The organism is Streptomyces tardus, assembly GCF_018101125.2.
In the GTDB taxonomy this organism is placed as follows: Bacteria; Actinomycetota; Actinomycetes; order Streptomycetales; family Streptomycetaceae; genus Streptomyces; species Streptomyces tardus.
Genome location: NZ_JAELVF020000001.1, coordinates 1,764,402 through 1,807,080, shown reverse-complemented (window position 1 = coordinate 1,807,080; position 42,679 = coordinate 1,764,402). Strand labels below are relative to the sequence as shown.

Below are 42,679 nucleotides of genomic sequence, written 5' to 3'. Positions count from 1 at the left end.
GTGCCGGGAGGTGCCCCGATTGCGTACAACCGTCTTCCGGCGGGTCGGTATTCAGCCACTCCCGGGGCCCCGGGCCCCGGGAGTTGGTAGCTTCCGGAGATACGGAGCGGTCCGAGTTGTCCGCTCACCTAGCTGAGGAGATACAGATGGCGCTGTGGGACCGGATCAAGGAGTCCGCATCGACGATGCAGGTTCAACTCAACGAAAAGAAGAACGAGTTGAAGAGCGGTGGTTTCCGCGACGCGAGCATGGCCATGTGTGCGCTGGTGGCGGCTGCCGACGGTTCGATCGACCCGGCTGAGCGTCAGCGGGTCTCCGCGCTGATCGCGAGCAACGACGTGCTCCGCAACTTCCCGCCGCAGGACCTCCAGAGCCGTTTCGACGACAACTGCCAGAAGCTCACCGCCGACTACGAGCTCAACAAGGTCGAGCTGATGCAGACCGTCGGCAAGCTGGAGAAGAAGCCCACCGAGGCGCGTGCGGTCATCCAGATCGGCATTGTCATCGGTGGCGCGGACGGCGACTTCGACCAGGACGAGCGTGCGGTCGTCAAGGAGGCCTGCTTCGCGCTGGGCATCCCGCCGCACGAGTTCGACCTGTGACCACGGACCCCGTTCGCAGCGCGTGAGGGGAACGCCCCGTCTCCCGCGGCCCGTTCGGCCGGAGAGGAACGGGGCGTTCGTGTTCGCCCGTGTTCGCCGGTGTGCTCGCGTCGTGCCCGCGTTCCGGCTCTGCGGGGGCGGGTCGGTTCAGGAGAGGTTGAAGAGCGGGCCGGTCATGGTCAGTCCGAGGTCGTTGCCGACGTACGCGAAGAAGGCGAAGAGCATCAGCGCCGCCCCCGCGAGCGCGAGGTCCTTCTGGAACATCAGGCTCGCGGTCGATCTCGTGCCGGGGTCCGACTCGGCCCAGAAGTTGTGCATCGTCACCGCTGTCGGCAGCAGGAAGAGCACCAGCAGCAGCGCTCCGACATCCGGCCAGATGCCGAGCAGCAGGCTCAGCCCGGCGACCAGTTGGAGCACCCCGCTGCCGAGGACGGCGAGCCTCGGGGCGGGTACGCCCTTGGACGCGGCGTACTGCGCCATGCCCTTGCTCTTCGTCAGATGCCCGACGGCCGCTCCCAGGAAGAGCGGGACGAGGAGAAGCCGTCCGATCAGTACGAGTACATCCATCACGTCCTCCGGCGGGTGCGGCGGCGACCGGTTCGGGCGCTTCGGCGCCTCTCCCAGCGTAGGCCGCTTCCCCTGGCCCCGCAGAGCGGCGTCGTCCCTGGTCAGTGGCGGTAAGGACGACCCCGGTGCGGTGCGGTGCGGTGCGGTGCGGTGCGGTGCGCGGGCGCGGCTCCGGCGTACGGGCGCGCGGGCCCGGAGCACAGGTGGCGGGCGCGTACGGGCGCGGAAGCGCGGGCGGTGGGCGCGGGCGGCGGGGTACGGGTGGCGAGGGCGGGGCGCGGACATGCGGATGGCGGGCGGACGCGAACACCCCCGTGTTCCGCGTCCGCCCGCCGCCCGCCCGGCGACCCGGATCAGCCGAAGAAGTGCTTGTCCCCGGCGTTGTTCACCGCGAAGTGGTACGCGGCTGCTGCCGAGTTGCACAGCTTGAGCGGGTTGCCCTTCTTGTACTTGGTCTTGCAGGCACGGCGCATCTCCGCCTTGAAGCGGGCGTCGATCCAGTTCTTCGCCGTCCTGGTGGGGTCGAGCTCGAGCCCCTTGGCGGCGGAGCCGAAGTTGCGGTAGCCGAAGTCGTGCTGGTTGCAGGACGTGGTGAAGGTCTTCATGTACGGCGCGTAGCCGGTGGGAACCGAGCAGCCGTTGTTCGTCCAGTTGAAGGGCTTGACCTTCTTCAGCCCGGCGAACTGGGTGTGGCTGAGGTTCATGTACCCCCTCGCCACGCTCAGGTTCGAGCGTGCCGAACTCTGGCTGCTCGCGGCGGTCTCCTCCGCGAGGGGTGCTGCTGCGGCGGGGGCGGCGGTGAGCAGACCTCCGCCGAGTGCCGCCGAGGCGGTGACCGCCACGGCCGCGACCGTGGTTCTGAGCGTCCTGCGCATGGGCGTACTCCCGTGGGTGGTGTACGGCGGTGGCGGCCGGCCCGAGTGTGCGGCGGCCGTCGTACGAGTCCGTGCGGCGGCCGTTGTTCGCGGGCCGTGTCCTCAAGACGCCCTCACTGTGCGGAAATTGGGGGGACCGCCACCAGCCCGATGCCGCCGCACTGGGACGACTGCCTCCCGCAGCGGGCCTGATCTGGGGTTTCGGGTCTCGTCCCAGTCGCGTCGTGGGACGCTGTGGGACGGGTGGGGGAGCGCTGGGCCCGGTGCTGTTCCGGGCGGGGCTGTCGATCTCCGCGCCCGGCACTGCTAGACATGAGCGGAACGTTGGACCTACCGGGGCGTGGGATGTCAGGCGAAGAGCACCCAGATCATGGCGTATCGGAAAGTGTTCGCGAACTCACCGAGAACATGAGGGAGTTGCGTACCCGCAGCGGGCTGACGCTGGCGGCTCTGGCCGAGCGGACCAGTGTCAGCAAGTCCTCCTGGGAGCGCTATCTCAACGGCAAGAAGTTCCCGCCGCGCACCGCGGTCGCGGCGTTCGCACGCGCCGTCGGGGTCAAACCGGACCGGCTGCTGCTCCTGTGGGACCTGGCCGCACAGGCCCGCCACCGGGCCGCCGAACGCGAGGCGGACGACGAGCAGTTGGCGGAGGACGGCCGCGAGGAGGCCGCTCCGCTCGGCCCCCGCGAGGTTCCCGGACCCACCGGGTACTCCGGCGCGGAGTTGCTCCGCGGCGGTGGCGGCGTGCGCGAGGAACGGCGCGCGCGGCGGCTGGAGAGCGCCGTGCCCGCCGTACTGCGCACCCGTCGGGCCGCGCTCGCGGGAGCGCTCGTCGCCGTGCTGCTGCTGGGCGGCTTCACCGTGCTGCGGCTCAGCTCGGCAGGGGACGCCGAGGGGAACGCGCCGGCCACCAGCGACGGTGGGCCGGTCGGCTGCGTCGGCAAGGACTGCCAGGGCAAGAACCCCGCGTCCCACGGATGTGATCTGGACGCCTACACCGCCGCGCTGCGCGAGTTCGACGGCAGCTTCATCGAGCTGCGCTACAGCCCGAGCTGCCGTGCGGGCTGGGCGAGGATCAGCCACGCCGAGGTGGGGGACATCGCCCGGGTGGTGCCGCGCAAGGGCAGCCAGAGCGAGGAGCGGGCGATCAGCTACGACCGCGACGTCTTCTCGATGATGATGAACGCGCCGTACCCCGCCTCGGTGCGGGCCTGCGGGGTCAAGATCAAGGAGGGCCGGGACCGGCCGCTCACCGTCTGCTCCGAGCCCGGCGGCGCCGAGCCGCTCCCCCCGCCGCCCGCGCCCTCCACCACCCCCGAGGACGAGAAGCCCTCCGACGACCCGAGCCCCTCCGGTGACGGGGAGGCGACGGACGACGGAGAGGTGTCGGGCGAGGAGGACGCGTCCGGGACGGAGAGCGCCGGCGACAGCGACGCGTCGGGTGACGCTTCCGACGCCGCGTACGGCGGTGCGACGCGCGACAGCGCCGCGTACGGCGGTGCCGCTCGGGGCGGTGCCGCTCGGGTCAACGCCGGGGCGGCGTAGGGCAGTCGGCCCGGAAGGCGCACCGCCGCCGGTGCCGCGCCGTTCCCTGCGCCCCGTTCCCCGCGCGCCGTCCTCCGTGCTCTGTCGTCCGCGTCGGGCCGCCGTCCGCGTCAGTGCGTCGTCCCCCGCGCTGTGCCGTCCGCGTCGTTCGCCGCGTCACCGTCGGGTCGGGTCAGCTCCTCCGCGAGGAGGTCGAGCAGCAGGCTGTCGTGCCAGCCTCTGCCGTCGGCGTTCCGCTCGTACTTGCGCAGGGTTCCCACCGGGCGGAAGCCGACCTTCCGGTAGCAGGCGATCGCGGCGGCGTTGTCGGCCGCGGGATCGATCACCAGCCGGTGGAAGCCGCGGTCCTCGACGAGGTGGCGGGCCAGCGTGCGCACCGTGTCGGTGCCCAGGCCCTTTCCGTGCACGGCGGGGGAGAGGTAGAGGTCCATCCCGGCGTGCCGGTAGTCCGGTTCGTCCTCGCTGTACCAGCCGACGGCGCCGACCACGCGCCCCTCGTGCAGCACGGCGAAGGTCTCCGTCCCTTCCTCGGCCAGGTCCTCGCGCACCGCGGCCAGGAGGTCCTCGCCGCCGCGCCAGTATGCGTACACCTCGGGGTGGCGGCGGATCTCCGCGAGTTGCGGGACGTCCGTGTCCCGCACGGTGCGCAGTGTGACCAGTGCCCCGGCGAGGGTCTTCTCCTTCGGCCTGCGCACCCGTACGTTCCCCATCGCCCGGGTGAGGGTGATCTCCACGGCGACCCGGTCCGGATTGGGTGCGGGGGTGCGCTCGTAGCGCTCGGCGTGGCGGCGCACCGCCTCGGCCACCGCCTCCTCGTCCTCGACCACCCGCGCGACGCCCTCCAGCGTCGCCCAACGCCCTTCCGACGCCTGGCAGATGGCCACCCGGGCGCCGTTCTCGCCCGCCGCGCGAATGTGGGCGGCCTTGTGGCTCCTGGTGTTGGTGATGATCCGGGCGAGTCCGGCCTCGGGGTCGTACGTGGCGTGCACGGCGACGACGTGCGGGGTGCCGTCCTGCCGCGGGGTGGTCAGCGTGCACGGCAGGTGCTCGCGCCAGAAATCGAGGTAGGCGGGGTCGGGGTCGCACACGTCTGTCGCCATGGCGCGAGCGTATGCGAACGGCCGGCCTGCGGGCAGGGGCGGGTGAGCGTCCCACCGGGCCGGGCCCGCGGGTGCCGCCGGACCGGGAAGCCGAGGGGCGAGAGGGGCGGCGGCGAGGGCGGCGGAAGCGCGGTGGGAAGCGCGGCAGGAGGCAGCCCGGGGAGGGCTGCGGAACTTTCATTGAGTGGAATGGACTCAACTTTGTGTACGTTGGAGCAGTCAGGGCAGAACGGGGCTGACATCATGGGGGCCCGTGGGGATCTCACGGGCCCCCATGGGATCGGGAGTGGTTCCGTGACCTCCGCCCGGGGCACCCGACCGCGACCGCCCCGCCGGGCCGAGCGGGTCCGGCCGGTCGGCGCGCACCGTTCAGCGCCCCCGTCCGAGCCCCGGTGGCCCGTGGGCCGGCGGCCCGCAGAACACCGACCGACACCCGACAACTGCCCGACACCCGACCGCCGCCCCGGCACCTGCCGCGGCGGGACGGCGCCGTCGAAGACATCGACGACACCAAGGAGGAGCGACCGCACGTGGAAGCCGAGCTGACCAACAAGAGCCGGGACGCGCTCGGCGCGGCGAACAACCGCGCACTCACCGACGGCCACAGCGACATCACCCCGCCCCATCTCCTCCTCGCACTGCTGGAGGGGACGGACAACGAGAACATCCAGGACCTCCTCGCCGCGGTCGACGCGGACCAGGCGGCGCTGCGCGGCGGTACGGAGCGGCTGCTCGCCGCACAGCCCCGCGTGCAGGGCGACACGGTCGCCAAACCGCAGCCCAACCGCGAGCTGCTGGCCGTCATCGCGGACGCCTCGCAGCGTGCCAGGGAGCTGGGCGACGAGTTCGTCTCGACCGAGCATCTGCTGATCGGCGTCGCCCAACGGGGCGGCCGGGCGGGCGAGTTGCTGAAGGACCAGGGCGCCACCGCCAAGAAGCTGCTGGACGCCTTCGAACGCAGCCGCGGCGGCCAGCGGGTGACCTCGCCGGACCCGGAGGGCACGTACAAGGCGCTGGAGAAGTTCGGCGCGGACCTGACCGCCGCCGCGCGGGACGGCCGGCTCGATCCGGTGATCGGCCGCGACCAGGAGATCCGCCGGGTCGTCCAGGTGCTCTCGCGGCGCACGAAGAACAACCCCGTCCTCATCGGGGAGCCGGGCGTCGGCAAAACGGCCGTGGTCGAGGGCCTCGCCCAGCGGATCATCAAGGGCGACGTGCCCGAGTCGTTGCGCGACAAGCGGCTCGTCTCGCTCGATCTGGGCGCGATGGTGGCGGGTGCCAAGTACCGCGGCGAGTTCGAGGAGCGGCTGAAGACGGTCCTCGCGGAGATCAAGTCGAGCGACGGCCGGATCATCACCTTCATCGACGAGTTGCACACCGTCGTCGGCGCGGGCGCGGGCGGCGACTCCGCGATGGACGCGGGCAACATGCTCAAGCCGATGCTGGCCCGCGGCGAGCTGCGGATGGTCGGTGCGACGACGCTGGACGAGTACCGCGAGCGCATCGAGAAGGACCCGGCGCTGGAGCGGCGTTTCCAGCAGGTGCTGGTCGCCGAGCCGTCGGTGGAGGACTCCATCGCGATCCTGCGCGGGCTCAAGGGCCGGTACGAGGCGCACCACAAGGTGCAGATCGCGGACAGTTCGCTGGTGGCCGCCGCCGCGCTCTCCGACCGCTACATCACCTCGCGCTTCCTGCCCGACAAGGCGATCGACCTGGTCGACGAGGCCGCCTCCCGGCTCCGTATGGAGATCGACTCCTCTCCCCTGGAGATCGACGAACTCCAGCGCTCCGTCGACCGGATGAAGATGGAGGAGATGGCGCTCAGCAGCGAGTCGGACGTCGCCTCGCGGGAGCGGCTGGCCAGGCTCAAGCGCGATCTGGCCGACCGAGAGGAGGAGTTGCGGCAGCTCAACGCACGCTGGGACAAGGAGAAGCAGTCCCTGAACCAGGTCGGCGAGCTCAAGGAGCGGCTTGACGAGCTGCGCGGCCAGGCCGAACGCGCCGAGCGCGACGGGGACTTCGACACCGCGTCCAAGCTGCTCTACGGCGAGATCCCGTCCGTGGAACAGCAGTTGGTGGAGGCGTCCGAGGCCGAGCAGGAGGTGTCCCGCGACACCATGGTCAAGGAGGAGGTCGGTCCGGACGACATCGCCGACGTCGTCGCCTCCTGGACGGGCATCCCGGCCGGCCGGCTGCTGGAGGGCGAGACCCAGAAACTCCTGCGCATGGAGGAGGAGTTGGGTCAGCGGCTGATCGGCCAGGGCGAGGCGGTGCGCGCCGTCTCCGACGCGGTGCGCCGCTCCCGGGCCGGGGTCGCCGACCCGGACCGGCCGACCGGCTCCTTCCTCTTCCTCGGCCCGACCGGCGTCGGCAAGACCGAACTGGCAAAGGCGCTCGCCGACTTCCTCTTCGACGACGAGCGGGCCATGGTTCGCATCGACATGAGCGAGTACGGCGAGAAGCACTCGGTCGCCCGCCTCGTCGGCGCCCCGCCCGGCTACGTCGGGTACGAGGAGGGCGGCCAGCTGACCGAGGCGGTGCGGCGGCGGCCGTACACCGTCGTGCTGCTGGACGAGGTGGAGAAGGCCCACCACGAGGTCTTCGACATCCTGCTCCAGGTGCTGGACGACGGCAGGCTCACCGACGGGCAGGGCCGCACGGTCGACTTCCGCAACACCATCCTGGTGCTGACCTCCAACCTCGGCAGCCAGCATCTGCTGGACCGGCTCGCCAAGCCCGAGGAGCAGCGGGACAGGGTGCTCGCGGCCGTACGGGCGGCGTTCCGGCCCGAGTTCCTGAACCGGCTGGACGATCTGGTGGTCTTCTCCGCGCTCAGTGGGCCGGAGCTGGAGCGCATCGCGCAGTTGCAGATCGACAGCCTGCAGCGGCGGTTGAACGACCGCCGGCTGACCCTGGACATCACGCCCGAGGCGCTGGAGTGGCTCTCGGTCGAGGGCAACGACCCGGCGTACGGTGCCCGGCCGCTGCGCAGACTCGTGCAGACCGCCGTCGGCGACCAGCTGGCCAGGAAGATCCTGGGCGGCGAGGTCCACGACGGCGACACCGTGCGGGTCACGGCGACGGGCGAGGAGGGCCGGGGGCTGCGCGTCACCGCGGTGCGCCCCGACGCGCCGGAGTGACGTCCGTGCCGGGGACGTGCCCTTTCGCACCCCGCCCGCCCTTTTCGTGGCCGGTTCGGCTTGCCACGAAGGGGCGGGGGTGAGGGAGGATGGCCGGACTCGTACGAAGGGAAGTTCCACACGTGAGCATCGACCCGTCCTCGATTCCGAATTTCGGGGGCCAGCAGCCAGAGCCGCAGAGCGGTGGCCCGGCGGGACCGGTCGTCCCGGACCAGGAGCTCGTCAAGCAGCTCCTGGAGCAGATGGAGCTGAAGTACGTCGTCGACGACGAGGGCGACCTCGCGGCGCCGTGGGAGGAATTCCGCACGTACTTCATGTTCCGCGGTGAGGAGGAGCAGCAGGTCTTCTCCGTCCGCACCTTCTACGACCGTCCGCACCCGATCGAGGACAAGGGCAAGCTCCTTGAGTCGATCGACGACTGGAACCGCCGCACGCTGTGGCCGAAGGTCTACACCCACACCCACGACGACGGCACCGTACGTCTGATCGGTGAGGCCCAGACCCTCATCGGCATGGGCGTCGCGCTGGAGCACTTCGTCTCCTCCACGGTGAGCTGGGTGCGGGCGTCCATCGAGTTCGACAAGTGGCTGGTGGAGGCCCTCGGCCTGGAGAAGGACGCCGAATCCGCCGACGGCGAGAAGGCCGAAGGCGAGAAGGCCGACGGTGCCGACGGCGAGAAGACCGATGGCGAGGGCGGGACCGGCGACGCCAAGTCCTGAGTCCGCACGTTCTTCGACGACGACGGCCGGCCCCGGGTGCGGAACCCGGGGCCGGCCGTCGTCGTGTCCCGGGCGGGCCGGAGCGCGGACGCGACGCTGGTGCGGCTGCTGTCGGCCGTGTGGCGGGGATGCGACGGGGATGCGGCTGCCGTTGCGCGGCTCGGTGGTGGTTTCGGAGGGCGGCGCTCGCTGCGGTGAGGGCCGGCCGGGGTCAGGAGATGCGGTGGACGCGCTGGTCCGCCAGCTCGTAGCGGGCGGCGACCACGGCCAGCCGGCCGTCCGCGATGCGCTCCGCCAGATCCGGCTCGGCCGCCAACTGCCGCCGTACGTTGAGCGCGTGGGCCGTCACGGTCGCGTCGACACGGGCGTCGCCGTGCTGTGAGTGGTCGATCGAGGGGAAGATCTGCTCCACCACGTACTGGAGGTGGCCGGGCAGCTCCTCGCCGCTCTCCTCCGCCTCGACCGCCGCGGCGACCGCGCCGCAGGACTGGTGGCCGAGGACGAGTATCAGCGGGATGTCGAGCTCCAGCACGCCGTAGGCGACGCTGCCGATCACGCTGCTGTCGAGCACCTCGCCTGCGGAGCGCACCGTCATCAGGTCGCCGAGGCCCTGGTCGAAGACCAGCTCGGGCGGCACCCGCGAGTCGATGCAGCCGAGCACCACCGCGAACGGGTTCTGGCCGGAGACCAGGACCTGACGTATCTCCTCCGACTCGTGCGGGTGCTCCTGGCGCATCCGGCGCCACCGCTGGTTGCCCTCGGCCAGCTCCTTCAGCGCCGCGGCCGGGGAGCCCGGCCGCTCGGTCAGCAGCCCTCGGCCGCGGGCCGGGGCCGCCACCGCGCCGCCGCCGAGCGCCAGGCCGGCGCCGACCACCGCCGTACCGCCGACCACCGCGCGCAGCAGCGCGCGCCTGCCGGTCCCGGTCACGGTTCCGGTGGTGGCGGTGGTCGGCGGTACGGCGGTGGTGCCGTTCGCCGTCGGGGCGGCGGAGTCTCCAGGACCGTGGTCCGTACGTTCGTTCCGGTTCATGAGTTGAACCTATGAACGTGCGCGGAGCCGTACGAGGCTCCTGGGGAGTCTTGGTCAAGGCTTGGGTCAACTGCGGTGAATACGCGGGCAGTTCATTGCCGACAGGGGAGCAACCCGCTCGCGCACCGCGACGTCCGGGGCCCGTTCTCCCCGTCGACGGGAGGGATCTTGTGTGCGCTTCCTCGTACACCTCCCGCAGGCGCGACTGCTCGTGCGCGGGCGCCGTGCGCGAACTCCCGTACGCGGGAGCGCCGGTGCGGGGCGGGCGGGCGTGCGCCCCGGCCTCGTGCCTCGGGGCGGGCGTGCGCCCGGGCGTCCGGGGCAGCCGTCAGTCCAGCTCGTCCACGTACCGCTTGGAGTCCAGCAGTGAGGCCTCCGGGAAGTCGGCGCGCACCACCTTGACGGCGGCCACCATCCCCTCGCCGTCCCGCACCGCGCGTATCTTCGAGCCGTCCACCGTGGCCGCGAAGTCCTCGTAGGTGGGGAACCTGCGCGAGAACTCCTCCCGGCGCTGCCGGGCCATACGGCTGGTCACCATCGTGAGGACGAGGGCGGCGACGACCACGAGCACCAGAATCAGTTTCAACATGCTTCGAGGCTACGCGGCCCCGCCGGGGCAGCAGGAGTGCGCGTCGGCGCCCGGGCGGGCAACCGCTCCCGGGCCTGGGCCGACTGGTCCCGACCGGCCCGGCGGAGGGACGCCGAAGGTGCGGGCCGGGCGGGTTCTCCGTTCTCTTTCCGTCGCCGTTCCGGTCCCTTTGCCCGTGCGTTCCGGTCCCTTTGCACGCCGGGGCGGGCCCGACTCCCGCGGACGTGCCGGGGGTTGTGAGGGGTCGGTGTGAGGTCACGAGGGGGTGTCGACGGGGACGGGCGGGCGGAGTAGTGTCCCTCGCGGCCGTCGCCCGGCCCTGTTTCCGTCGCTGCTGCGAGAGCCGACTCGCCTTTCGCAGCGGGCAGTTCGGCGAGGTCGGGCCATGTCCTTCCACCTGGTTTCAACCCCCACACGAACGAGAGTGGAGACACCGTGACAACTCAGAACACCCTGCGCGCGGTTGCCGTGCTCGGCGCGACCACCCTGCTTGCGCTCGCCGGAGGCCAGGCCTTCGCCGGCGTCGCCCCCACCGACTCCCCCGAGAAGGCCGCCACCGTCGTCACCTACGACGCCTCCGGCGCCGAGGAGTTCACCGAGGCCGTCGACGGCGGCGCCGACGTCTGGAACGAAAGCGTCACCGGCGTACAGCTGGAGCCCGCCGAGGCCGGCGAGCAGGCGAACATCACGATCGTCGCCGACGACGGCTGGCCGCGCGCGCAGACCACCTCGCTCGGCAACGGGCGCATCTGGATGGGGCGCCAGGCCGTCGAGGAGGGCCACGACACCCTGCGGATCGCCTCGCACGAGCTGGGCCACATCCTCGGCCTGCCGGACATCAAGCCCGGCCCGTGCACCAGTCTGATGTCCGGCGCGAGCGCCGGGACGGACTGCACCAACGCCTACCCGGACGAGTCGGAGAAGGCGAGCGTCGAGGACAACTTCGGCACCGCCTCGTACTTCAAGAGCGATGCGGACTTCAAGCGCATCCCGCTCACCGTCGGCCGCGTCCACCAGGACTGACGGCGCGGACGTCCGCGCGCCAGAACCTCCTTGGCGCACACGGCTGTTGAACACAGTTGGCTCCGAGTCCCCACGGACTCGGAGCCAACTGTGCAATGCGGGGCGGAGGTTGGGGCCGGACGGGAACCCGGACGCGAGGTCGAGCCCGGGCCTGGAGCCCGGAGCTGTCAGCGTCGTCGGAACTCGTGCTCCAGCGTCGGGTCGAGCGCCGAGTCGTAGATGCCCGTGCCCCGGCAGTGCTTGCACTCCGCCGGGTGGTGGACGGTCTCCATCGGGCCCTCGAACGGGTGCGGGCCGGCGACGTACGCCGTGGCACGGGCCACGGCTCCACCGCCCTGGCACCACTCGCACTGGACGCCCTCGGGCTGGTCGGCGGGGTCGTACCACTCCATACGCTGGTCCCGGCGTCTCCCGCTCGCTCGCTGCGGTGCAGCGCGGTGCGGTGACGCTGTTTCCCTTCTCCTGGCGGTGCTTCGCGGCCGGTCGCCGCGCTTCCGGTGCCGGGCCCGACCGTACCTCCGGGCCGTACGTCCGGGTCGTACGTCCGGGTCGTACGTCCGAGCCGTACTGCGCGTACCGGCGGAGTCCGCGCACCGGCCCGTGTCCGGGTTCCGGCGGGCAGGCCCAACGTAGCCCGCCGCGGTCGGCGAGCGGCCGAGGCCGGGCCGACCGGGTGCGCCGAGCCGATGCCCTTCTGCGCTCCACGAGTTGGGGCGACGGAGGACCGTGTTGGACAACATCTCTCCCGGCGTGCCGACTGTTCCGAGCGCGCGGGGCATTCGGCACGAGCGCCGCGCCGCTCACCGCCGCGCCGCCGCTCACCGTCCGGCTGGTCCGCAGGCCCGAAGCGCGCCGACAGGGGGCGGGTCAGGGCCGGTTGGCGAGGCGGGCGAGGCGGGCGCCGGCCTCCCGGATGACCTCGGGGCGCTTGCAGAAGGCGAAGCGTACGAAGTGCGCGCCCTCCTCCCGGTGGTCGTAGAAGACCGCGTTGGGGATCGCGACCACGCCGCAGCGGTCGGGCAGCTCGCGGCAGAACGCGAATCCGTCGCTCTCGCCCAGCGGGCGGATGTCCGCGGTGACGAAGTAGGTGCCGGCCGGCCGGTACACCGTGAGGCCGGCCTCCCGCAGGCCCTCGCTGAGCAGGTCGCGGGTGGCGCGCAGCCGGTCGGCCAGCTCGGTGTAGTACCGGTCGGGCAGGGCCAGTGCCTCGGCGACCGCGTACTGGAACGGTCCTGCGGAGACGAAGGTCAGATACTGCTTCGCCGTCCGCACCGCGCTCACCAGCTCGGGCGCGCCGGTCACCCAACCGACCTTCCAGCCGGTGAAGTTGTAGGTCTTTCCGGCCGAGGAGATGGTCAGCACCCGCTCTCGCAGACCGGGGAAACGGTCGGCGAAGGTCGCCAGCGGAACGTGCTCGCCGTCGTAGACGAGATGCTCGTAGACCTCGTCGGTGACCACCAACAGGTCGCGTTCGCAGGCGAGTTCGGCGATCATCGCCAGCTCGTCGCGGTCCAGGACGGTGCCGGTGGGGTTGTGCGGGGTGTTGAGCAGGATGAGGCGGGTGCGGTCGGTGACGGCGGCGCGCAGCTCGTCCGGGTCGAGGCGGTACCGCTCGCCGTCCGGACGCAGTGTGACGGGCACCCGGGTGCCGCCGGCCATGGCGATCCCGGCGGCGTACGAGTCGTAGTAGGGCTCCAGCGCGATGACCTCGTCACCGGGCTCGACGAGCCCCAGCAGCGAGGCGGCGAGCGCCTCGGTCGCCCCGGCGGTGACGAGGACCTCGGTGTCGGGGTCGTACGACAGCCCGTAGAAGCGCCGCTGGTGCTCGGCGACGGCCCGTCGCAGCTCGGGCACGCCCGGACCCGGCGGGTACTGGTTACCGCGTCCGTCCCGCAGCGCCCGTACCGCCGCCTCGCGGACCTCCTCGGGGCCGTCGGTGTCCGGGAAGCCCTGCCCGAGGTTGATCGCACCGGTGGAGGTGGCCAGGGCGGACATCTCGGCGAAGATCGTCGTCCCGAACTCGGCGAGCCGTCGGTTCAGCGGTGGTCGTCCCATACGGCTCATCCTCGGTGATCGGGTGGCCTTCCCCAACCGGCCCGGCGGGCGCGCGCCGGGCCGTTCGCGCTGGTTGACGCGGCGTTCCGACGGGGCGGCGGGGCCCGGGCCGGCGTGGCGCCGCACCCGGGCGGGAACCGCACCGGACGTCGTGGCGTCGAACTCAGCGTGCGGGCGCGGCCGTTGGAGCGGAAGGCCGGCGGGCACAGTGCGGAGCCGGACGGTCCCGAGCCGCGGCTGTACGGAACGACGTTCGAAACAGGGGGAGTTGCGATGCTGGTGACTTTGGCGGTCGTGGGAGTGATCGTGCTGGTCGGCGGAGTGGCCGGTCTGCTGATTGTTCGGCTTCAGCGGGCGCAGGGGGCGGCGCAGGCGCGGGCCGCCGGCGCGTCCCACACCTCGTTCTGGGGTGGCGGGGGCGACGACGGCGGGTCCGGAGGCGGAGGCTGCGGTGGTGGCGACGGCGGCGGAAGCAGCAGCAGTGGCGGCGGCGGTGGTGACGGCGGCGGTGGCTGCTGATCCTCCCGGTCGGTCGCGTGTGGTGAACCGGCTGGTTTCCGCGGCGAGTTGATGCGGCGCCGGAGAGCGCCGGGTCGCCTCTCGCGGCGGGTGCGGACGTACTCGCGGCGTGCGGGGCGGTGTTGCGCTGCGGCAGGGGGCGACGGGGCGCGGTCCGGGCGAAACGGCGGATGCCGTGCCAACGGCCCTGCCGTGCACTTCGGTTGAGCCGGTGTGCACCTCGCACGGGCCCGGTTCGCGGAGTCGGCGGACCGGATCAGGCCCGTTGCCGGGTTCCGCGGAGATGTTCGAGTCGTACGGCCGGTGCTCCCCGGGCAGTCACTCGATGTGATGGATTGCCTCGTTGAACACCTGACCACCCCTGCCCTCTGGCGTATGGAAACCCTACGAAGTTGGGTAAAAACGCTGTGGACTTGACGCAATTCATGATTCGGTGAAGTCCTGTCCGGACCCCAGTGGGCATGACCCGGCGATTGCTCGTCCCGAGGTGGAGACCGAGGGGTGACGACCGTTCATCCTTCACATGTGCTTGCGGAGCCGACCCATGCTCACGACCCTGAAAACCGCCTACTCCGACACCCGCTCCAGCGACCTCTCCTGGGCGCTCGGCCACGAACCGCTGCCGTCCCTGGCCACCCTGGACCTCGAACTCGACGCCACGCAGGTGCAGTTGCGCCTCCTCGGCGCCTCCCACCAGGTGCTGGTCGAGGAGAACGGCGAGGTCTGCTCCGAGACCGTCGCGTGCATGCCGGGCAGCAGCGCGCCGCTTCCGGTGGGCGTCTCCAAGCGAGTGGGCATCTGGGACTACGAGTTCGCGGCCCGCGTCGAGACACTCAGCAGCGGCTCCTTCGCCGGCCGTGCCCAGGAGCTGCTCGCGCTGGTCGCCGATCATCCGCACGGACTGGCCGGCAACTTCCCCGGCAGTCCGCACGCGTTCACGGCGCTGCTGGTGCAGCGAGCCGAGGGGCAGGTGTCCTGGCGCACCTGGCACTCGTACCCGCAGGAGGGCCGGCTGGTGGCGACGCGTACGCGGATCGCCGTACGTACGTTGGGCGAGGTACGCGAAGCGTCCATGGCGTGACGTACCCCGGCTACGGGACCTGCCTCGCGGGGCGTCCGGCCGGGGGACCGTTCGCGGGGGTCGGCGGCGCGGGCGGTGTCCGCGGCCGGCGGACGGCGTCGTCACGCCGGGTGTGCGCGGGTTGTTCGAACACGAGGGTGCGGCGTCGCCCGGAAGCAGTCGGTCGCGGGTGCGGTCGAGGTCGAAACCTGCCGCCAACTGCCCTTCTCCGCACGTGACATGACGAAGCCGGGCGTTCACGTAGCGTTCACGGCATGATCGACCAGCCCGCGCCGCCCGGGACCGCAGGAAGGACGGGCGCACCGTCGTACGAGCCGGCCGGCGCCCGCGGCGGCGCACCCCGCTCCCGGGCGGGCATCGTCCCCTCCCCGGCCCCCGTGCCGTCTTCCGCCGGCCTGCCGTCCTGCCCTCGTGACTCCGGCCCGGATGCGGGAGCAGCCGCAGCCCCGGACGCCGACGCGGAGGCCGGCTCCGCCGGTGGCCCGGGCCTCGACGGGCAGCAAGCCGAGCCGGCAGAGCAAGCGGAGTCGCCGGGGGCGGGCATCCGGCTGCCGGTACGGCCGGGCGTGGGCAGGCTGCTGGTGCTCGCCTCGGTGTTCGTCTGCGCCGCCTGCGGCCTGGTGTACGAGCTCGAACTCGTCGCGCTCGCCTCGTACTTGGCGGGCGACTCGATCACCCAGGCCTCCGTCGTGCTCTCCCTGATGGTCTTCGCCATGGGCATCGGCTCGCTGCTGGCGAAACGGCTGTGCGCCCGGGCGGCTGCCGGCTTCGGTTTCATCGAGGCGCTGCTCGCACTGGTCGGCGGCGGGTCGGTGATGGCGCTGCACGCCTGCTTCGCGTGGTTCGGCGAGTCACGCACGGCGCTGGTGGTCTTCTCGCTGCTGATCGGTGTGCTGATCGGCGCGGAGATGCCGCTGCTGATGGTGCTGATCCAGCGGATCCGGGAGCAGGACATAGGGGGTGCGGTCGCGGACCTCTTCGCCGCCGACTACGTGGGCGCGCTGGTGGGCGGGCTGGCTTTCCCCTTCCTGCTGCTGCCGATGTTCGGGCAGCTGACCGGGGCGCTGCTGGTCGGAGTGGTCAACGTGTTCGCCGGGGGAGTGGTCGTGCTGTGGCTCTTCCGGCACGAACTGAACCGCCGCACCCGCAACCGGCTGCTGCTCGCCAACGTGCTGGTGCTGGCGCTGCTGCTCGGGGCGGTCTGCGCCTCGTCCGCCTTCGAGGAGGCGGCCCGGCGGGCGGTGTACGGGAGCTCGGTGCGGGTCGCCGTACAGAGCGACCACCAGGAGATCGTGCTCACCGAAGGTGCCGCGGCCGGCGAACGTGCCGCCCACGCCGACCCGGGCAGCAGCCTCGAACTCTTCCTGGACGGCAGGCTGCGTGTGTGCAGCTCGGACGAGGCACGGCACCACCAGGGCCTGGTGCACCCCGCGATGGCGACCGGCCGCCGGGAGCGCGTGCTCGTACTGGGTGGCGGCGACGGACTCGCGCTCCGCGAGGTGCTGCGTCACCCGGAAGTCTCCCGGGTGACCGTGGTCGACCGTGATCCGGCACTCTTCGAACTCGCCCGCCGGGACCCGAAGTTGAGCACCCTCAACGAGGGCGCGCACGACGATCCCCGGGTGCGCCGAGTCAGTGCCGACCCCTTCCGCTGGCTCCGCGACCACCTGCCGGACAGCGACGGCGACAGCGGCAGCGACGGCGACAGCGGCAGCGACGGCGGCAGCGGCAGCGGCAGCGGAAGGGGCAGCGACGGCGGAACGGATCACGGCAGCAACGGGGACGGCGGTGGCGGGCCGTACGACGTGATCGTCTCCGCGCTGCCCGACCCGCGGCTGACCACGAGCACGAAGCTGTACTCGTTGGAGTTCTACGGGCTGCTGGGCCGCTCACTCGCCGAGGGCGGACGACTGGCGGTGCACGCGGGCCCGGTCGTGGCGGACCCGCGCACTTTCTGGACCATCGACGCCACTCTGCGGGCGGCGGGCCTGGCCACCACCCCGTACGCGCTCGACGGACGGCTCTCCGGTTTCGGCAACTCGCCGGACCGCCCACAGCGCCGCAGCGCGGACGACCCGCCGGGGGACTGGGGTTTCCTGCTGGGCACCCGGTCGGGCAGCGCTCCGGCCGCCGAGGGGCCGGAGCTGCGACTGTCCGGTGCGGCGCACCGGGCCAAATGCCGAGCGCCGCAACGGAGTTCACCACCCTCCGGAACGCCGTACGGCACCAGCGGGCGCGGGTGCGGGGCTCCTGCCGCGCCCCGCGCCCGCTGGTGCCGTACGGCGTTCCGGAGGGTGGTGAACTCCGTTGCGGCGCTCGGCATTTGGCCCGGTGCGCCCGTCCACAGGGGTGAGTTTCGACTCGCCTCGGTGTCCCGGTGCAGGGGCGGCGCATGTTCGGTGGGCCGTGGGTAGGCTCCGGGCATGGAGCATGAGGTGCACGTTCCGTTCCCCGTGGGTGCCGTGCGTGCCGCGCTCGCCGAGGCCGAGCGCGGGATGCGGTGCGTACCGGGGCTGACGGTTGAGGCCGCGGCCGGAAGTCCGCCCGGCGGCACGGCGATCGGCGACGCGGCGGCCGGTGCCGCGACCGGCGGCGCCGGGTCGGAGGGCTGCGTTGACGGGGTCGATGGGGTCGGTGGGGTCGACGGCGCCGACGAGGTGGTGGTGCGCGGTCGGCTGCGGGTCCGGATCGGCGGCTCCACGGTCACCTACCGCGGCACGCTCCGGTTGACCGCGCGCGAGCCCGGCTTCGTCATCGAGGCCGACGGCACCGAGGCGCGCGGCACCGGTACCGCGCGGATGGAGCTGACGGTCGTACCGCGGGAGGCCGACCCGGACGGCGCCGAGTCCGGCACCGTGCTGGCGTTCACCGGTGCGGCGAGCGGGCAGGGCAGGATCGCCGAGTTCGAGGAGAAGCAACTGCGGGCGGCCGGGCGGAGGCTGCTGGACCGCTTCACCGAGTCGCTGGCCGACAGCCTCGCCGCCGACCCGCCCGGGGACGACAACGCGCCGGTGATCCCGGCCATCCCCGCTCCGGACGCCAAGACTCCGGACGCCAAGGCCTCGGACGCCAAGGCTTCGGCGGAGGCGGCTTCGGGCGACTCCGAGGCGTCCCGCGCCCGGGGCGGCGGCGAAGAGGCGTCGGAGGAGCCCCCGGCGCCGCAGGAGGCGTCCGGCGCGGCGGGTGAGAACGGCGCGCAGGACGAGTCACCGCAGGCCGTGCAGGACGAGGAGTCCGGGCTCTCGGTCTTCGAGACCGAGATCCCCCCGCCGTCGCTGGGCCGTGCCTCCGACGAGGACGATCCGTCCGGCACCGATCCGTCCGGCACCGACCCCGATGCCGCTTCCGGTGCCGCTTCCGGCGCGGAGCAGACTCCGGCGGGCGCCCGGGACCCCTTCGGAGATCCCCTCGGCGACGATGTCGGCTCCGAGGCCCCGACCGGGCTCACCCGGGGCGCGGAGATCCCCGCCCCCGGTGCACCGCCCGCCGAGGCCGCGCACGCCCGCCGCACCATGATCGGCCGCAGCGCCGAAGAGGTCGACCATGCGCCGCCGCGCGGCCGGTACGCACCCGTACCGCCACCGGCGCCGACTGCGCCCGGTGCCACACTGCGCTGGGCCGCACCCGCCGCGGCGCTCGCGGTCGCCGGCGGTGAGTCGTACGTCAGTGGTCTGGGTCGTCACCCTTCGAGACTAGGCCAGGTCGTACGACCTGGCCTAGTCTCGAAGGGTGACGACCCAGACCACTGACGTACGACTCACCGCCGGCGACGCCGAGCTGCTGCTGCGCCCCTCCGAGGGCTGCCGGACGGCCTCGCTGCGGGTCGGCGGCAAGGAACTGCTGCTCCAGGGGCTCGAGTACGGCTCCTTCGTGATGGCGCCGTGGTGCGGCCGTACCGCGCGGGGGCGCTTCCGCAACGGCGCCGATCTGCACCAACTGCCGCTCAACGACGGCGAGCACGCGCTGCACGGCCTCGTCCACGACCGGCCCTGGCGCACCGTCCGCGCCGACGAACGCAGCGCCGCCTTCGTCTGCGAGCTGGGCGACCCCTGGCCGTGGGCCGCCACCGTCAACCAGGTGGTGGAGCTGGACGAGGACGGCAGCGGAGTCGCCTACACGCTCAGCGTCGAGACCTACGACAACTCCTTTCCCGCACAGGCGGGTTGGCATCCGTGGTTCCGGCGCAACCTCGGCCTCGGCGGCCGGGACGTGCAGTTGGACTTCGCCCCGGCCTGGCGCGAGGAGCGCGGGCCCGACCACATTCCGACCGGGCACCGCCTGGACGAGGCCGCGCTCGCCACCGAGGACGCGGGCACCGGCCGGTGGGACGACTGCTTCGGCATGCCCGACGGTGTCGACGCCACGCTGACCTGGCCGGACGAGCTGGAGCTGCGGATCACCAGCCGGGCCGAGTGGGTCGTCGTCTACGACAAGCCGGACGACGCGGTGTGCGTCGAACCGCAGTCCGGCCCGCCCAACGGGCTCAACACCCACCCCCAACTCATCACCCCCATCGCACCGTTGGAGCTCGGCTGCCGCTGGAGCTGGCGCACTCCGCAGTGACGGCCGACCCGCCCGGCGAGCCGGCCGACCCGCCCGCGCTACGCTCGGTGCCCATGAGCGAGACGAGCGACACGAGCGTGACGGGCGAGAACAGCGGTACGGGCGCGGCCGACAGCGGGCCGAGGTCCGTCCTGCTGGGGCTGATCAAGGAGAAGGCCGTCGTCCACGGGCGGGTGACGCTCTCCTCCGGCAAGGAGGCCGACTTCTACGTCGACCTCCGCCGGATCACGCTGGACGCGGAGGCCGCGCCGCTCGCCGGCCGGGTCATGCTGGACCTCACCGCCGAGCTGGACTTCGACGCCGTCGGCGGGCTGACGCTCGGCGCCGACCCGGTCGCCACCTCGATGCTGCACGCCGCCGCCGCACGCGGACGCCGGCTCGACGCCTTCGTCGTTCGCAAGGCCGGCAAGGCGCACGGGCTGCAACGTCGCATCGAGGGGCCGGACATCGCCGGTCGGCGGGTGCTGATCGTCGAGGACACCTCGACGACCGGCGGTTCGCCGCTGACCGCTGTCGAGGCCGCCCGGGAAGCGGGCGCGGAGGTCGTCGCGGTCGCGACGATCGTCGAGCGGGGCGCGGCCGGCGCGATGGCCGAGGCGGGACTGACGTACCTCTCGGCGTACGACCTGGCCGACCTCGACCTGGGCTGAACACCGCCCGGCATGCGTGGCCCCGCCCAACTGCTGGGTTCAGCGTGCGGTCGTCCCGGGCTCCCGGATGCCGTCGATGATGCGGGTCCAGTTGTCGCCGCCGTGTCCGTTGCCGATGGCCTGTCGGTAGTGGGCCTGCACGGCCAGGGGAAGCGCGAGGTCGAGGCCGAGCGAGGTGCTGGTCTCGACGATGTGGTCGGTCGTCGCGCCCATCATGGTGACGGTGCTGAGCTCTCCGGGGTGTTCTCCGGCGTCGATCGCGGAGCCGGGGTTCTCGTCGCCGGACGTCAGGATGTCGCCGATCCCGGCCGTGGAGGCGAGCAGTTCCGGCAGCGCGTGCTCGGCCTTCACCCCCGCGGCGCCCAGCATCGCGGTGGCCTGCATCAGCCCGGACAAGGTGGTGAGGAACACCGTGAGTTGGGCCTGGTACATCAGCTGGGCCAGCCCCGGGTCCTCACCCAGCGGGCGAGGCGCACCGAGCAGCGCCAGCGTGGCGAGGTGGCTCTCCGGCGGTCGGCCGCGCCCGCTGTAGTAGACGTGGGACGCCTCGGTGCCGACCATCGGCGGGGGCACCATGACGCCGCCGGTGACGAAGGTGGCGCCGTGGCCCTCCGCCCAGGCCGCCGCCTCGCGCGAGCGTTCGGGGGTGTCGGAGCTGAGGTTGACCAGTGTCCGGCCGGCGAGCGAGGCGGTGGCGCCGCCGAGGATGTCGTACATCGCCCGGTAGTCGGTGAGGCTGAGGATCACGAGGTCGCTCGCCTCGACCGCTTCGGCGGGCGTGGCCGCGAGCGCGGCCCCGTCGGCGACGACGCCGTCGGCCCGGCCCGGAGTCCGGTTCCACACGGCGACCGGATGCCCTGCGGCGAGGAGGGTGCGGACCATCGCCCGGCCCATCGGGCCGAGCCCGATCACGGTCACAGCGGTGTTCCTCGCGTCGTTGGAGTCCTGTTGTGTGTTCACACCTCCATGCTCGAAGAGTCTCGCCGCTGCCGGAAGTACCCACTATTTTCTGCGGTACTGACCAATTCGTAAGGGGGAGCAGAGATGGCCGGAGTGCCGAGACGCGGGCCCTACATCTGTGGAATCGACGCAGCGCTCGACGTGATGAACGGCAAGTGGAAGGGCCTGATCCTCTGGGAGCTCGACGGCCACCGCGTACGGCGCTTCGGCGAGCTCAGGCGCGGTCTGGCGGGGGTGAGCGAGAAGATGCTGACGCAGCACCTGCGGGAGATGGAAGCGGACGGGCTCGTCCACCGCGAGGTGTACGCCGAAGTGCCGCCGCGGGTCGAGTACTCGCTGACCGAGCACGGGCGCACCCTCAACCAAGCGCTCGGGGCGCTCGGTGACTGGGGGGAGGAGCGGATGCGGCGCGAGGGCTGCGCGACGGTCGAGGTCGCACCGACCCCGTCCCGCGCGTGGGCCGGGTCAGCGGGACGGGGTCGGTGCGACCTCGACCGTCGCGCAGCCCTCGCGCCGCATCCGCTCCTCCCCCCAGTCACCGAGCGCCCGAGGGGCCGCCCCCGTGCACCCGCCACCGACCCGGCACGACCCCGGCCACACGCCGTACCGCAGGCCGGGGTCGTGCCGGGTCGGTGGCGGGTGCACGGGGGCGGCCCCTCGGGCGCTCGGCGGCGCGTCTGGAAGGATGGCCCCCGACGATGACGTCGCCCCAACGGTCAGGGCTGGACTCAACTCACACCCCGCACACGTGCACATCTCCCAAGGAGCGGACACATGCCCATCGCAACCCCCGAGGTCTACAACGAGATGCTCGACCGGGCGAAGGCCGGCAAGTTCGCCTACCCGGCCATCAACGTCACCTCGTCGCAGACCCTGCACGCGGCGCTGCGCGGGTTCGCCGAGGCCGAGAGCGACGGCATCGTCCAGATCTCGACCGGCGGCGCGGAGTTCCTCGGCGGCCAGTACAGCAAGGACATGGTCACCGGAGCCGTCGCGCTGGCCGAGTACGCGCACATCGTCGCCAAGAAGTACCCGGTGAACATCGCGCTGCACACCGACCACTGCCCCAAGGACAAGCTGGACGGCTACGTCCGCCCGCTGCTGGAGGTCTCCCGCGAGCGCGTGGAGCGCGGCGAGAACCCGCTCTTCCAGTCGCACATGTGGGACGGCTCCGCCGAGACCCTCGCCGACAACCTGGAGATCGGCAAGGAGCTGCTGGCCCTCGCGGTCGCCGCGAAGATCATCCTCGAGGTCGAGATCACCCCGACCGGTGGAGAGGAGGACGGCGTCACCCACGAGATCAACGACGAGCTGTACACCACCGTCGACGACGCGCTGCGCACCGCGGAGGCGCTCGGGCTGGGCGAGAAGGGCCGCTACCTGCTCGCCGCCTCGTTCGGCAACGTGCACGGCGTCTACAAGCCGGGCAACGTCGTGCTCCGCCCGGAGCTGCTGAAGGACCTCCAGCAGGGCGTCGCGGCCAAGCACGGCAAGGCCGACCCGTTCGACTTCGTCTTCCACGGCGGTTCCGGCTCCACCGCCGAGGAGATCGCCACCGCGCTGGACAACGGCGTCGTGAAGATGAACCTGGACACCGACACCCAGTACGCCTTCACCCGCCCCGTCGCCGGTCACATGCTCGCCAACTACGACAGCGTGCTGAAGGTCGACGGCGAGGTGGGCAACAAGAAGGCGTACGACCCGCGCGCCTGGGGCAAGCTCGCCGAGGCGTCGATGGCCGAGCGGATCACCAAGGCCTGCGCCGACCTGCGTTCCACCGGTACGCGCATGAAGTGACGTCCCCGTCCCGGGCGTCGCTGACGTTCCCGGGGCGCGTCGGCCTCCGTGGCCCCCGGCCCCCGCGCCGGGGGCCACGCGTGTCCCGCGAGGCGTCCCGACGTTCGTCGCGTCCCGGCGCGGCGCCGCAGGTCGCCGGCCCGCGGGAGAACGTATGCTCCCTGCCCCGCTCGCGCCGAGCCGGGCAAGGCACACTTGGCACCATGGTCAATCACGAGAACCTGCTCGGGGGACCGCCCCCGACCCACCTTCCCGAGGACCCGGAGCCGCGCGACCTGCTCGCCGGCGGCACCGCTCCCGCCGATGTCGCGGCGAAGTACCCGACGTCCTGCCTCGCCTGGGCCCAGCTCGCGGACGACGCCTACGACGCCGGCCGCACCGTCGAGTCCTACGCCTACGCCCGCACCGGTTACCACCGCGGGCTGGACCTGCTGCGCCGCAACGGCTGGAAGGGCCACGGCCCGGTGCCGTTCGAGCACGAGCCCAACCGCGGCTTCCTCCGCGCCCTGCACGCACTCGCCCGCGCCGCCAAGGCGATCGGGGAGGACGAGGAGTACGAGCGCTGCTCGACCTTCCTCAAGGAGAGCTCGCCCACCGCGGCGGCCACCCTCTCCTGAGTCCGCCCCCGCGCACCGGGGCAGCCGTCCACGGGGCGGCCGTCCGAGGTGCGACGCCGGGTTCCGCGACCGGCCCGGACGGCTGCCCTCCGCACGCCGCTCCGGGCCGTTCCCGTGCCGCACGGGTCGCACGCCGTTCCGTGCCCGCCGTGCCCGTTCCCGTGTGCCCGCCCTGCCCGTTCCCGTGCCTGTTTGCGCGCAGCCGGTGCCCGTACTCCGCCCGGTCGCGGGCCGTTGCTGCGCCCGCGCTCCCGGCGGGCCGTACGCGTACCGCCGCTTGCCGGGTGTGCCCGTGCCCGGCGATGATCCGGGGGAGCCCGGGTCGCCCGGGACGGCCCGGAGACCCCGGGCACCCTTCCTCAACGGAGACCTCATGTCGGAGACCCCGAACCTGGACTTCGCCGGTACGACCCCTTACGAGGACTACGTACAGGCAGACGTCCTCACCCACCTCCAGCACCCGCTGTCGGACGACCCCGGCGAGATGGTGTTCCTGGTGACGACCCAGGTCATGGAGCTGTGGTTCACCGTCATCGTCCACGAGTGGGAGACGGCGGCGAAGGCGTTGCGCGGGGACGACGTCCCCACCGCGCTCGCCGCGCTGACCCGCTCCACCTACGAGCTGCGTTCGCTGAACGCCTCGTGGGAGCCGCTCGCCCACCTCACCCCCGCGCAGTTCAACTCCTACCGCTCCGCCCTCGGCGAGGGTTCGGGCTTCCAGTCGGCGATGTACCGCCGGATGGAGTTCCTGCTCGGCGAGAAGGCGTCCTCGATGCTCGTACCGCACCGGGGCGCGCCCCGGGTGCACGACGAGCTGGAGAAGGCGCTGCACCAGCCGAGCCTGTACGACGAGGTGCTGCGCTTCCTCGCGCGGCGCGGCCACGACATCCCGGCGGGGCTCCTGGACCGTGACCTCTCCCAGCGGTACGAGCCGCAGCCGGCCGTGGAGTCGGTGTGGACCCGCGTGTACGAGGGCGATCCCACGACGCCCGAGGCGCGGCTCGGCGAGGGGCTGACCGAGGTCGCCGAACTCGTCTGGCGATGGCGCAACGACCATCTGGTCGCCACCCGGCGGGCGATGGGGTCGAAGGTCGGCACGGGCGGCTCGGCCGGTGTGGCCTGGCTGGAGCGGCGGGCGCAGAAGAACGTCTTCCCCGAACTGTGGACGGCCCGCAGCTATGTCTGAGCACCCCGGCCCCGACGCCGGCACCCGCCCCGCCGCTCCCGCCGCGGGATCCGCCGCTTTCCCTGCTCTCGCAGCCGAACTCCGTGCGCAGGCACGGCAGTTGGACGCGACCGACGAACTCGCCCCGCTGCGCGCCGAGTTCGTCCTCGACGACGCCGACCCGGCGGCGACCGGGGCGACGGCGACCGGGGCGACGGCGGCGACCGAGACGGCAGCGCGCGCCGCGGTGCGTCCCGACTCCGCGGAGGACGGCGGCCGGGACGCGGCCGGTGTCTACCTGGACGGCAACTCCCTCGGCGCACTGCCCCGCGCGGTGGCCGAGCGGGTCGCCGAGGTGATCGGCCGGGAGTGGGGCCGGCTGCGCATCCGCTCGTGGACGGAGTCCGGCTGGTGGGAGGCGCCCGAGCGGGTCGGCGAGCTGATCGCACCGCTCGTCGGTGCCGCGCCCGGCCAGATCGTGGTCGGCGACTCCACCTCGGTGAACGTCTTCAAGGCCGTCGTCGCCGCGGCCCGGCTCGCGGGCGCGGACCGGGACGAGATCCTGGTCGACGCCGCCACCTTCCCCACGGACGGCTACGTCGCAGCCTCGGCCGCCCGGATGACCGGTCGCACGATCCGACCCGTCGCCCCGGCCGCGATGGCGTCCGCCGTCGGCCCACGCACCGCGGCGCTGCTGGTGAACCAGGTCGACTACCAGTCGGGGGAGTTGCACGACCTCCCGGCGATCACCGCCGCCGCCCACGCGGCCGGCGCACACGTCGTCGCCGATCTGTGCCACAGCGCCGGCGCCCTGCCGGTCGCGCTCGACGAGCACGGCGTCGACCTGGCCGTCGGCTGCACGTACAAGTACCTCAACGGCGGCCCCGGCGCCCCTGCCTTCCTCTACATCCGCCGCGCCCACCAGGCCGCCTTCGACTCCCCGCTGCCCGGCTGGAACTCCCACCGCGACCCCTTCGCGATGGCCTCGGCGTACGAGCCCGCCGCGGACGTCCGCAAGGGGCGGGTCGGCACCCCCGACCTGCTCTCGATGCTGGCGCTGGAGAGCGCGCTCGAAGTGTGGCGGGGCGTGGACATCGCGGCGGTGCGGGCCAAATCGCTCGCGCTGACCGACTTCTTCCTGCGCTGTGTCGAGGCGTACGTGCCCCCGGGCCGGCTCTCGCTGGTCACTCCGCGCGAGCACGCCCGACGCGGCAGCCAGATCTCGTTGCGCTGCGAGGACGCGGAAGCGGTGATGGCCGAGCTGATCGCCAGGGGCGTGGTGGGCGACCACCGCCGCCCGGGGATCTTGCGCTTCGGCTTCACTCCGCTGTACACCTCGTTCACCGATACGGAGAGGGCCGCACGGGTCCTGGGGGAGGTCGTCGGGTGAACAGCAACGAGGAATGGGCTGCGCTGAACGCGCTGGAGCGTCCCGCGCCGGTGTCGTCGGAGGTGTACGGGAAGCACCCCTCGCACATCGTCGACCGGTACGGCAGCGGCAACGGCCCACGCGTCACCGTGCTGCACGGCGGCTACTGGCGCGAGGCGTACGACCGGCGCCATCTGGCCCCGTTCGCCCATGCGTTGGGCGAGGCGGGCTTCTCGGTGGAGCTGGTCGAGTACCGCCGTCTGGGCGGCGACGGCGGCTGGCCGCAGACCGCCGACGACGTGAACGCGGCCCTCGACCACCTCGGCGGGCCGCCGAAGGTGCTGCTCGGCCACTCGGCGGGCGGCCAGCTCGCACTGTGGGCCGCCGCGCACCGCGACCGCGCGGCGGACCGGGTGATCGCCGTCGCCCCGGTCGCCGATCTGTCCAGGGCGTACGACATGGGGCTGAGCGACGGCGCAGTCACCGAGCTGCTCGGCGGCCACGCCGGGGTCACATCGCTCCTGCCGGAGGCCGATCCGATGCGGCTGCTGCCGCGCGTACCGGTGGAGGTGGTGCACGGCACCGCCGACCTGGAAGTGCCGATCGAGCTGTCCCGGCGGTACGCCAACAACTGGGGAGCGCGGCTCCATCTGCTGCCGGGCGCGGGCCACTTCGCACCGTTCCACCCCACGCGTCCGCCGTACGGCGTGCTGCTGGACCTCATCCGCAGGCCCTGACCGCGGGGCTCGTCCGGCCGGGCCCGCTCGTCCCCAGCGGCCACGTCCGCGCACGTCAGGGCGGGTACGGGCGCACGGCCGGTACGGGCCCGGCCGCCGAGCGGAGCCGGACGGCCCGGGGGAGCGGGCCCGAGTGCGGGCGGCAAACCGTGAACACAATGACCACAACCGTGACTTGACCCGGTCGCGTCGGGAGAATGGGCAGCGGTGTGTGGCGTTCCCCCGTTACGCCAAGACACCTCAAGCGGTCGCCGCCGTCCTAACCCCCGTGGGACGGCGGCGTCTTGCTGTCCGGCACCGGGCCGGGGCCGGGCCCCGGGCCTGCGGCCAAGCCGGCCCGAGCGTCTGCGGCCACCCGGCCTGCGCACAGCCCGCGCGTACCCGCCGCCGCGTCGCCCCCACCGCGCCGAACCCGTGCGCCCGCGTCCCGCACCTCGCGCCCTCCCCTGCCTGCCGCGTCCCGCCGTGCTGCGCTCCGCTGCGTGGCGAGTGACGAGTGACCAGGTGCGGGTGGCAAACGGCGAGATGCGGGTGGTGAGTGTCGGTGGCCGGTTCGTCGGGCACCCGCCGGGCATAGTGCGGGGCGGGGCACAGCACCCGTCCCGCGACCAGCCGCCGAAACCGAGGAGTACGCCGTGGCCGCCACCCCGCTCACCGATGTCGAGATCACCAACGCCCTTGCGGAGCTGCCCGGTTGGGCCTTCGAGGACAACGCCCTGACCGCCGGGTTCACGGCGGACCGGACCCTGCTGCCGCAGCTCTACGTCGCCGTGGCGGCGGCGGAGGACGACGCCGACCACCACGCCCGCGTGTCGATCCTCTACGGCACGATCTCCTTCGCGCTCAACACCCACGACGCCGGCGACGTCGTCACCGCGAAGGACACCGCGATGGCCGCGCGGATCTCCGCGATCGCCGCCGACCACCAGGCCCGGCCGGTCGGCTGAGCGTCTTCCGCCCGAGGACGGGTCGCCGCTGTGCGGGCGGTCTCACCAGACGTCGCCGGAGCGCCAGTCGCAGACCAACTCGCCGGTCCGGTCCAGGGGTTGGCCCTCCACCGGGAAGACGTGGACGAACTGCACGTCCTCGGGAGTGGGCACGATGCCGTCCGGGGTGAAGGCGGCTGCGGTGCCCTGCCAGGGCAGCCAGCCCCGGGCGCGGTAGAGCGGCGCGCCGGCGTCGGTGGCGCCGAGCGCGCCGAGGTCGTACGCGGCGGTGACGATCCGTTCGATCTCGGTCATCAACATGCCGCCGATCCCGCGGCGTTGGTACTGCCGGTGCACACCGACCCCCTCGACGTAGCCGGTCCGCAGCGGCCTGCCGCCGTGCAGGAGCCGCCGCTGGACCACGGCCGCGTGGCCGACCGGTTCGGTGCCGTCGTGGACCAGGACGTGCATCCCGCCCAGCGCGTGCTCCCAGTCGTGCGCGGAGAACTCCTCATCGAAGGTCGAGGCCACCATGGCGTGTGCGGCGGCGAGTTCGTCGCCGGAGACCTCGGAGGTGTGCGCGGTACGGAGCGTCAGCGCGCCGGAACCGCTCGTGGGGCTTGGCTGCATGGCGAGACGGTAGCAACGCACGGATCCGCCGCGGGTGCGTGGCGCGGCCGTTACACTGAGCGTTCGCCCGGGCCCGGAACGCCCCGGACCGGGCGCTGTGGCCAGGGCGTTCGAGGAGGTGGGACCGATCCGCACCAGCGCGGCACACCGGACGCCCTCCCTCGGCGACGGAAGCGACCGGCACGGCCGGCGGGACGCGCGGAACCGGTAGTACGCCGCCCGGCAGCGGCCGTCGCCGCAGCTTCGCTCGCGCCCCGCTCCCGTACGGCACTCCCGCCGCACGGCGAGTGCGACAGGCCGGGTCCGCGCCCTTCGATCTTCCTCGAAAGGCCCGATCTTGACCTTCCACCACTCCTCCGCACCGCACTTCCCGGAACCCCTCCGCCCCGGTGCGCTCCCGCCGCCGCAGGCCCTCGTCGAGCGGCTGAGAGCCGCGGGCTGCGTCTTCGCCGAGGAGGAGGCGCGGCTGCTGCACGACACCGCGCGCACCACCGAGGAGCTGGACGCGATGGCGGCCCGCAGGGCGTCCGGGCTGCCGCTGGAACACGTACTGGGCCGGGCCGAGTTCGCGGGGCTGCGGATCGCCGTGGCGGCCGGGGTCTTCGTGCCGCGCCGCCGCACCGAGTTCCTGGTCGAGCAGGCCGAGGCCCACGGGCGGCCGGGCGCGGTCGTGCTCGACCTGTGCTGCGGCACCGGCGCGCTCGGCGCCGCGCTCGCCGCCCGACTGGGCAGAGTGGAGCTGCACGCCGCCGACCTCGACCCCGCCGCCGTGCGGTGTGCCCGGCGCAACCTCGCCCCCCTGGGCGGCCGGGTGTACGAGGGCGACCTCTACGACCCGCTGCCCCGCGGGCTCCGGGGGCGCGTCGAACTGCTCCCGGCCAACGCCCCGTACGTCCCCACCGTCGAGCTCGGACTCCTGCCGTCCGAGGCGCGCGACCACGAACCCCGTACCGCGCTGGACGGCGGCGCGGACGGTCTGGACGTGCAGCGGCGGGTCATCGCGGACGCCGCGCACTGGCTGGCCCCCGGTGGTCTGCTGCTGGTGGAGACCAGCGACCGCCAGGCCGAGCAGACGGTGGCGGCCTGCGTGCGGCACGGACTGCTGCCGTGGGTGAGCCGCTGCGAGGAGCGCGCGGCAACGGTCGTACTGGCCCGTCGGCCACCCGCCACGGCCACTCCGGACGCCTGACCCCGGGGCACCGCCGCCCGTGCGCCGGTCCGCGTGCGCAGACACCGGGGGCTTCCGCGGGGCCGACCGGGTGCGGGCCCGCGCGGTGGGCCGGGCTCAGTCCTCCGCCGGCGGGGCCGGGACGGCCAGATCGGAGAGGACCTGGGCGCCGGGCAGTTGGGCGAGCACGGCGCCCGGCAGGATGAGTTTGGCGCGGCGACGGCCGCTGCCGATCAGCACGTACGGGGTGTCCGCCACCGCCGCGTCGATCAGCAGCGGCCAGCCGTCCGGCAGCCCGATCGGGGTGATCCCGCCGTACTCCATGCCGGTCTCGGCGACGGTCAGTTCCACGGGCGCGAAGGACGCCTTCCGCGCGTCGAGGTGCCTGCGCACCGCGCGGTTGACGTCCAGCCTGGTGGTGGCGAGGACGACCCCGGCCGCGAGCGCGGTGCGTCCGCCGCGCTTGGCGGCGACCACCACGCAGTTCGCCGACACCTCGGCCGGTACGTCGTACGCCGCGCAGAAGGCGGCCGTGTCGGCCCGTTCCGGATCGGTGTCGACGAGCCGGACGGACCGCACCGGCACCCCGGGCTCGGCGTCCGCCCACTCCTGGAGGGCGGCGGCCACGGGCGGGGCGAGCAACTCGGGACGTTCGACCGCGGTCCACGCCTCGTCGAAGCGGCCGAAGGGGAGTTCTGCCGATGTACTCATGGGGCCCAAGTTACGCGCCGACGCTTGTGCCGCCGCCCATGCGGGAGGAGGTGTCAGGAGCCCTCGTTGAGGCGGAAGAGGGCCCGGGGCAAGTCGGCGGAGACGGTACCGGCGAAGTCGAGCAGGACAGCGCCGTACACCGGCCGGTCGCCGCGGTCGTACTCGGCGTTGAGGCGCTCCTCCAGACGTGGGTTGAGCGCTTCGGCGTAGCCGCGCGGGGAGGGGAGCAGCTCGCCGCCGGTGGTGCTGAGGTAGTTGACCGCGAGCCGGTCGGTGTCGCCGGCCTCGGCTGCGGACGCGTCCAGATGCCGCTCGACGGCCTGCCACTTCTCCTCGGTCGGCAGCTCCCACTCGTTCTGGACGAAGAGGGAGTCGGAGCTCGGGAAGCGCAGCCCGCCGATGTCGGGCTGGGTGGTGACCAGCACGATGCGTCCGCGCGCCTCGCCGAGCGTCGGCAGGGAGTCGGACTCGCGGTGCAGCAGTCCGTCGAAGCCCAGTTCCGACATGTACAGATCGTTGAAGATGTCGGCGAACTCCCCGTCGGAGGCGTCCGAATGCTCCTTCTGCACGGCGAGCACCAGGGTCTCGCCGGTGTTGGCGGACAGGAAGTCGCGGCACTCGTTGAGCACGTCCTGGAAGTTCTTGCGCTGGTAGATCACACCGTGGTGGATCGCGAACGCGCCGTCGACCGGGCGGCAGCGGACGTCCAGGTAGCGCACTCCGGCGTTCAACAGCTCGGGCAGCGCCAGGTCCTGGCACTTCGCGGTGTCGAACGGTCCGCCCACCAGCGCGCAGGCGTTGTGCGCGCCCGGCATGGTGATGTCGTCCAGGGAGAGGTCCGCGGACAGCTCGCCCATCCAGCCGCTGGAGCGCCAGGCGGCGGAGTCAGCGGCGCGTCCGGTGCTCGGTGCGGGTGCGGCACCCGCCGCGGCGATGCCGGCCGCGCCGAGACCGATACCCAGCGCTCCGGCGGCGGCCCCGCGCAGGAAGCCGCGGCGGTCGAGGGAACGGGTGCGCAGGTGGGACATGGGAGCCTCCGGAGTGTGGGGGTGGGGTGGGGGTGTGCTCCGGGCCAGAAGCTAGCGCAAGCCGTTCCATTGGTATAGACATTGCGCGCAGAACCCGGGCGTCGTTCCGTGAACTCTCGGCCAACTCCCGTACGCGCCGGTCCTGTTGAGGCCCCGATCGCGAGGCGCGAGGTGCGAGGCGGGAGGCGGGAGGTGCGCGCCGAAGGGCGGGGGCCGGCGCCGACTGCCGGGTGCCGGCCCGGCGTTGGCCGGCCCGGATGCGCTGTCCGTGGCACTCCGCAGCCGTCCGCAGCGGGCGGTGCCGCCGCGCGGTGCCCGCCCCGGTACGGCCCTTCCCCCGCGCGGGGCGTCCTCCTGAAGATGGAGGCGGCAGCGTGGCACCCGGGAGGGACGCGCGCCGCCGCGTCTGCTTCGTACTGTTCGACGTATGGACGACACGACCAGGGCCAAGCCCTCAGGAGGCCGCAGGTTCGGACCCCGAGCCGGACGGCGTGCGGTACGGGACGCGTGGCGGACGTTCCGCGAGGACATGACGCGCGGCGCCTTCACCCTGCGACCGCTGCGCACGGCGCCCGAGGACGCCCCCTGGCTGCGGCGCGTTCCGGCACCGCTGCGCACCGTCGCCGGGCACTGGCGCCAGGGGCTGGTGCAGGCCGCCGCACTCCTGGTGCTGGTGTGGTACCTCGTACCGCGTCCGCTGGAGGCGGACACCATGCTGTCGGCGCTGCTGGTCGCGCTGCCGGTGGCGATGCTGGCGCTGCGGCCGGTCGGCGCGTACTGGCTGTCGCTCGCCGGGCTGGTGCTGGCGCCCACGGTGTACCCGCAGCTGGGTGCGGACTTCCCGCACAACAGCCCGGTGCTCGCGGCGCATCTGACCGTGCTGCTCTGCGTGGCGTGGCGGGCGCACAAGCGGACGGTCGTGCTGCTGTGGATGCTGACTTCGGCGGTCGCGGGAGTGGTGAGCATCAACTTCGTGCGGTCCGGTCCGGACATGACCTCCGAGCCCGGCGAGATGGCGTTCCTGTACGGCGCCGCGCTGCTGGTGCTGCTCTTCGTACGGGCCTGGCGCGGGTCCCAGATCCGGATCGCCGAGCAGTCGGCGGAGGTGCGCGAGGAGCGTTCGCTCCGCACCCGGCTGGAGGAACGCGCCGTGATCGCACGGGAGTTGCACGACGTCGTCGCCCACCACATGTCGGTCGTCGCGATCCAGGCAGAGGCTGCCCCCTACCGGGTGCAGGACCCGCCCGAGGAGCTGGTGAAGGCGCTGGCCACCATCCGGGAGAACGCCGTCACCGCGCTCGCCGAACTCCGTCGCGTCCTCGGGGTCGTACGGTCCGACCAGCCGGCCGTGCCGGAGGCCCCGCAGCCCACTCTCGCCGAGCTCGACGGACTGGTCGCCAACGTACGGGCGTCCGGACGGGACGCGGAGCTGGTGACCACCGGCTCGGTGCGACCGCTGCCGCCCGGCGTGGAGCTCTCCGCGTACCGGATCGTTCAGGAGTCGCTCAGCAACGCGCTGCGGTACGCGCCCGGCGCCGCCGTACGCGTAGAACTCGCCCATGTGCTGGGCGGGTTGGGCATCCGGGTCGCGAACGGACCGTCGACCGGGCCGGTCACCGAGCCCTCGCGCGGTGCGGGCCAGGGCATCCGCGGGATGACGGAGCGCGCCGCCCTGCTGGGCGGCGAACTCACCGCCGGCGCACGGGAGGACGGTGGCTGGGACGTCGAGGCGTATCTGCCGGTCGAACCGCAGCCCGGAGGCGGCGAACCCGTCGGACGGTCGGCCGGCGACAGCACCGCGACCGGTTCGGAGGCATGCGCATGAGCGGCGACACCGGGGCAACTCCCGTTCGCGGGCGCCCGATCCGGGTCCTCATCGCGGACGACCAGATGCTGGTGCGGGAGGGATTCTCCGTACTGCTGGGCGCACAACCCGACATCGAAGTGGTGGGCGAGGCGGTCAACGGACGCGAAGCCGTGCGCAGGGTCGCCGAACTCGCCCCGGACGTCGTCCTGATGGACATCCGGATGCCCGAACTCAACGGTCTGGAGGCCACCTCCGAGCTGGTCGCGGCCGGCGCCGCCGCGAGGGTGCTGATCCTGACCACCTACGACCTGGACGAGTACGTCTACCAGGCGCTGCGGGCGGGCGCCTCCGGCTTCCTCCTCAAGGACTCCAGCGCCCGCCAACTCGCCGACGGCGTACGGGTGGTGGCCTCCGGAGAGGCGCTGCTCGCGCCCACCGTGACGCGGCGGCTGATCGCCGAGTTCTCCCGGCTCTCGGAGCTTCCGAGCGGTCCGGCGGGCCCGCGTGGCCCGCTCCGGGCCCGTCTCGCGGAGCTGACCGAGCGGGAGACCGAGGTGCTGGCGCTGGTCGCCCAGGGGCTGTCGAACTGCGAGATCGCCGAGCACCTGTTCCTCGCCGAGTCGACGGTCAAGACCCATATGAGCCGCATTCTCGACAAGCTCCGGCTGCGCGACCGCACCCAGGCGGCGGTGTACGCGTACGAGACCGGCCTGGTCGCACCGCCCGGCTGACCCCGCCCCGCCCCGTCCGTGTCCGTCGGCGTCCGGCCCGTCCCCGTCCGTGTCCCGTCCGCGGCGCGCAACCGGCCCGTCTCACGCCGGAGGGCCGTTCCCCGTGTCGTACGGGGAACGGCCCTCCGGTGCGCGTGCCGTGTGCCGCGTGCGGGGCGCGGTGCGAGTCGCCGTCGGCGGGAGCGCGGCGCCGCGGGGCGGCCGGCGGTGGCGGATCAGTCCAGGAAGGAGTTGATCTGGATGGTCTCGTCCCGGCCGGGGCCCACGCCGATCGCGGAGATCGGCGCACCGGACATCTCCTCCAGCGCCTTCACGTAGCGCTGCGCGTTCTTCGGCAGCTCGGCGAAGGTCTTCGCCCCGGTGATGTCCTCCGACCAGCCAGGCAGGTACTCGTAGACCGGCTTGGCGTGGTGGAAGTCGGTCTGGCTGTACGGGAGTTCGGTCACCCGCCGACCGTCGATCTCGTACGCGACGCAGACCGGGATCTGCTCCCAGCCGGTGAGCACGTCGAGCTTGGTGAGGAAGAAGTCGGTCAGCCCGTTGACCCGGGTCGCGTAGCGCGCGATCACCGCGTCGAACCAGCCGCAGCGGCGGTCGCGTCCGGTGGTGACGCCCTTCTCGCCGCCGATCGTCCGCAGCGCCTCGCCGTCCGCGTCGAACAGCTCGGTGGGGAACGGTCCGGCGCCGACGCGCGTGGTGTACGCCTTCAGGATGCCGATGACCCGGTTGATCTTCGTCGGTCCCACTCCCGCACCGGTGCAGGCGCCGCCCGCGGTCGGGTTGGAGGAGGTGACGAAGGGGTACGTGCCGTGGTCGACGTCCAGCAGCGTGCCCTGGCCGCCCTCGAAGAGGACGACCCGGCCCTCGTCGATGGCGTCGTTGAGGACGAGCGTGGTGTCGCAGACGTATCCGCTGAGCCGGTCCGCGTAACCGAGCAGCTCCTCGACGACCTGCTCGGGCTTGATCGCCCGGCGGTTGTAGAGCTTGGCGAGCAGCTGGTTCTTGACGTCCAGCGCGGCCTCGACCTTCTGCAGAAGGATCGATTCGTCGAAGAGGTCCTGGACGCGGATGCCGACGCGGTTGATCTTGTCCGCGTACGTCGGTCCGATGCCCCGGCCGGTGGTGCCGATCTTCCGCTTCCCCAGGAAGCGCTCGGTGACCTTGTCGACCTCGGTGTGGTACGGCGTGATCAGGTGGGCGTTGCCGCTCAGCAGCAGCTTGGAGGTGTCGACGCCGCGCTCGTTGAGGCCGCTCAGCTCGGAGAGCAGCACGGCGGGGTCGACGACGACTCCGTTGCCGATGACCGGGGTGCAGGTCGGCGAAAGGATGCCGGAGGGCAGCAGGTGCAGGGCATACTTCTGGTCGCCGACAACGACGGTGTGCCCCGCGTTGTTGCCGCCCTGGAAGCGCACGACGTAGTCGACGGACCCGCCGAGCAGATCGGTCGCCTTCCCCTTGCCTTCGTCACCCCACTGAGCACCGAGCAGCACAAGTGCGGGCACAGGCGTACACCCCTTCCCTGCGGGGCATGTCCAACGAACGAAAGCGGCGGGTTTCGGTGACCGCCACCTGGAGAGCCGTGAACTGGTGCCCCGGATAGATGAAGCCCCTGCGCAATCGCGACAGGGGCTCTTGCACCGAGAGGCTACCTGAGGAAGGACAAAGGTGTCGGCCCCAGACCTGCTGGTTGTCATCGACCCCGCAGCCCGCCGCTACGACGCGGAAGCCGTACGGATCGCCCGTGATGTGCTGTGCGCGGGATCGCCCGGGGCGAAGGTGTGCCTGCCCGACGGGCCGGAGGCGGTGGTCCGCGCTCTGGCCAGACGCGGCCACCGGCAGCCGGTCGTCGTCGGCGACGACCGCACCCTGGGCCTCGCCGTGCGGCAGCTGCACCAGGAGCACCGCAGCGGCACACCGGCGGCGGACGAGACGTCCGTCGAAGCCGATGCGCCTCCCGTCGAGGCGACCGACTGCACGGGCGCCCCGTACCGCGAGCCGTCCGACGACCGTACGGGCGCCGCCCTTGTGCGCGACCCGGCTCCCCGCGGAAGCCGCGGCGACGCCGGCCCCCGTGGTGACGCAGATCTCGGCGTCGCCCACCATCCGGACCGGCCCCCCGCCGGAGACCTCCGCGACCGGCCCGGACGCTCCGACCGGCCCGACGGCTCCGACCGGTCCGGGCGCTCCGACGGCCACCGGTTCGGCCACGGCCACGGATACCGCGACGACGGCGGCGAGTTCGGACCCGGCGACGACGACGATCCGTACGACGAGTGCGCCGAGGGCGACAGCGCTCTGGACGACGCCCTGGGGAGCGACAGCCGGGACGGTACGGGCGGCGGTCGCGGCCGGAACGCCATGCTGCTCGCCTGCGTACCCGTCGGCCCGCCCGAGTCGTTGGAGCTCGCGCGCGGCCTCGGTCTCCCGATGGACGTGGTCAGCGCCGCGCGTGCGGTGCTCGGCGGGGGCGAACGACCGCTCGGTCTGCTGGTCGACGACCGGGACGCGGTGCTGGCGGGGGCGCTGCGCATCCCCGCCGTTCCCGCGCAGCGCGAGCCCGTGCGGGAGGAGCGGGCCGCGTCCGGGGTGCTCGGCCAGCTCAGCCGCCGCGCCGCGCTGGTGCGTCCCGCCGTGCTGCGCCATCTCGGCGGCGACGACGGCATGTTGCCGCGGCTGCGGGTGGAGGCCGACGGTGTGCTGCTCGCCGATCCCGCCCGCCCGGTCGTCGAACTGTCCGTCTCCGTGCTCGCCGATCGTGCGCGCGAGGGACTCGCGGAGGTCGTCGTACGACAGCCCGCCGCCTCGGCGCTCGGTGCGCGCGGTGCGCCTCCGTCGGAAGTGCGGGTGGCGGCGCGCACCGTCACCGTCTCCGGACCGGACGGCGACACCCGCACCTGGCGCGTCGCCCCGGCCGTGCTCCGGCTGACCGTCCCCGTCTAGGTCCTGAGCGGGGAGATTCGTCGTGGGGCTCGCGACGCCCGGCACCGGACGCCGCTCACTGATCATCCGATACCAGGATGTCGGAGTGCAGCCGGTACAGCTCGCGGCGGGAGCCCGGCTCGCGCCCGCGGCTGACGGTGTGCACTACCGCGGCTGGCGCATGCCGCCGTGGGCATCGTCCTCGCCGCCGTCGCGGCCGTGACGGCCAGTCGAGCGCGCACACCCGCGCCGCCACCGGCACGGCGCCACCTCGCCGCTCGGCAGCCGTACCGCGCGCCCCGTTTCGTCCGTTCGACCTCGAACTCCGCCTGCACCGCGGCATGTTGATTGGTTTCGCGGTCGGCCTCCTGCTGCTCGGCGCGGCGTACGGCGCCATCCTCGGCGACGTCGAGGAAGTCCTGGACTCGGTCGACTCGATGCGGCGGTCGGCCGAGGCGATGGGGGAGATGACGGAGGCCTTCGCCTCCATGCTGATGACGACGATCGCGACCGTCGGCTCGGCGTACGTCGTGCTGGCGGTGCTGCGGGCGCGCGGCGAGGAGGTGTCGGGGCGGGCGGAGCCGCTGCCGGCGACCGGGCTGTCCCGCCACCGCCGGCTCGGCGGGCATCTGACGGTGGCTCTGCTCGCCGGCCCGTTCCTGCTGCTGCTCGCCGGCCTCGGCTTCGGGTTCCTCGGCTCGGTGTCCGCCGACGAGCCGTCACTTCTGCCGAAGCTGGTCGGAGCCGCGCTGCTGCACAGCCCCGCGCTGTGGGTCACCGCGGGCGCGGCGGCGGCCGCTGTTCGGCCTGGCGCCCCGGTGGAGCACGGCGGCGTGGGTGCTGCCGATGTGCTCGTTCGTCGTCGGATACCTCGGCCAGGTGCTCGGCTTTCCGGAGTGGATGAACAATCTGTCACCGTTCGGCCATGTCCCCCAGGCGCCGGCGGAGTCCGTGGAGTGGCTGCCGCTCGCACTTCTGACGGTGTGTGCGCTCCTGCTGCCGGCATTCGGGGTGCTCGGGTTCCGCCGGCGGAATCTGGAGTCGAAATAGCGGCGGTTGATGGCTCGTCAACCCGTTCCCCGCAAGGCTCGTCAACCTCCGGAGGCGGGTCTTGACGGTCTCTCAGGGCCCCACGAGCGGCGCCCCGGTTGGCCGAACGCGGCACCCGGCGGGAGGTACAGCGGATGCGGCTCGCCCGGCGCGCTGGTCGCATGAGTCTCGACGGCGCGAAGAAGCGCGGAAGAACCGCTTCCGCACGCGTGCCGACGCCCCCCGGAGGATTCCTTCCCATGAAGATGCGTGCTCTCGCCACCGCTGCCGCCGCTTCCGCTCTCACCTTCGCCGTCGCCGGCCCGGCCTTCGCCGGCGGAGAGACCGGCGGCCAGCACGGCCTGACAGTCAGCCCCTCGCACGCAGGCCCCGGCACCACGGTCGAGGTGTCCGCCAACTGCAAGGACGGCGGCCACGGCACCGTCGCCTCGGACGCGTTCGAGACCAGCCAGGCGCACACCGACCGGCACCACGCGCAGGGCGGCGGCCACGACAAGAAGGGCCACCACAAGAAGCCCTTCGCCTCGGCCAAGGTCATGCACGAGGGCCTGACCAACGGCAAGACCTACCAGGTCACCGGCTACTGCAAGGACCACAAGCCGCTCACCGGCACCTTCACCTACAACGGTGTCGGCGGCGGTGCGCACGCCGGCCTCGGCGGGCTCGCCTCCGGTGAGCAGGGCGGGATGTCCACCGCCACCACGGCCGCCGCGGCCACCGGTGGTCTGGCCCTCGCCGGCGCTGCCGGCTACCTGATGATCTGGCGCCGCCGGGCCAACGCGGACCAGTCCTGATCCGCCCCCGGATATCCCATGACGACCCGACAGCAACGGATCGCGCTCCGCGGGCGCCGGCTGGAGTGCGCGGCCGTGGTCGCCACCGCAGTCCTCGCCGCCACGCTCTGCGGAGCCGTTCCGGCGCAGGACGCCACCGGCTCCCGCTCGGAACGCAGCAGCGAACGCACCTCCGTGGCCGCGGGCGTCTCCCGGCCCGAGGCCGTCGACACCCGACCCCCCTCTCCCGACCCCCAGGCACAGCCCAGGTCGGAGCCGAGCCGGGTGCGCATTCCCCAACTCGGCGCCGATCTGGAGGTGTTCGGCGCCGACGCGGAGAAGGACGGTACGCCTCCCACCCCCGAGGAGGAGGACGCCCACAAGGTCGCCTGGTTCCAGGGTGGCCCCTCCCCGGGCGAGCAGGGGCCGGCGATCCTCGTCGGCCACCTCGACACCCACGAGGGGCCCGCGGCCTTCGCCGGCATCGGCTCGCTCAAGCCGGGAGCGGAGATCCGGATCGAGCGCAAGGACCAGAGCACGATGGTCTTCACCGTCGACTCGGTCGAGCAGTACCAGAAGGAAAACTACCCCAACGGGCGGGTCTACGGCCCCACCCAGACCCCCCAGCTGCGCCTGATCACCTGTGGCGGCGGCTTCACCGAGAAGGACGGGTATGACGCGAATATCGTTGCCTTCGCCAGCCTCAAGAGCTGACCGGAGCGGGCCCGCAGCGGCCGGCCCGCTCCCGGTCGGCCGGGTGTCCCCGGGGCCGATGACGGCCTCGGGGGCGCCCGCCCCCCGCTGCATAGCCGACAGGGGTGAAGGAGCGGTTCACCCACCACGAACCCGCTGACGACGACCCGTGCCCGCCGCTTGTGCGGCGGCCCCGCCACGGCCCGCGCCGTGCGCGGCAGCGCACCGCCCGACGGTGCCGGCCCGCACCGGGTACGAGTCCTCCCGCGGCCTTCTCGTCGCCCCCGCCTCGCAGGTGGGGGCGACGAGGCGTGTCCGGGGGAAGGCGGCGGGGGCAGGCCGGCGGTCGACACGGTCGCGGCGCTCGCGGTGCTTGTGTGTGCGGTACGTGAGCTTTCCCGCACAGCCGGGTTCGGCGCGTACTTCCTGGCCTAGGGTGACCCGGGACCGTACGAAGGAGCACCGCCGATGACCGGCACCATCACCCGCAGCACGCTGCGCCAGCAGGTCGCGGACGCGTTGCGCGAAGAGGTGCTGGCCGGACGGCTGTCCGCAGGGACCGGCTTCACGGTCAAGGAGATCGCCCAGCAGTACGGGGTCTCGGCCACGCCCGTGCGGGAGGCGCTCCTCGATCTCACCGCCCAGGGTCTGCTCGACGCGGACCAGCACCGCGGTTTCCGGGTGCACCGCTTCGGCGACGCCGACTACGACCAGATGGTGCGGGCCAGGTCGATCATCGTCGAGGGCGTCTTCGCCCAGCTCGAGCGCTCCCGCACGATGCGCGACTTCCGCTGCACCGAGGCGATACGCCGCCGGGCCGAGGCGTCCCGCCGCGCGGCGCTCGCCGGCGAGCTGGATGTGCTGATCGGCTACGACCTGCGCTTCTGGCGCGAGCTCGCCGAGATCATCGGCAACCCGTACGTTGCCGACGTGCTGGAGCGGGTGCGTATCCACAGCTGGGTGTACGCCGTCCCCAGGCTCCGGGCCCAGGCCGATCTGCGCGGGCTGCTGTGGGCCGGGCACCTGGACCTCTTCGACGCGGTGCACGAGCGCGACCTCGACCGCGCCCGGCGCGTGCTCGGCGAGTACCACGCGCACTGCCTGGCGCTGCTCAACGGCCTTCCCGCTCGGCCCGCCTGACCCGCCGGCGCCCGGCCCGCCTTGGGGATGCCTGCGGGGGCGGGGCCCTCAGCGGTGGTGCTTCACCAGGAGGTGCCGGTCAGCCGCTCGTACGCCTCGATGTACTTCTCCCGCGTCTGCTCGACGACCTTGGACGGCAGCTCGGGCGGCGGCTGCTCGCTGCCGCGGTCCCAGCCCGACTCGGGTCCGGTGAGCCAGTCACGTACGTACTGCTTGTCGAAGGACGGCTGCGGGCGGCCCGGCTCCCAGAACTCCGCGGGCCAGAACCGCGAGGAGTCGGGCGTCAACACCTCGTCGCCCACGATCAGTTCCTCGTCGTGCGAGGCGTCCTCGGCGTAACCGAACTCGAACTTGGTGTCGGCCAGGATCAGTCCGCGCTCGCCCGCGATCTCCAGCGCCCTGCCGTAGACCGCGAGCGTGGTCTGCCGCAGCAGTGCGGCGGTCTCGGTGCCGACCCGCCGTACGACCTCGTCGTAGGAGACGTTCTCGTCGTGCTCGCCGACCTCGGCCTTGGTGGCCGGGGTGAAGATCGGCGCAGGCAGCCGCGAACCGTCCTCCAGCCCCTCGGGCAGAGCGAGCCCGCAGACCGTGCGCGACAGGCGGTACTCGGCCAGGCCCGAGCCGGTCAGATATCCGCGTGCCACGCACTCCACCGGCACCATCCGCAGCGGCTTGCACACCGTGACCCGGCCCGCCCAGTCCGAGGGCGCACCCTCGGGCACCTCGGTGGAGATCACGTGGTTCGGCACCAGATCGGCCAGCTGGTCGAACCACCACAGCGAAAGCCGGGTCAACACCCGTCCCTTGTCGGGGATTTCGGTTGGCAGCACCCAGTCGTACGCGCTGATCCGGTCACTGGCGACCATGACCAGCTCACCGGCGCCGTTCCGGTACAGCTCGCGGACCTTTCCCGTGTGCAGATGCACCAGCCCCGGTACCTGCACGGGCTCGGGCTGCTCGACGAATCCGGACACCGGTCCTCCACGGGGATCTCGACACGTAACGCTGATTCTCGCCTACCGGGGCGTGCGCAGCCGCGCCGGGTACCCGTGGGTCGGCGGCTCAATCGCGTTTGCAGATGCGGTCGAGCAGATTGGCCGTGGCCCGCTGGACGGTGCTGTTCGCGTGTCCGGGGCGGTCCAGCGCGGGCGACCAGGCGAAGGTGCCGGAGCTGAAGACCAGAGCGCCGCTCGGCGCCTCGTACAGCGAGGTCTCCTGGTGGCGCCGGACCCCGCGCCTGTCCGGATACGGCGAGTGCGCCAGCAGGATCCGGTGGTGGTGGTCGGGCAGCGCGGTGCGCGGGTAGTAGCGGTCCGCCTCGCCCGCGACCAGGCCCGGCAGTTCGTCGCCCTCGGCCGCGCCGGTGTCCTCCCACAGCCAGTGCGAGGCGTTCCGCACCACGAGCGGGTGGGGCTGCGGCACCTGGCCGGCGTACTGGATGCCCAGCAGCTGCTGCTCCGGGCGCCCCTGGTCGCGCCAGAGCTGGGAGCGACCGGGGCCGCGGCGTTTTCGGCAGCTCAGCAGCCGGTCCTGGTCGCCGGAGGGCAGCGCCTTCAACTCCACCTGCCAGTAAGCCGTGTTGGCCGAGAGGAAGACGAGCGAGGTGCCGTTGTCCCTGGCGTGCTCGGCCTGCAGGCGCATCGGTGCCGACCAGTACTCGTCGTGGCCGGGGAAGACCAGCCCGCGGTAGCGGCCGGTGTCGACGAGGCCGGCGTGCAGATCGCGGGCGTGTGCGTAGCCGAGGTCGTAGCCGTAGCGCTCGGCCCAGCGGATGAAGTCGTAGGCGTGGCCGACGTGGAGGGGGAGCCCGGCGCCGGCGTACGGACGGTCGAAGGAGACGGTGTGCGCCGCCTCGGCCTCGCCGAGCAGCCGTCCCTCCTCGTCCCAGGCGTGGTAGAGGCTGGCGCCGGTCCTGCCGTCCTCGGGAAAGAGGTTGTACGCCTGCCAGGTCACGTCCGGCAGCACCAGCAGCAGATCGGCCGGGTCCTTGCTGCGGACGGTGAAGGGGATGTGCGAGCGGTGGCCGTCCGCCGTGGTGAGGACGGCGACGTACGCGCCGCTGTTCCAGTGGCCGGGCACCGGCAGCCGCCAGGAGAGCCACCAGTGGTGACAGGAGACCGTGCGCTCGGCGCGCAGCGGTTCGGGCTGAACGATCCCCGAGAGCCGGGGACTTGTGGTGATCTTGGTGGCGCCGACGCCGCCGTAGTGGCCGATGCGGTAGACGTCCACCCCGAAGGGCTGGGGCGGGTTGACGGTGACCCGGAAGTCGATGGACTCGCCGGGCGCCACCGAGCCGGTCGAGGCGAACCCCTTGATCTGGCAGCGGACGTCGTCCGCGGTACGGGTGGTGCCGCGGCCCGCCTGCCGGGGGCCCGGGAGGATGCGTCCGTCGGCGGCGAG

Annotated in this window: 38 protein-coding genes and 3 pseudogenes (1 of these 41 running past the window's edge); 26 read left to right on the top strand and 15 right to left on the bottom strand. The window is 72.8% G+C overall.

All coding sequences use genetic code 11. From position 1 onward, the window contains the following. Window positions 1–146 precede the first annotated feature (146 nt). The gene (locus JGS22_RS07790; RefSeq protein ID WP_211043807.1) at window positions 147–602 is read left to right on the top strand and encodes a tellurite resistance TerB family protein; all 456 of its coding nucleotides are present in this window, start codon (window positions 147–149) and stop codon (window positions 600–602) included. A gap of 147 nt (window positions 603–749) precedes the next feature. Here JGS22_RS07790 and JGS22_RS07785 read toward each other — a convergent pair whose 3' ends face one another. Together JGS22_RS07785 and JGS22_RS07780 are read right to left on the bottom strand one after the other, a co-directional pair. Then, on the bottom strand, window positions 750–1,169 hold the full coding sequence (locus tag JGS22_RS07785) for a DoxX family protein (RefSeq protein ID WP_211043805.1): 420 nt from the start codon (window positions 1,167–1,169) through the stop codon (window positions 750–752). Between the two features lie 353 nt (window positions 1,170–1,522). Next, the gene (locus tag JGS22_RS07780) at window positions 1,523–2,044 is read right to left on the bottom strand and encodes a phospholipase A2 (RefSeq protein WP_211043745.1); all 522 of its coding nucleotides are present in this window, start codon (window positions 2,042–2,044) and stop codon (window positions 1,523–1,525) included. Window positions 2,045–2,452: 408 nt separating this feature from the next. Here JGS22_RS07780 and JGS22_RS07775 point away from each other — a divergent pair, with 408 nt between their 5' ends. Further along, a complete protein-coding gene (locus JGS22_RS07775) occupies window positions 2,453–3,589 on the top strand; it encodes a helix-turn-helix domain-containing protein (protein WP_216814882.1) in 1,137 nt (378 codons plus the stop codon). A 110-nt stretch (window positions 3,590–3,699) separates the two neighbouring features. On the opposite strand, the gene JGS22_RS07770 is transcribed toward JGS22_RS07775, so the two are convergent. Both JGS22_RS07770 and JGS22_RS07765 read right to left on the bottom strand, forming a co-directional pair. Continuing rightward, window positions 3,700–4,299 (bottom strand): GNAT family N-acetyltransferase, encoded by a 600-nt coding sequence (locus tag JGS22_RS07770; protein ID WP_211041849.1) that lies wholly within the window; start codon window positions 4,297–4,299, stop codon window positions 3,700–3,702. Then, window positions 4,294–4,689, bottom strand: a pseudogene (locus JGS22_RS07765) (pyridoxamine 5'-phosphate oxidase family protein); the annotation flags it as partial. The gene JGS22_RS07770 and the pseudogene JGS22_RS07765, both read right to left, overlap by 6 nt. Window positions 4,690–5,219: 530 nt before the next feature. On the opposite strand from JGS22_RS07765, the gene clpB reads away from it, so the two are divergent. Together clpB and JGS22_RS07755 are read left to right on the top strand one after the other, a co-directional pair. Next, complete coding sequence (gene clpB, locus JGS22_RS07760; protein WP_211041850.1) at window positions 5,220–7,829, top strand: ATP-dependent chaperone ClpB; 2,610 nt, start codon at window positions 5,220–5,222, stop codon at window positions 7,827–7,829. A gap of 122 nt (window positions 7,830–7,951) precedes the next feature. Beyond that, on the top strand, window positions 7,952–8,548 hold the full coding sequence (locus tag JGS22_RS07755) for a type III secretion system chaperone family protein (protein WP_211041841.1): 597 nt from the start codon (window positions 7,952–7,954) through the stop codon (window positions 8,546–8,548). A gap of 211 nt (window positions 8,549–8,759) precedes the next feature. Here the strand turns inward: JGS22_RS07755 and JGS22_RS07750 are convergent, their stop codons facing one another. Beyond that, complete coding sequence (locus JGS22_RS07750; RefSeq protein WP_211041842.1) at window positions 8,760–9,578, bottom strand: carbonic anhydrase; 819 nt, start codon at window positions 9,576–9,578, stop codon at window positions 8,760–8,762. A gap of 328 nt (window positions 9,579–9,906) precedes the next feature. After that, entirely contained in the window at window positions 9,907–10,167 is a 261-nt protein-coding gene (locus JGS22_RS07745) for a hypothetical protein (RefSeq protein WP_211041843.1), read from the bottom strand. Window positions 10,168–10,602: 435 nt separating this feature from the next. On the opposite strand from JGS22_RS07745, the gene JGS22_RS07740 reads away from it, so the two are divergent. Beyond that, a complete protein-coding gene (locus JGS22_RS07740) occupies window positions 10,603–11,190 on the top strand; it encodes a snapalysin family zinc-dependent metalloprotease (protein ID WP_308405565.1) in 588 nt (195 codons plus the stop codon). Window positions 11,191–11,357: 167 nt separating this feature from the next. Here JGS22_RS07740 and JGS22_RS07735 read toward each other — a convergent pair whose 3' ends face one another. Continuing rightward, window positions 11,358–11,582 (bottom strand): hypothetical protein, encoded by a 225-nt coding sequence (locus tag JGS22_RS07735; RefSeq protein ID WP_211041844.1) that lies wholly within the window; start codon window positions 11,580–11,582, stop codon window positions 11,358–11,360. A 475-nt stretch (window positions 11,583–12,057) separates the two neighbouring features. Further along, entirely contained in the window at window positions 12,058–13,245 is a 1,188-nt protein-coding gene (locus tag JGS22_RS07730; protein WP_236073074.1) for a pyridoxal phosphate-dependent aminotransferase, read from the bottom strand. A 273-nt stretch (window positions 13,246–13,518) separates the two neighbouring features. Here JGS22_RS07730 and JGS22_RS07725 point away from each other — a divergent pair, with 273 nt between their 5' ends. The 6 genes from JGS22_RS07725 (at window position 13,519) to pyrE (ending at window position 20,058) form a co-directional block, all read left to right on the top strand. Beyond that, window positions 13,519–13,764, top strand: coding sequence for a hypothetical protein (locus tag JGS22_RS07725; protein ID WP_211041846.1), 246 nt, complete (start codon window positions 13,519–13,521; stop codon window positions 13,762–13,764). A 544-nt stretch (window positions 13,765–14,308) separates the two neighbouring features. Then, the gene (locus JGS22_RS07720; protein ID WP_211041847.1) at window positions 14,309–14,845 is read left to right on the top strand and encodes a DUF2617 family protein; all 537 of its coding nucleotides are present in this window, start codon (window positions 14,309–14,311) and stop codon (window positions 14,843–14,845) included. Window positions 14,846–15,099: 254 nt separating this feature from the next. After that, window positions 15,100–17,259 carry a spermidine synthase gene (locus JGS22_RS07715; protein ID WP_216814881.1) on the top strand — a complete coding sequence of 720 codons (2,160 nt, stop codon included), beginning with the start codon at window positions 15,100–15,102 and terminating at the stop codon, window positions 17,257–17,259. Between the two features lie 9 nt (window positions 17,260–17,268). Beyond that, window positions 17,269–18,594, top strand: coding sequence for an SRPBCC family protein (locus JGS22_RS07710; RefSeq protein ID WP_216814880.1), 1,326 nt, complete (start codon window positions 17,269–17,271; stop codon window positions 18,592–18,594). Next, on the top strand, window positions 18,575–19,408 hold the full coding sequence (locus tag JGS22_RS07705) for an aldose epimerase family protein (RefSeq protein ID WP_211043508.1): 834 nt from the start codon (window positions 18,575–18,577) through the stop codon (window positions 19,406–19,408). Before JGS22_RS07710 ends, JGS22_RS07705 begins: the two co-directional genes overlap by 20 nt. 53 nt (window positions 19,409–19,461) lie before the next feature. Next, window positions 19,462–20,058, top strand: coding sequence for an orotate phosphoribosyltransferase (gene pyrE, locus JGS22_RS07700; RefSeq protein WP_211043510.1), 597 nt, complete (start codon window positions 19,462–19,464; stop codon window positions 20,056–20,058). A 39-nt stretch (window positions 20,059–20,097) separates the two neighbouring features. On the opposite strand, the gene JGS22_RS07695 is transcribed toward pyrE, so the two are convergent. Continuing rightward, the gene (locus JGS22_RS07695; RefSeq protein ID WP_211043513.1) at window positions 20,098–21,018 is read right to left on the bottom strand and encodes an NAD(P)-dependent oxidoreductase; all 921 of its coding nucleotides are present in this window, start codon (window positions 21,016–21,018) and stop codon (window positions 20,098–20,100) included. Between the two features lie 84 nt (window positions 21,019–21,102). On the opposite strand from JGS22_RS07695, the pseudogene JGS22_RS07690 reads away from it, so the two are divergent. From JGS22_RS07690 to JGS22_RS07660, 7 genes and pseudogenes are all read left to right on the top strand, one after another. Continuing rightward, a pseudogene (locus JGS22_RS07690) lies at window positions 21,103–21,453 on the top strand (winged helix-turn-helix transcriptional regulator); the annotation flags it as partial. A gap of 339 nt (window positions 21,454–21,792) precedes the next feature. Continuing rightward, on the top strand, window positions 21,793–22,815 hold the full coding sequence (gene fbaA / locus JGS22_RS07685; protein WP_211043714.1) for a class II fructose-bisphosphate aldolase: 1,023 nt from the start codon (window positions 21,793–21,795) through the stop codon (window positions 22,813–22,815). 203 nt (window positions 22,816–23,018) lie between these two features. Then, entirely contained in the window at window positions 23,019–23,432 is a 414-nt protein-coding gene (locus JGS22_RS07680; RefSeq protein WP_211043712.1) for a DUF3151 domain-containing protein, read from the top strand. Between the two features lie 373 nt (window positions 23,433–23,805). Further along, window positions 23,806–24,618, top strand: coding sequence for a tryptophan 2,3-dioxygenase family protein (locus JGS22_RS07675; protein WP_216814879.1), 813 nt, complete (start codon window positions 23,806–23,808; stop codon window positions 24,616–24,618). Then, window positions 24,611–25,987: a kynureninase gene (kynU, locus tag JGS22_RS07670; RefSeq protein WP_216814878.1), complete on the top strand. Its 1,377-nt coding sequence runs from the start codon at window positions 24,611–24,613 to the stop codon at window positions 25,985–25,987. Before JGS22_RS07675 ends, kynU begins: the two co-directional genes overlap by 8 nt. Next, window positions 25,984–26,703, top strand: a complete 720-nt coding sequence (locus tag JGS22_RS07665) for an alpha/beta hydrolase family protein (RefSeq protein ID WP_211041013.1) — start codon at window positions 25,984–25,986, stop codon at window positions 26,701–26,703. Before kynU ends, JGS22_RS07665 begins: the two co-directional genes overlap by 4 nt. A 635-nt stretch (window positions 26,704–27,338) precedes the next feature. After that, a complete protein-coding gene (locus JGS22_RS07660) occupies window positions 27,339–27,650 on the top strand; it encodes a 4a-hydroxytetrahydrobiopterin dehydratase (RefSeq protein ID WP_211041012.1) in 312 nt (103 codons plus the stop codon). A gap of 42 nt (window positions 27,651–27,692) precedes the next feature. On the opposite strand, the gene JGS22_RS07655 is transcribed toward JGS22_RS07660, so the two are convergent. After that, window positions 27,693–28,259 (bottom strand): GNAT family N-acetyltransferase, encoded by a 567-nt coding sequence (locus tag JGS22_RS07655; RefSeq protein ID WP_211041011.1) that lies wholly within the window; start codon window positions 28,257–28,259, stop codon window positions 27,693–27,695. 337 nt (window positions 28,260–28,596) lie between these two features. On the opposite strand from JGS22_RS07655, the gene JGS22_RS07650 reads away from it, so the two are divergent. Next, on the top strand, window positions 28,597–29,448 hold the full coding sequence (locus tag JGS22_RS07650; protein ID WP_211041010.1) for a putative protein N(5)-glutamine methyltransferase: 852 nt from the start codon (window positions 28,597–28,599) through the stop codon (window positions 29,446–29,448). A gap of 96 nt (window positions 29,449–29,544) precedes the next feature. On the opposite strand, the gene JGS22_RS07645 is transcribed toward JGS22_RS07650, so the two are convergent. Together JGS22_RS07645 and JGS22_RS07640 are read right to left on the bottom strand one after the other, a co-directional pair. After that, a complete protein-coding gene (locus tag JGS22_RS07645; RefSeq protein WP_211041009.1) occupies window positions 29,545–30,138 on the bottom strand; it encodes a YbaK/EbsC family protein in 594 nt (197 codons plus the stop codon). Window positions 30,139–30,191: 53 nt separating this feature from the next. Next, window positions 30,192–31,166, bottom strand: coding sequence for a phosphatidylinositol-specific phospholipase C (locus JGS22_RS07640; protein WP_211041008.1), 975 nt, complete (start codon window positions 31,164–31,166; stop codon window positions 30,192–30,194). A gap of 427 nt (window positions 31,167–31,593) precedes the next feature. On the opposite strand from JGS22_RS07640, the gene JGS22_RS26780 reads away from it, so the two are divergent. After that, window positions 31,594–32,991: a sensor histidine kinase gene (locus JGS22_RS26780; RefSeq protein ID WP_211041007.1), complete on the top strand. Its 1,398-nt coding sequence runs from the start codon at window positions 31,594–31,596 to the stop codon at window positions 32,989–32,991. Then, window positions 32,988–33,704 (top strand): response regulator, encoded by a 717-nt coding sequence (locus JGS22_RS07630; protein WP_211041006.1) that lies wholly within the window; start codon window positions 32,988–32,990, stop codon window positions 33,702–33,704. Before JGS22_RS26780 ends, JGS22_RS07630 begins: the two co-directional genes overlap by 4 nt. Window positions 33,705–33,919: 215 nt before the next feature. Here JGS22_RS07630 and JGS22_RS07625 read toward each other — a convergent pair whose 3' ends face one another. Continuing rightward, window positions 33,920–35,206, bottom strand: a complete 1,287-nt coding sequence (locus JGS22_RS07625) for an adenylosuccinate synthase (RefSeq protein ID WP_211041005.1) — start codon at window positions 35,204–35,206, stop codon at window positions 33,920–33,922. 163 nt (window positions 35,207–35,369) lie between these two features. On the opposite strand from JGS22_RS07625, the pseudogene JGS22_RS27330 reads away from it, so the two are divergent. The 5 genes and pseudogenes from JGS22_RS27330 to JGS22_RS07600 form a co-directional block, all read left to right on the top strand. Further along, window positions 35,370–35,600, top strand: a pseudogene (locus JGS22_RS27330) (diacylglycerol kinase); the annotation flags it as partial. Window positions 35,601–36,721: 1,121 nt separating this feature from the next. Beyond that, the gene (locus JGS22_RS07615; protein ID WP_505011417.1) at window positions 36,722–37,738 is read left to right on the top strand and encodes an efflux permease Rv1217c-related protein; all 1,017 of its coding nucleotides are present in this window, start codon (window positions 36,722–36,724) and stop codon (window positions 37,736–37,738) included. A gap of 174 nt (window positions 37,739–37,912) precedes the next feature. Continuing rightward, a complete protein-coding gene (locus tag JGS22_RS07610) occupies window positions 37,913–38,467 on the top strand; it encodes a hypothetical protein (RefSeq protein ID WP_211041003.1) in 555 nt (184 codons plus the stop codon). Window positions 38,468–38,485: 18 nt separating this feature from the next. After that, complete coding sequence (locus tag JGS22_RS07605; RefSeq protein WP_211041002.1) at window positions 38,486–39,160, top strand: class F sortase; 675 nt, start codon at window positions 38,486–38,488, stop codon at window positions 39,158–39,160. 447 nt (window positions 39,161–39,607) lie between these two features. Continuing rightward, the gene (locus tag JGS22_RS07600; protein ID WP_211041001.1) at window positions 39,608–40,279 is read left to right on the top strand and encodes a GntR family transcriptional regulator; all 672 of its coding nucleotides are present in this window, start codon (window positions 39,608–39,610) and stop codon (window positions 40,277–40,279) included. A gap of 62 nt (window positions 40,280–40,341) precedes the next feature. On the opposite strand, the gene JGS22_RS07595 is transcribed toward JGS22_RS07600, so the two are convergent. Then, window positions 40,342–41,253 (bottom strand): phosphoribosylaminoimidazolesuccinocarboxamide synthase, encoded by a 912-nt coding sequence (locus tag JGS22_RS07595; RefSeq protein ID WP_211041000.1) that lies wholly within the window; start codon window positions 41,251–41,253, stop codon window positions 40,342–40,344. Between the two features lie 88 nt (window positions 41,254–41,341). Continuing rightward, a protein-coding gene (locus JGS22_RS07590) for a N,N-dimethylformamidase beta subunit family domain-containing protein (protein ID WP_211040999.1) crosses the window boundary here: on the bottom strand, window positions 41,342–42,679 show its 3' portion. 162 nt of this gene lie beyond the right edge of the window; 1,338 of the gene's 1,500 nt are visible here — the last part of the coding sequence; the start codon falls outside the window, past its right edge — the gene reads right to left on this strand; the stop codon is at window positions 41,342–41,344.

Coding starts and splice junctions, on each gene's coding strand:
- JGS22_RS07790 (WP_211043807.1), top strand. CDS start 147: ATGGCGCTGTGGGACCGGATCAAGGAGTCCGCATCGACGATGCAGGTT.
- JGS22_RS07785 (WP_211043805.1), bottom strand. CDS start 1,169: ATGGATGTACTCGTACTGATCGGACGGCTTCTCCTCGTCCCGCTCTTC.
- JGS22_RS07780 (WP_211043745.1), bottom strand. CDS start 2,044: ATGCGCAGGACGCTCAGAACCACGGTCGCGGCCGTGGCGGTCACCGCC.
- JGS22_RS07775 (WP_216814882.1), top strand. CDS start 2,453: ATGAGGGAGTTGCGTACCCGCAGCGGGCTGACGCTGGCGGCTCTGGCC.
- JGS22_RS07770 (WP_211041849.1), bottom strand. CDS start 4,299: ATGGGGAACGTACGGGTGCGCAGGCCGAAGGAGAAGACCCTCGCCGGG.
- JGS22_RS07750 (WP_211041842.1), bottom strand. CDS start 9,578: ATGAACCGGAACGAACGTACGGACCACGGTCCTGGAGACTCCGCCGCC.
- JGS22_RS07745 (WP_211041843.1), bottom strand. CDS start 10,167: ATGTTGAAACTGATTCTGGTGCTCGTGGTCGTCGCCGCCCTCGTCCTC.
- JGS22_RS07735 (WP_211041844.1), bottom strand. CDS start 11,582: ATGGAGTGGTACGACCCCGCCGACCAGCCCGAGGGCGTCCAGTGCGAG.
- JGS22_RS07730 (WP_236073074.1), bottom strand. CDS start 13,245: ATGGGACGACCACCGCTGAACCGACGGCTCGCCGAGTTCGGGACGACG.
- JGS22_RS07725 (WP_211041846.1), top strand. CDS start 13,519: ATGCTGGTGACTTTGGCGGTCGTGGGAGTGATCGTGCTGGTCGGCGGA.
- JGS22_RS07720 (WP_211041847.1), top strand. CDS start 14,309: ATGCTCACGACCCTGAAAACCGCCTACTCCGACACCCGCTCCAGCGAC.
- JGS22_RS07715 (WP_216814881.1), top strand. CDS start 15,100: ATGATCGACCAGCCCGCGCCGCCCGGGACCGCAGGAAGGACGGGCGCA.
- JGS22_RS07710 (WP_216814880.1), top strand. CDS start 17,269: ATGGAGCATGAGGTGCACGTTCCGTTCCCCGTGGGTGCCGTGCGTGCC.
- pyrE (WP_211043510.1), top strand. CDS start 19,462: ATGAGCGAGACGAGCGACACGAGCGTGACGGGCGAGAACAGCGGTACG.
- fbaA (WP_211043714.1), top strand. CDS start 21,793: ATGCCCATCGCAACCCCCGAGGTCTACAACGAGATGCTCGACCGGGCG.
- JGS22_RS07680 (WP_211043712.1), top strand. CDS start 23,019: ATGGTCAATCACGAGAACCTGCTCGGGGGACCGCCCCCGACCCACCTT.
- JGS22_RS07675 (WP_216814879.1), top strand. CDS start 23,806: ATGTCGGAGACCCCGAACCTGGACTTCGCCGGTACGACCCCTTACGAG.
- kynU (WP_216814878.1), top strand. CDS start 24,611: ATGTCTGAGCACCCCGGCCCCGACGCCGGCACCCGCCCCGCCGCTCCC.
- JGS22_RS07655 (WP_211041011.1), bottom strand. CDS start 28,259: ATGCAGCCAAGCCCCACGAGCGGTTCCGGCGCGCTGACGCTCCGTACC.
- JGS22_RS07645 (WP_211041009.1), bottom strand. CDS start 30,138: ATGAGTACATCGGCAGAACTCCCCTTCGGCCGCTTCGACGAGGCGTGG.
- JGS22_RS07640 (WP_211041008.1), bottom strand. CDS start 31,166: ATGTCCCACCTGCGCACCCGTTCCCTCGACCGCCGCGGCTTCCTGCGC.
- JGS22_RS26780 (WP_211041007.1), top strand. CDS start 31,594: ATGGACGACACGACCAGGGCCAAGCCCTCAGGAGGCCGCAGGTTCGGA.
- JGS22_RS07630 (WP_211041006.1), top strand. CDS start 32,988: ATGAGCGGCGACACCGGGGCAACTCCCGTTCGCGGGCGCCCGATCCGG.
- JGS22_RS07615 (WP_505011417.1), top strand. CDS start 36,722: ATGTCGGAGTGCAGCCGGTACAGCTCGCGGCGGGAGCCCGGCTCGCGC.
- JGS22_RS07610 (WP_211041003.1), top strand. CDS start 37,913: ATGAAGATGCGTGCTCTCGCCACCGCTGCCGCCGCTTCCGCTCTCACC.
- JGS22_RS07605 (WP_211041002.1), top strand. CDS start 38,486: ATGACGACCCGACAGCAACGGATCGCGCTCCGCGGGCGCCGGCTGGAG.
- JGS22_RS07600 (WP_211041001.1), top strand. CDS start 39,608: ATGACCGGCACCATCACCCGCAGCACGCTGCGCCAGCAGGTCGCGGAC.